Here is a 57671-nt window from a genome sequence, read left to right on the forward strand (position 1 = left end):
CCAGGCTGGCGCGAAAGTATGGCTTGATCGCCACTGCGGCAGCATCGGCCAACTGCTCGGCGAAAGCGCAAAATTCGCCGATCTGTTCAGCGCTCAGGGACATGGGACAGGCCTCGTGACAATGATGGGGCACGCATCATACCCGACACATGGCGCTAGCCGCACTCAGGCAGGCGCAGGTGGAAAACGCCTGATCGGTTTGACCGGGCGCACACGGGTCTAGACTGAACAGAACCAGGTAACCGGGGGGCTGCCACACGTGGAGGTGTGAGATGAGCCAGTTCAAGCGTTTGTTTGTCATGCTCGGCCCGCAGATGCGCCATACGCCAGCGCTGCAACGCGCGGCGGCGCTGGCTGAGTCCAGCGGTGCACTGCTGGATATCAATGTGTTCGTCGACGATGTCGACACCTTTGGCTTGATGGGCGATGGCCGCGAACGTGAGCGGCTGCTCAGTGACAACCGCCAGTGGCTGGCCGATGAGGCCGAACAGTTGGGCAATGCGGGCCTGGACGTGTCCACCGAATTACTATTGACCCGCGACCCACTGGGCAGCGTGCTGGAACGGGTCGAACAGCAAGGCTGTGACCTGCTGGTCAAGGACGTGCAGCACGAACCGGTGCTCAAACGCCTGCTGGTCACGCCACTTGATTGGCAGCTGCTCAAGGACAGCCCGATTGCCGTGCACCTGGTCAGCGACATCCGCCTGCCCCTGCCCCGGCAGATTGCCGCCGCCGTGGACCTCAACAGCCACGGTGCTGGCGAACACCTGGATGAGCAGGTAATCAACTGCGCCCGTGCCTTGGCCCTGCAGTGCAACGGCGAGCTGCACCTGCTGCATGTGTGCGACGCGGCCAAGACCCATATCGCCGACTTCGGCGCCGGCACCGTGACCATGCCCGGCTTCGATGGCAGCGTACGGACTGCGCAGCGTGCGGCGTTCAATCGCCTGGGTGACCATCACCAGGTCCCGCTGGAGCGCCGGCACTTCCTGGAAGGCGCAGCGATCAGGGCCATTGCCCAGTTTGTCGGCCACAGCCGGGCGGATGTGATCGTGATGGGCAGCCACCGGCATGACGCCATGCAGACCTACCTGGGCGGCACCACGGCGCATGTGCTGGAGCACCCACTGTGCAATGTGCTGGCGATCAAGGCCGTTGGCTGAGTGCCAGTATGCCTGCGCCGGCCTCTGCGGGGTTTGAGTCGCGAGGAGGCCGGCACGGCGTCCACCCGTTGGTATCTGGCACACCAGTGCCACTTAAAAATAATGCATCTGATAATGATTCGTAGTAGTTTCGCGGCGCTTGTCCACCTTTTCTTCAGTGCCCTACTTCAGGATCGTACCGTCGATGCGTCGCACATTCGTTTCGCTTTGTGTGCTCCATGCTGTCTCCCCACTGGCCTTGGCCGAGCCTGAACCGCTCAGCGAACCGGCCCAGATAGAACTCCAGGCACTGAGCATCACCAGTACTGCCGACAGTGAACGCGCCGATGGCCCGGTCGTCGGCTATAAAGCCAATCGCTCGGCCAGTGCCACCCGCACCGACACGGCGCTGCACGAAACGCCGCAATCGGTCAGCGTGGTGCCCAAGGATGTGCTGGAAGACACCGGCGCCACGCGCCTGCAGGACGGCCTGGACTACGCCGGCGGAGTCGGCCGTGCCAACAACTTTGGCGGCCAGGGCCTGACCACCTTCACTGTGCGGGGTTTCACTACCGGCGAGTTCTACCGCAATGGCTTCCCGATCAATCGCGGCTACCCTAACGCCCCCGACGCCAATACCGTCGAGCGCCTGGAAGTGATCCGTGGCCCGGCCACCAGCCTGTATGGCCGCGGCGACCCCGGCGGCACGTTCAACGTGGTCAGCAAACAGCCACTGCCGGAATCCAAGGTCACCCTGGGCAGTCAGTTCGATGACCAAGGCATGCACCGGGCAACGCTGGACGCGACCGGGCCGCTGAACCAGGACGGTTCGCTGGCCTACCGCCTGAACGTGCTGGGCGAAGGTGGTGAGAGCTTCCGCGATGACGTGGAAAGCGAGCGCTATGATGTCGCACCGGTCATCAGCTGGCAGGTCAATGACGCCACAAGGATCATCTTTGAAGGCGACTTCATGCGTAACAACCACCCGCTGGATCGCGGCCTGACACGCCTGCCCGGCCAGCTCGGCACAGCCTCACGCGACACCAACATCTGGGAAAAAGGCAGCGACAATCTGCTGCACAACGACAACAACATGGCCCAGTTACGCTTCGAGCACCTGCTCAACGACAACTGGTCCTTGGGCGGCGGCATGCAGTGGCTGGACGGCTCGCTCAAAGGCAATGCCGTGGAAGCCAATGGCTTGCAGCCCGACGGCCGCACCTTGGGGCGCAACTTCAACTACCGCAAGCTGGAGTGGACCGACCGTGATTACCAGCTCAACCTGACCGGCCACTTCGACACCGGCGGTTTCGCCCACACGCTGCTGACCGGTGTCGAGTACGAAGACTACGACTACAACTCGATTATCCAGCGCTCCGCAGCAGGCGCCACCGCCTACCCGATCGATATCTTCGACCCGGCGCTGGGCCAGGCGCGCCCTGCCCTGACCCGTACCACCACCCACGACAAGGAAAACCTCAAGACCTGGGCATTCTTCGTCCAGGACCAGGTGGCCCTGACCGAGCGTCTGAAGGCCCTGGCCGGCGTGCGTTTCGAGCGCTTCGAGCATGACTATGTCAACAAGCTCAGCGCAGCGGGTGACTTCAGCAAGGGCGAAAACGGCGTTACTCCACGTTTCGGCCTGCTGTACGACCTGACCGACACCGTGGCGGTGTATGCCAACACTGCACGTTCATTCAAGCCCAACAGCGGTGCGCCTGCAGGTGCGACGGGGGGTGGTTTTGACCCTGAGAAGGGCAAAAGCTACGAACTGGGCGTTAAATGGGAAGCGCTCGATCGCCAGCTGAGCGTGGACGCAGCGGTCTACCATATCGTCAAGGAAAACGTACTGACGCGCGACCCGGTGGACCCCAACTACAATGTCGCCGCTGGCCAGGTGCGCAGCCGCGGCCTGGACATCAACATTGCTGGCAACATCACGCCAGAGTGGCGGGTAATCGGCGGCTACGCTTATGTCGATGCCGAAGTTACCAAGGACAACCGCTTGCCCAGCGGCACCCGCCTGGCAAACATTCCACGTAACAGCTTCAGCCTGCTCAACACCTATGAATTCCAGGATGGCTTCGCCAAAGGCCTGGGCCTGGGTATTGGCGTGAAGTACGTGGATGACCGTAATGGCCAGACCGAGGCGGTCACCTACAACATGGACCAGTACACTGTGGTTGACCTGCTGAGCTTCTACCAGCTCAATGAGCACGTACGCCTGAACCTGGACGTGAAAAACCTGTTCAACAAGGAATATGACGAAGGTGCGTTCAACACCTACGCCTACCCGGGAGCACCTCGGACGGTGCAGGCCGGGGTTTCCTATACGTTCTGAAAGGCTGGGGCCACCATGCGGCCCCCTGCTTCAGAAACCCTTGCTGTAGAACAGCGAGTAGGACTCGATCCCGTCGTTAGGCTGCTTGATCCCCGCATTGGAATAATGCATCGCGCGAATCCCGACTTTCTGATCCCCTGGCAGCTTCAGGCCGAAACCGATGCGGTCTTCGAAGTTGACCGCCGACCCCATGCGCTGGTCACCCACGTCGGTCTTGGAAAACGCCGCCAGGCCAATACCGGCCTCGATGTACGGCGTGTAGGTGAAACCATTGAATTCATAGGTGAACACCGGGCTGAATGACAGCGAGTGCGCACCACTGGCGTCACCACCTTCCCAGTAGGTGTAGGCTGCATCCCAGTAACCAGTGACATAGCCGGTACTGCTTTCCAGCCATTTCTTGTCCCAGTCGAACGACAGGCCGATACGGTAGGTCATGTCACCTTGGCTAGTGGCGCCTACGGCGCCTGACACCTGCGCGGCCTGGGCCAGGTTGGCCCCTGCAAAGGCCAGCACTGCAGCGGCCAGCGAAGCTGCGAGACGGGTTTTCATCAACGACTCTCCTGATGGTCTACACGGCAAGCGGGGGCTTTTGCCCCTCGATCTTTATTGGGTGACCGGCGCATCCAGGCCGGTCACACGAAGTAATAGTTTCTGATTATTGTCCAGATAATCAGAAAGTTGAAAGTGAATTGCCACTATTGGCGAAGTCAGCTAGTCAAGATGTAGTGTCCCAGCTGCCTCTGGTAGTCCCAGTGAATCGGCTGCAGGTGATCGATGGCGCAGCGCAACAAGGCGATTCTCATGGGGGTCGAGCACACCGGGGAGCAACACGTAGCCCCGCTCGTTCAACATCTTCAGCTGAAGCTCCAGGCTCATGCGGATGCGCTCCGTCCAGGCGGGAGTACATCTGTACTCCCGCCCGTTTATCCATCAACGCCAGTTCAGGTTCACGTTCGTGGCGGCCTTGCCGTTCACGGTGACCCATTGCTGCACCGTCTCACCCTGGGCATTGCCAGTGACCTTGTACTTGCCGGGAGGCAACTGTACATACAGCAGCGGCCCGGCATCCGTGACGCTGAGTACGGGCTGGCCCTGGGCATTCTGGATGTCGACAGTGGCACCGCTCTGGAACTTGCCTTCCGGGCCAGTCGAAAGCTCTACGTGCAGGTCATAGCCGGTGGTCTTGCGCAGCGCATTGGCTTCGTCCTGGCCAATGCCGCCTTGCAAGTAGCGCACGCCGTTCTGTTCCTGCGGTTGCAACTGCACGGCCTGCATGTCGATGGGGGCATTGAGGTCGGCAGCGGCAGCCAGGGTCCATGGCATGGCCAGGGTGACCAGCAACGCCGCGCCGAGGGCATAGTGGTGGTTACGCATGGTACGACCCTCCTTTAGAGGATGGCTTACCTCTTATTTGATCCTCCCGGGGTATTGGTGTTCTGGCTGATGCATGGTCGTCATCGTGACATTCGGCACTAACCCATAAATCGAATGTAAATTTAGATACTGATCAAGAGGTTGTACGCCCTTCCTCAAGCAGTTTCACGAACATGCTCAGGCTGCGTGATACCGCGCCCCGCCGCCAGACCAGCCAGGTTTTCAGGTAGCGAAAATCTTCCGACATAGGCCAGGCACTGACCGTGCTGCACCCGGGCATATTGTCGAGCATGCTGCGCGGCATCATGGCCAGGCCTGCGCCAGCGCTGACGCAGGCCAACATGCCATGGTACGACTCCATCTCGTGAATCTTGCCCGGCACTGCCTGGTCCTTGACGAACCAGTTTTCGAAGTGATGGCGATACGAACAGTTGGCACGGAAGGCGTAGATGCTCTCACCGTTCACATCCTGGGCGCGGGTAACTGGCGCATGGTTGAGCGGCGCGATGACCATCATTTCCTCTTCGAACACCGGCATGCCTTCCAGTGTCGGGTGCAGCACCGGGCCGTCGACGAACGCGGCCACCAGCCGGCCAGACAACACGCCTTCAAGCATGGTCCCGGATGGCCCGGTGGACAGGTCCAGGTCTACCTTGGGGTAGCGCTGGTTGTACGCCGCCAGCAAAGCCGGGATGCGCACCGCTGCCGTGCTTTCCAGCGAACCGAGGGCAAAGGTGCCCTGCGGGTCTTCACCGGCCACGGTCAGGCGCGCCTCGTGCACCAGGTCGAGGATGCGCCGGGTGTATTCGAGAAAATTCCAACCTGCAGGCGACAGGCGCAGGCGGCTTTTCTCGCGAATGAACAACTCCACGCCCAGGTCTTCTTCCAGTTGCTTGATGCGCGTGGTCAGGTTGGACGGCACCCGATGGATGTGCTGCGCGGCGGCACTGATGCTGCCCTGCTCTGCCACAGCCTTGAAGATCTCCAGTTGCACCAGGTCCACAGCCTTTCTCCAAACGTGAATGTTTCGCTCATTATTATTCAGTTTTCATTAAAGCCCTAGCCCACTAGTCTGGCGTCACTGATTAACAACAACGAGAGTGTCCCGCCATGAGCGCGATCAGCAGCCTGACCCACGCCATCTCCCTCGACCCGTACAGCGGCGAGCAGATCGGCGCCTACCCGTTCGACACCGACGCCGCACTGGAAGCGGCGCTGCAACGTGCCAAGGTTGGCTACGGCCAGTGGCGCCAAGTGTCGCTGGGTCAGCGCAGCGAGTACCTGCTGGCCCTGGCCAGCACCCTCGAAGCCAAGGCCGAAGCCTTTGCCCAGATGATCAGCCGCGAAATCGGCAAGCCGATTGCCCAGGCCCGTGGCGAAGTCAGCAAGTGCGTCGGCCTGTGCCGCTGGTATGCCGAACACGGCCCGGCCATGCTTGCCGCTGAGCCGACCCAGGTTGAAAAAGCCCGTATCGAATACCGCCCGCTCGGCCCGATCCTGGCCGTGATGCCGTGGAACTTCCCGGTCTGGCAGGTACTGCGCGGCGCCGTGCCAGCGATCCTGGCAGGCAATACCTACGTGCTCAAGCACGCGCCGAACGTGATGGGCAGCGCCTACCTGCTGGGCGAGCTGTTCAAGGAAGCCGGCCTGCCGGATGGCGTGTTCGAAGTGCTGAACGTGACCCCGGATGGCGTCACCCGCGCCATCAACGACCCGCGTATCGCCGCCGTGACCCTGACCGGCAGCGTGCGTGCCGGCATGGCGATTGGTGCCCAGGCCGGTGCGGCACTGAAGAAGTGTGTACTGGAGCTCGGTGGCTCCGACCCGTTCATCGTGCTGGCCGACGCCGACTTGGATGCCGCCGTCAAGGCCGCAGTCATTGGCCGTTACCAGAACACCGGCCAGGTCTGCGCAGCGGCCAAGCGCCTGATCGTGGAAGACAGCATTGTCGAGGAGTTCACGCGCAAGTTCGTTGAAGCAACCCGCGAGCTGAAAGTCGGCAACCCACTGGAAGACGACACCTACATCGGCCCGATGGCCCGTTACGACCTGCGCGACGAGCTGGACGGCCAGGTTCAGGCGACCCTCGCCGAAGGCGCCACCCTGCTGCTGGGCGGCAACAAGGTCGAAGGCGTGGCCAACTTCTATGCGCCGACAGTGTTCGCCAACGTCACCCCGCAAATGACCGCATTCAAGCAGGAGTTGTTCGGGCCGGTGGCCGCGATCATCACTGCACGTGATGCCGAGCATGCGGTAGAACTGGCCAACGACAGCGAGTTCGGCCTGGCCGCGACCATCTACACCGCCGACTATGCACTGGCCGAGCGCATGACTGCGGCACTGGATACCGGTGGCGTGTTCATCAACGGCTACTGCGCTTCTGACCCCCGCGTGGCGTTTGGCGGCGTGAAGAAGAGCGGGTTCGGGCGTGAGTTGTCGCACTTTGGGGTGCGCGAGTTCACCAATGCCCAGACGGTGTGGCTGGACCGTAACTGATTCAAAACTTCTGGGGCTGCTCTGCGGCCCCAGATGCCTCAATCCCGAACCTGGTCCTTGACCCAGTCCAGCATCCCCCCCGGCACGATCAGTTCATGCCGCGCCCGCGAACAGGCGGTATACAGCCCCGCCAGCATCCGCGCCCGCTCATTGCGGTTGCCCGCCACCTGCGGCGCCACCATCAGCTCCGGCGACACCATCACCCGGGCGAACTCCATGTTTTTCACATCCCGCACCCGCCCCAGGAACAACTTGGGCGCCTTGTCCCAGCGGTAACGGCTCTTGGCTTTGGCAAAATGCTCCGGCGTATAGCCTTTGCGCAGCATGTTGGCCACGGCAACAAACGCCTTGTCATCGCCCTTGTCCTGCTCCAGCGCCTGCCAACTGGCGTAGCGGAACAACATCGGGTGACGCGGTCGAGTGCCAAAGCGGTATAGCTCGATGCAGTCCTCGACGAACAGTTCGAAGTCCTTGCGCGCGCTTTTCAGCAATACAAACGGCACACTTTGGTGCGTCAGGCGCTGGAACCAGCCAAACAGCCCCCATTCGTCATCGACGATCAGCGCCGTGGGCTGTTCCGGCACGGTCACCGTATCGAAGAAACTGACCCGCGTGTAGTGCTCGGCGCTACCACTGAAAGCCGCCTGGATCGCCGCCGGGTGGGCCTGGATCAGCGGGTTGAGCACATTGTCCATCGCCGGCCCGGCACGCAGGGAATGGTCGATGTAGCGTTGGCGGATGAAGCTGCCATGGTGCGGGCTGAGGCCGTTGAGGTTCTGCAACTCGTCGCCCAGCGCAATGATCGACTGCGGGCTACGGTCCAGCACGGCAAGCATCGGTGCCGACAGCTCGTGAGCCTCGTCGACGATCACGTGGGTGTAGCGGCTATCGATCACATAACCGGTCAACGACAGCAGCTTGACCCGGTGGTAGTCGCGCACCGGCAGCTGGACTTCCCGCGCGGACGGGCGAATCAGCTCTTGCCAATACAGGCGCGCCTTTTCCAGCAGTACCTCCTGATCCAGCGGCGAAGTACCCGGCCCGGCCCAGGGCAAATGGTGCAGCTGAAGCTGGGTATCGGCACTGTGGCAGAAGGTGCGCACGGCGCGGACGCACAAGGCAACCACATCGCGCGCGGCGAGCGGGCCGATGTCAGGGATGGCCAGCCAGCGTACAACCTGCTCATTCTGCGGGCGCCATGACAGTTTGGTGCGATACGGGTCTCGCAGACGCCAGCCGTTGTTGGTGAGGTCGCGGTTGAGCAGCTCGTCAGCCAACTGACCGAAGGTCAGCGCGGTGTAGGCGGCAGCGTCCTTTACCCGCGCCTGCAAGGCGCGCAACTGGCTTTCGGTCAAAGCCAGAAGCAACGTGCGCTGTGGCTCCAGCAGGCGGGCGAACTGGTGAATCAGGAAGGTCTTGCCAGTGCCAGCAAAGCCCTGCACCGCCACTGACTCGTCGATACCACTGAGAAACTCGCGCAGCAGGCGGTTTTGCTGGTCGCTGAGCATCAGGTCGCTGGCCAGCGACGGCAGGTACACCGGATGCAGCGGTGTGGCCCGCTGGCGGTAGGTGTCGGCGAACTGGAAATTCCACTGGCCTTCGGTATCCAACAGTTCGTCTAGCGTGTACTGCACCTCGGCCGACAGCAGAGCAATGCCGTTTTCGCCCAGCATGCCCAGGCCCATGGCAAAGGCTTCACGATCGAAGTGCTGCGCTACCTGGCTTTGAAAGCGCCTAGGCGCGGCGCTTTCAACTTCGTTGGCGATGCGCACGATTTCGGCGAAACGGCGCTCTTGCGCGTCGGCCGAGGCGGTGGCGGGCTGGCGCGGCAGGTTTTGCGCGAACAACACTGCGGCGGCTTCGAGGACGCTGGCAGTGGTGAAAAAGTCGGTTTTGGGTTCGCTGGCGAGGCGGTCGGCCTGGTCGCTGGGCAAAGGCAGGTAGAACATCGGCACCTCGGTGTGGATCAGGGCGGCACGATAGCAACTTTCGGCGTGAGATGCTGAGTTCAGTGCTGGCTGGGCCGGCCTCCTGGCGGGCGCGCCCGCTTCCACAGGATCGCCTCAGGTCCCTGTGGGAGCGGGCAAGCCCGCGAAGAGGCCAGCAGCTATTTTGCTACCTTAGCTCCTGCTTCGCTTCAAGGTCTCACTCGGAAACTCCTTGAACAATTGCCGGTAACTCTCTGAAAACCTTCCTAAATGCCAGAATGACCAGCGCATCGCGACCTCGGCCACGGTCGCCCTGCCATCGCGTAACAGATCGCGACGCGCACCATTCAGCCGGCGCAAGCGCAGCCACTGCGCAGGCGGCATGCCGGTAAATGCCTTGAACGCCTGCTGCAACTGGCGCAACGAGACCCCGGCAACATCTGCCAGCTCCACCAGGTTCAACGTCTCTTCTGGGCAGTCCGCCGCCCACTCGCTGACCCGGCGCATGATCGCCCGTTCTTCGTCCCGCCGCCCCAAGGCTATGCCCTGCAGGCGCTGGCTGGCGTTATCGAGAATGAACAGGCAATCCTCCAGCAGTTGTTCCGCCAGGGCCTGCCCCTGCAATGGGCAGTCGGCCTGCCCGAGGCGGGTCAATGTGGCACTCAGCCAACTGCCAAACAACGCGTTCTGCCCACTGCCCAGCGGCACCATGAACAGCCCTTCGAGGCGTTGCGGGTCCAGCCCATGGCGGGCCAGGAAGGCTTGGTCGAACACCACTGCCACTTCCTGGTAGTTCTCCGGGGTGATCCAGATGTTGCGGCTTTGCTCGTTCAGCAGGTACAGGCTGTTTTCGCTGCGGTCGAAGCAAAACGCCAGTGAACCGCTCGGCGCCCGGAAAAACTGCTCTACGCGAGTATTCAGTCGCTCCTCGTACACTTCCACGCCATCCATCCCCAGCCAGCGCAGCTCTCCGCTGAAATGCCCCGGCGACATCTGCCGGTATTGCTGCTGCCAGCCGGGGGTAGCGCGCACTTGCTCCGAGACGTCGGTGGTATGGAAGGCCTGGACTTGCAGCGCATTGGGCGTTGTCACGCGAGATCCTAATTGCACTCTTTTGGTGCATTGCTTGCCGAAGAAAATGGATAGATCGGCCCTGGGGGCTGCGACCAAGATAGTCTCCAGTGCGTCACCTGGGAAGTACAACGCCTTGTTCGCCTTGCTATGGCTTTCGCGAGAAGCATTGCTCCCACACTAAAACCCAACCAAGAGGTCTGTATGAACGCCCCCTTCGATCAGCTGTACACCTGGCTGAAAGAACACCGCATCACCGAAGTCGAATGCGTGATCAGCGACCTGACCGGCATCGCCCGCGGCAAGATCGCGCCCACCGCCAAGTTCCTCCACGAGCGTGGCATGCGCCTGCCCGAAAGCGTGCTGCTGCAGACGGTCACCGGCGACTACGTTGACGATGACATCTACTACAACCTGCTCGATGCCGCCGACATCGACATGGTCTGCCGGCCCGACCCCTCCGCCGTGTACCAGATCCCGTGGGCGATCGAGCCAACCGCGATCGTGATCCACGACACCTTCGACAAGCAAGGCAACCCCATCGAACTGTCGCCGCGCAACGTGCTGAAGAAAGTGCTCAAGCTCTACGCCGACAAGGGCTGGCAGCCGATCGTCGCGCCCGAGATGGAGTTCTACCTGACCAAGCGCTGTGAAGACCCAGACTTGCCATTGCAGGTGCCGCTGGGGCGTTCTGGCCGTGCCGAAAGCGGTCGCCAGTCGTTCTCGATCGATGCCGCCAACGAATTCGACCCGCTGTTCGAGGATGTCTACGACTGGTGCGAGATCCAGGGCCTGGACCTGGACACGCTGATCCACGAAGACGGCCCTGCGCAGATGGAGATCAACTTCCGCCACGGCGACGCGCTGGACCTGGCCGACCAGATCACCGTGTTCAAGCGCACCATGCGCGAAGCTGCACTCAAGCACAACGTGGCCGCCACCTTCATGGCCAAGCCGATCACCGACGAGCCGGGCAGTGCCATGCACCTGCACCAGAGCGTGGTCGACATCGCCACCGGCAAGCCGATCTTCGCCAATGAAGACGGCAGCATGAGCCAGCTGTTCCTGCACCACATCGGCGGTTTGCAGAAGTACATCCCCAAGCTGCTGCCGATGTTCGCGCCCAACGTCAACTCGTTCCGCCGCTTCCTGCCAGACACCTCGGCACCGGTGAACGTCGAGTGGGGTGAAGAAAACCGCACCGCCGGGCTGCGCGTGCCCACCTCCAGCCCAGAGGCAATGCGGGTGGAAAACCGCCTGCCGGGCGCCGACGCCAATCCCTACCTGGCCATCGCTGCCAGCCTGCTGTGCGGCTACCTGGGCATGGTCGAGCAGCTTGACCCCAGTGCACCCGTACAAGGCCGTGCCTACGAACGGCGCAACCTGCGCCTGCCGATCACCATCGAAGACGCCCTGCAGCACATGGAAGACTGCGAGACCGTGCAGCAGTACCTGGGCAAGCAGTTCGTCCAGGGCTATGTGGCCGTCAAGCGTGCCGAGCACGAGAACTACAAGCGGGTCATCAGCTCCTGGGAGCGTGAGTTCCTGATGATGAGTGTCTGACCCACCCCGGGGCGCCTTGCGCCCCCGTACACCGAACTCGAAGAACAAAACCAACGAGGTGTCCCCCATGCGTCATCTGCAAGCCCTGATCCCCGCTGCGTTCACCCTGCTGTTCGCCACCACCACCCAGGCCACGCCCTCGGTCAGTGTGTACAACTGGACCGACTACATCGGCGACACCACCCTGGCTGACTTCCAGGCCAGCAGCGGGATCAAGGTGGTCTATGACGTGTTTGACTCCAACGAAACCCTGGAAGGCAAGCTACTGGCCGGGCGCACCGGCTACGACGTGGTGGTGCCGTCCAACCACTTCCTCGCCCGCCAGGCCCAGGCTGGCGCCTTCCTGCCGCTGGACCGCAGCAAGCTGCCGAACTGGCAACACCTGGACCCCAAGCTGCTCAAGCAGCTTGAACAGAACGACCCCGGCAACCAGTACGCGGTGCCCTACCTGTGGGGCACCAACGGCATCGGCTACAACGTCGACAAGGTCAAGGCGGCACTGGGCGTCGACCATATCGACTCGTGGGCGGTGCTGTTCGAGCCCGAAAACCTGAAAAAGCTCAAGCAGTGCGGCGTGGCCTTCATGGACTCGCCCGACGAATTGTTCCCGGCAATACTCAACTACCTGGGCATGGACCCGCGCAGCGAAAAGCCGGCCGACTACGCCAAGGCTGAAGCACGCCTGCTCGAGTTGCGCCCCTACATCACGTACTTCCATTCATCCAAATACGTGTCCGACCTGGCCAATGGCGACGTTTGCGTGGCCTTCGGCTACTCCGGTGACGTGTTCCAGGCCGCCAACCGCGCTGTGGAAGCGAAGAACGGCGTAAAAGTCGCCTACAGCATTCCCAAGGAAGGCAGCAACCTGTGGTTCGACCTGCTGGCCATCCCCAAGGACGCCAGCAACCCCGACCAGGCCCTGGCCTTCATCAATTACCTGCTCGACCCCAAAGTGATCGCCAAAGTCAGTGCCACGGTCGGCTATGCCAACGCCAACCCGGACGCCAAGGCATACATGGATGCATCGCTAGTGCACAACCCCGAGATCTACCCACCCCAGGACGTGCTGGACAAGCTGTACATCTCCAGCACCCCGAGCCCGAAGATCATGCGCGTCATGACCCGCTCCTGGAGCAAGATCAAGTCCAACCGCTGAGCCGAGAACGCCCATGTCTTTCGATTCCCAACACACTGCTTCGTACTACGCTGCCACGGCACGCAACGCGGCGCCCTACCCCAGCCTGGACGACGAACTGACGGCCGATGTGTGCGTGGTCGGCGGCGGGCTGACCGGGGTCAACACCGCCCTGGAGCTGGCTGAACGTGGTTTGTCGGTGGTGCTGCTGGAAGGCCGGCGCATCGGCTGGGGCGCCAGCGGGCGCAATGGCGGCCAGCTGATCCGCGGCATCGGCCATGACGTCAGCGGCTTTACCCGGCATGTCGGTCAGGACGGCGTGCGCTACCTGAAACAGGCTGGTATCGATTCGGTGGCGCTGGTGGCCAGCCGCATCGCCCAGTACGGCATTGCCTGCGACCTGCGCTGGGGTTTCTGCGAACTGGCCAACACAGCTGACCAGTTCGCCGCCTTCAAGGACGAGCAGGATGACCTGGCAACGCTTGGCTATCGCCCCGAGACCCGTCTGGTAGGCCCCGGGCAGTTGCATGAAATCGTCGCCAGCGACCAGTACGCCGGCGGCCTGGTAGACATGGGCTCGGGCCACCTGCACCCACTCGACCTCGTCCAGGGCGAAGCCCGTGCCGCCTATAGCCTGGGCGTGCGCATCTTCGAACAAAGCCCCGTACTGCGAATCGAGCACGGCCCCCGCGTGACCCTGCACACTGCCCGTGGCAAGGTGCGAGCAGGCAGCCTGGTGCTGGGCTGCAACGCCCACCTCGATGAGCTGGAACCGCGGCTGAGTGGCAAGGTGCTACCGGCCGGCAGTTACGTAGTCGCCACCGAACCCTTGCCCGAAGCACTGGCTACTACCCTGATCCCGCAGAACATGGCGCTGTGCGACCAGAAGGTCGGCCTGGACTATTACCGCCTCACCGCAGACCGCCGCCTGCTGTTCGGCGGTGCCTGCCATTATTCCGGCCGCGACCCCAAGGACATCGCCGCCTACATGCGGCCCAAGGTGCTGAAGGTATTCCCGCAACTGGCCAACGTGCGCATCGACTACCAGTGGGGCGGCATGATCGGCATCACCGCCAACCGCTTCCCCCAGGTCGGGCGCCTGAGTCAGCACCCAAACGTCTACTACGCCCAGGGCTATTCCGGGCACGGGCTGAACGTGACGCACTGGACGGCGAAACTGCTGGCCGAAAGCATCGCCTTGGGCCACAGCCAAGGCCTGGACGTTTTCAGCGCCGTGCCCCACCTGACGTTTCCTGGCGGCAAGGCCCTGCGTTCGCCGCTACTGGCAATGGGCATGCTGTGGTACCGGTTGCGCGAAGCGCTGGGTTGAGTTCACCGCAAACCACGCGGCGCCCGGGAGATCGGGCGCCGCCACTTTTTGCCTTTTCCACAGGGGATTGAACTCGCCCACTGGCCAACTGCGGCGCAGCTGCTAGCGTTGTTCTGGCCGACCTCTCATGGATACGCCTTCATCATGAAATCACTGCCTCGCATTACCCTGTTGTGCGCCGCACTGCTTGCCGTGGGCGCCTGCTCCAGCAATCGCGTGGACCCCAAGGATTACTCCGGCTTCCTCAAGGATTACAGCCGGTTGCAAGAAGCCAAGAGCCCGACGGGTGCCCCGGTAATGCGCTGGATCGACCCCAAGGTCAACATCAACCAGTACAGCCAGGTGTTCATCGAGCCCAGCCAGTTCTACCCCAAACCGCAGCCCACCCCGGTCATCTCCGCGCAGACACTGGGGGAAATCACCCGCTACTTCAACGAAGCGCTGCGGCGTGAAATCGGCGGTGTCATGCCGCTGGCCAACGGGCCTGGCCCGGGCGTGATCGTGGTGCGGCCGGCGATCACGGCAGTGTCTACCAGCAACGAGGGCCTCAAACCCTATGAGGTGATCCCCATCGCGCTGATCGCCGCAGGCGTGAACACCGCCACGGGCGGCCGTGACCAGGACGTGGATGTCGGCGTGGAGGCGGCGTTCCTGGACGGTGCCAGCCAGAAAGTACTGGCCCAAGTGGTACGCAAAGGCGCGGGTCAGGAGCTGGAGAACGACACCCAGAAACTGACCTTGAATGACGTCAAGCCGGTGCTCGATGGCTGGGCCAAGGACATGCGGGCGAGCTTCATTGAAGCCAAGCAGAAAGCCCGCTAAGGGCCGCCCGAACACAATACTTGTGGGAACGGCCTTGCGTCGCGAAAGGGCTGCGAGGCAGCCCCAGGATTCAAGCCTTGATATACAAAGTGCTGGGGCCGCTTTGCGGCCCTTTCGCGACGCAAGGCTGCTCCCACAAAAGACCGCATCGGCCGGTGAGTTTTCCTAGCACTCCACAAAGGCGACTGCCAAGCCGCCGCGCGAGGTCTCTTTGTAGTTGGCATGCATGTCCGCCCCGGTATCACGCATGGTGCGGATCACCCGGTCGAGCGAAATGAAGTGCTCGCCGTCGCCACGCAACGCCATCTGCACCGCGTTGATCGCCTTCACCGCAGCAATCGCATTGCGCTCGATACACGGCACCTGCACCAGCCCGCCAACCGGGTCGCACGTCAGCCCCAGGTTGTGTTCCAGGGCAATTTCGGCCGCATTTTCCAGTTGTGGCGGCGTCGCCCCCAACACCTGGGCCAGGCCGGCGGCAGCCATCGAACAGGCCGAACCCACCTCGCCTTGGCAGCCTACCTCTGCCCCCGAGATCGACGCATTTTTCTTGCACAGGATACCGACGGCCGCTGCCGCCAGCAGGAAGTCGACCACATCGGCATCGCAAACGGTCGGGTTGAATTTCATGTAGTAATGCAGCACTGCAGGGATAATGCCTGCGGCACCATTGGTGGGCGCGGTGACCATGCGCCCGCCGGCGGCATTCTCTTCATTCACCGCCAGGGCGAACAGGTTCACCCACTCCATGGCGCTGAGCGTCGAACCAATCACGTTGGGCTTGCCCAGTTCCTGCAAGCTGCGGTGCAGCCGGGCAGCGCGGCGCTTGACGTGTAGCCCGCCAGGCAAGATGCCTTCGTTGCGCAGCCCGTTATCCACGCACTCACGCATGGCCGCCCAGATGCGCAGCAAGCCTTCACGTATTTCCGCTTCCGGGCGCCAGGCCTGTTCGTTGGCCATCATCAGTTGCGCCACACTCAAGCTGTGTGCTTTGCACAAGGCCAGTAACTGGGCAGCACTGTCGAACTCATAAGGCAGCACAACGTCATTGGCTTTGGCTGCTGGGGCATCAATTTCGGCTTGCTCGACGATAAAGCCGCCGCCAACCGAATAGTAGGTCTGCAGCAGCAGGCTGCTCTCCCCGTCCATTGCTTCCAGGCTCATGGCATTGGGGTGGTAAGGCAGGTTTTCGTCGAGCAGCAACATGTCCCGGCCATACTCGAAGGCCAGCGGGTGGCTGCCATCCAGCATCAGGCAATGCTCCTGCAACACTTGGCCAATGCGCGACTCGATGGTGGCCGGGTCGATGCGGTCCGGCCACTGGCCCATCAGGCCAAGCAGGCAGGCGCGATCGGTGGCGTGGCCAACCCCGGTGGCCGACAGCGAGCCATACAACCGCACTTCGACGCGCGTTACCCGCGCCAACAGCCCCTGCTCACGCAGGACCTGGGCAAACGTCGCCGCTGCCCGCATGGGGCCGACGGTGTGGGAACTGGACGGGCCGATGCCGATTTTGAAAAGGTCGAAAACACTGATAGCCATGCTAATGCCTGACCGTGCCCTGATATGAATCCACAGCACGGTTATCTGATGAAATTGAGCGGTAGTGCGATTTTGCGCGATACTGACGCGCTGGCTCATGGATGACCAACGAAACTTTCTAAGCAAGCCTTTAGCAGGACTAAACAATGCGACGGCAACTCAATGGGCAGATGTTCGTCTGGCTGCATGTATTCGCCTGTGCAGCCCGGCATCTGTCCTTTACCCGCTGTGCCGAAGAGCTGCACATCACCCCCGGCGCGGTCAGCCAGCAGATGCGCCAGCTGGAAGAACGCCTGGGTTACCGGCTGTTTCTGCGCCGGGCGCGCGGTGTGGAGTTGAGCGCCGAAGGGCAACGCCTGGCCCAGACAGTGGCCGAAGCCTACGGCAGTATCGAGGCTGAACTGTTGCGCCTTGACGCCGGTGAAATTCGCGGCACCTTGCGTGTGCGCTCCATTCCGTCGTTCCTGGCCAAATGGCTCACCCCACGCCTGCCGCGCTTTCAGCAGCGATACCCGGACATCGAGCTGCGACTGGTGGCCGAAGACAGCGCCCAGGCATTGACCCCGGGCGACTTCGACCTGGCTATCGACCTGAACGATGGCAGCTACCCTGGCATGCTTTCGACACCGCTGCTGGACGAACAGATCTTCCCGGTGTGCTCACCCACCTTGCTGCGCGGGCGCCCGCCACTGCATGGGCCGGCAGACCTGGCGCACTACCCGCTGCTGCATGACATCACAGCCTGGCGTGGCAGTTCGGAGTATGCAGAATGGGAGTTCTACCTGGAGGGGATTGGCGCCGCCGGCCTGAATGTGCGGCGTGGCCATACCTTCAACCGCAACCACCTGACCATCGAGGCGGCAATTGCCGGTATTGGTGTAGCGATCGCCCGGCGGACGCTGCTGAATGACGAACTGGAGCGCGGCGCGCTGATCGTGCCGTTTGGCGTGGCGATCGCCAACCACAAACGCTACGTGGTGCATTACCCGCCAGGCGGGTTGAATCAGCCGGGAGCGCGGGCGGTGCATGACTGGCTGGTGGAGGAAGCGCGGGGGTTCAGGGAGTTGCATCCACTGAACAAGGTGTAGGAGCGGCCTTGTGCCGCGATGGGGTGCGAAGCGGCCCCGGCAAGGCCGCTCCTACAGGGGGCTTGCGAGCGTTCGATGATTAGTAAGCCTGCTTGCCGGTAAACGCATTGAGGGTGCGCACCAGAATCACAAAGTCCAGCCACAGCGACCAGTTGTTGATGTACTCGATGTCCGAGTCCACCCGCTGGATCATCTGCTCAATGTCCTTGGTCTCCCCCCTGAAGCCGCGCACTTGCGCCAGGCCAGTCATGCCCGGCTTGATGTTGTGGCGGGCAAAGTAATCGACGATGTCCTGGGAATATAACGTGTCATGTTGCAACGCATGTGGCCGTGGCCCAACCAGCGACATCTCCCCGGTCAGCACATTGAATAACTGCGGCAGTTCATCGAGGCTGGTACGGCGGATGAAAGCACCAATTTTAGTCAATCGCGGGTCATTCTTCTGCGCCTGTTTGACCACGCCATTGTCCGGCTGATGAACATGCATGCTTCTGAACTTCCATATACGGAATGACTCGCCGGTCCAGCCCGTACGTTCCTGGCGGAAGAAAACGGGCCCGCGGCTGGTGAATTTGATAGCCAGTGCAACGCCAATCAACACAGGCGATGCACACAGTAGTATCAATGCCGCCAATACCCGGTCCTCGAGATTCTTCAGGAACAGGCTCATGCCCGTCAGCGGGGTTTCAGACAGGGTCAGCACAGGAATACCGGCAATTTCTCGCACGCTGTGATTGATCAGGCGCAACGAGAAGATATCCGGCACCCAGTTCACGGCAATGCACTTGTCCAGCAACTTGAAGTACACGTCGTTGATAACCTCGGAGCCCCCCAGCGGTGTCACCAGGTACACGGTGCGAATGCCATACTGGGCAACGATTTCATCCAGATCTGCAATGTGACCGAGCACGGGCAGGCGCTGCTTGCCCTCGGCACCTTCGTACGCCCGCTCACCAGCCTTGTCGGTCAGCACACACCCCAGAACCCGTTCGCCAAACCAGGGGTTGTTGCTGATTTTCTGATAAAGGAAATTGGCCAGGTCGCCGTTGCCGATAATCAGGGCATTGTCCAGCCGCGCATGCGCGGTAAACCGTTTTTGCAGTTCTCGAACCGCAAAGTGCAAGAACAACTGGGCAATGTAACCAATGATGAACAACTGCACGACCAACAACCGTGAGTACGTTTCACTCTGTTTAGTGAGAAAGGCCATGACCACAAGAAAACAGAATGTTGCCGACCACGCCTTGAACAGGCGGAAGGCCTTGATCGAAAGGCCGACGTTAGTGCGGTAGATTGCATAATGGTCGTAGATGACGGCCAGTGCGCCAATCAGCAACAGCAACATGATTACATAATCGGAGGTAATGTAACCAAACTGATCATAGATGAGATACCAGGCAATACCGGTTACTGCAATACCATCGAGCCCCGCCTGAATGGCGTTACTTACACTGCTTCTTCTTTGGAGTAAGGAACGACTGCTTCTGGGTTCGAAAACCATTTCAGACCTCATCTATTTGAGCGTAGCAAGTGCCGTCCATCAAACATCAAGTCATGAATACAGCTTATTCAACGCCAGTGAAGCAGGATCGTGCAGCCCCCAAGCCACTGCTTTCACTGTAGCAGCCACCCGCCATCAGCGCGGATTTTGGCCGATTCATACGGTGCCCCTGGCCGAATCGGCTGCCTTGCGGCACAGCAGGGTGCGCAGCAAGAACAACGGATTGCCTACCACATAACGCATGAACAAACGTTTCGGCTCGCGTAACAGACGGTAGGCCCACTCGCCACCCACATGCCGTAACCACTGCGGTGCCCGGCTGACCTTGCCGCCGAGGAAGTCCAGAATCGCCCCGCCGCACACGATCAGGCACGGCCCATCAACGGCTGCCAACCTGGCCGCCACCGCTTCCTGCTTGGGCATGCCCATCCCCAGCACGATCAGTTCCGGTTGCTGTTCCTTGGCCAACTGCAGGTAGGTGTCGATGCTGGCAAAGCCATCGTGGACCGATACCGGCACCACGCCAAACAAGGCTTCGCTGCGCTGCACCGCCTGATTCAGGTACGGTTGCTGCGTGCCCCAGAACGCAACCCGCCGCCCGCGGTATGCCTCCATGAGGCTGGGTATGAAGTCGGTGCCATTCATGTTGAGCCCAGGCTCCAGTCCCAACCGGCGATAAAGGATCGCCATGCCAGAGCCGTCGCGCAACAGCACATCGGCCGCCGACAACGCCTGACAATACTCACCGTCGTGCACCACCAGGTTCATTGCATGGGCATTGACGAACCCCAGCACGGTTGCAGACTTCGGGGCGGCAAGCCGGTCGAGCAGGCACTGCGCCGCGCTGCTGTCAGGCACCACCTCAAGCGTGTCGATAATGCGGTTCCAGCGTTTCTGCCATTGCCACTGAGCCATCAGTCATCATCCCGTTTGGAGCGCACCCATTCGACCTGGCGCTTGATCAGGAACCCCAGGTACAGTGGGATTTTCCTTGCGGCGTAAAAAGGCGCGTACAACAGCACGGAAAACGGGATCAGCTCACGGCAGAAGCGTGCCCACGCCAGCACAACGGCAAGGCCGAGCATGACCAGCGCAGCCAGTGCGATCCACGCAGGCGCCGCATGGCCTGACAGCAGGTAAGCCAGCCAGGTCACCAGGTTGAGCCCCAGCAGCGCCAGCACCAGTAGCGCCAGAGGTGGCACCAACAGGTCCAGGGTCATGGCCAGCAGGCTACCGTTGCGCTGGCGAATGGCGGCCAGCGCACGCTTGGGCGCATCGGCCAGCATCAAGCCCAGGTGGCCATGCTCCCAGCGGGTGCGCTGGCTGTTCATGCCCTGCTGGCTGGCAGGAAACTGGCTGGTGACCAGCGCCTCGGGGCAGAACACCGGCGGCTTGCCCTGCTGGCACAGATCCAGCCCCAGCTTTACATCCTCCACCAAGTGCCCATTGGCCAGGTTGATCAAAGCAAGGTCGTGCCAACCGAATGCCATGCCTGCCCCCATCAGTTGGCACGGTAGCCCCAGCCGCGCCCAGCCACGCGGGCGCACCAGGTTCTTGACCCGCCAGGCAAACTCGGCCACCTGCACCTTCAGCCCGCTACCGGCGGGCGCGCGCATCAGGTACAACGCCTGCACCGGGCGTTGGGCCTGGTGATAACGGCGTGCCAGGCAGTCAATCGCCCCCTCGGCTACCTGGCAGTCGGCATCAACCACAATCACCACCTCGGGCGGGTATTCGGCCAAGTGGCGTACGCCGAAGTCCAGGGCATAGCCTTTGCCACGCAGCACCGTATCAAACCGCTCCACTACCTCGGCGCCGGCCTCGCGGGCCAGCCGCGCCGTGTCGTCCGTGCAGTTGTCGGCCACCACCAGCAAGCGGTCGCCTGGCAGCAACTGCGGGGTTACGCTCGCCAGCGTTGCACGAATGATCGCAGCCTCATCATGGGCCGGTACCAACACTGCCACCCGCGGACGCACGCTGACGCCCAAGGGCCGCGAGCGCGGCGGCAGGCAAGCCAGCAGCATCTGCAGGAAGAAAACGGACACAGGCACAAGGGCGATGACCGCCAGCAGGCCCAGTAACCAACTCAATACAGTCATCATGCGGATGCCTTGAAGTAGCCGGCCAGCTTGGCCGCCTCGGTGTCGATATCATGCCGTTGCAGCACGCGCTGGTAAGCCGCCTCGCCCATGCGCTGCAGCACTTCGGCGGGTTGCGCAAGGCACTCGGCCATGGCCTGCGCCAGTTCGTCCACGGCGCCAGCGGGGAACAGCCAGCCGTTCTCGCCCGGGCGCACCAGCTCAGGGATGCCTGCCACGTAGGTGGTCAGTACTGGCCGGCGCAAGGCCATGGCCTCCATGATCACCACCGGCAAGCCTTCGGCGAAGCTGGGCAATACCAGCGCGCGCGCGGCAAGGATCTCCTCGCGTACCTGTGCGCTGCTGATCCAGCCGGTGATGCGTACGTGCTGCTGCAGGCCGTGCCGGGTAATCAGGGCGTCGATCTGCCCGCGCATCTCACCGTCACCTGCCAGGACCAGTTCGAAGGCGATCGACTGTGCCGCAAGCTGACGTGCCGCCTCAAGCAACAACAGCTGGCCTTTCTGTTCACAAAGCCGGCCGACGCACACCAGCCGTGGCACCGCCGGAACATTGACCGGCAGCACCTCATGGAACGCTCGCTCCAGGCCGCAATGCACCACTTTCACTTTGGCCCAATGCTCGTGCGCCACCCAGCGAAACAGCTGGCTGCGCCCGTAAGAACTCACCGCTGCAACAAAGGCGGCGCGCCGCACCTTCTCGCCCATGTGCAAGAACTGCGGCTTGTCGAACTCTTCCGGCCCGTGCACGGTAAAGCTATAGGCCGGGCCGCCCAGCAGGTTGGCCAGCATCACCACCTCGGTAGAGTTGGTGCCAAAATGGGCATGCACGTGTTTGGCCTCACCGGCCTGCAGCCAGTGCAACACCTGGCAGGCCTCGGCCAGGTACACCAGGTGGTAGGGCCACGCGCGGTCGGCGCGCAGGCCAAGGCGCATTGCCACCCGCAAGGCCTGGAAAAAGCGTCGCGGTTGCGCACGCAGCACCTGCAACGTTGGCGTCAGCAACCCCTTGACGCCGCCTTGCAACACATACCGGGTCCTGGCCCGTTCGCTCGTGTCCTCGGCGTCCTGCAACTCGGCATCCCACCCCCGCAGGGCAATGCGTTGTACCTCTACGCCCTGGCGCTCCAGCGCCAGTATCTCGCGGCGGATGAAACTGTGGCTGACCTTCGGGTACTGATTGATGAAGTAAGCGATGCGCATACGAATCCAGATCCAAACCCGCTTGATGACCCACCTCCCCTGCCAACCTTCACTTAAGGCTGTCGACTACGGGCGGTCGGTCCACTGCCGATGCACTCACAGCAAATGCATCCCCCTGTTTTCCTTGTAGTCCAAGGTTGTGACTGCTGCTTGGCAATGCGGCCTGCAAGCGCGCGAAAACATCGTCGAACATCGCTTGGCGGCGGCGGTACATCGCCCGTTTCTTCGCTGGAATGTCGGCTTCTGCCCGCTGCGCCTGGGCAAGCGGAAGGCTGAAGAAATCCGCAAAATTCGATGCACTGGCACCGTGTTCCTGCCAGATGACGTCATAGTTGGCGGCAAGGTCCTGGCCTTTGTCGCTGCCAAAATACGCATGCCGATGGTGCCGGCAGTCATCGCTGACCGCATACAGGTGCGTGACACCCAGCGCCCGGGCCAGGCACTTCATCGCTTCGAGCACCAGGCTGCGCGGGCGCAGGCCTTCGAAGTGCTTGGTCAGGTCGCGGTAGATAGCCAATGAGGTTTCGCTGTCGATGCCTTTGTGGATGCCCTGCACGGCCCCGATGAACAGGCACAGCTCACCCTGGCTGCGGCACAGGGTAAACGCCAGTGAAGCCACGCGCAGGTCGCCCTGGAACAGGTTCAGCACCAACTCGCCTTCGCGTTTGAACCAGATCGGCCGGTCCAGCACCAGGCGACAGCCCGGCGAATGGCTGGCCAGATCGCACAGCGTCAGGCTTTCGTCCCGCCCCAGCAGCAACAGCGCCGGAAACTCGCCGGCCAGCACTTCAAAGTGCGAAGCGACCACTGCCAGGCGCTGCGGGGCTTCCCAGCATTTGCTGAGGTAAGGCCACTGCACCACACCGATGCAGTCCACACCCAGCCGCCGCACGCCTTGCTCGCCGAGTGCCGCCGTGATGCGCTGCATGAAACCATTCAACTCAGGCCACTGCCTGGCAATCTGCAGCATCAACTTGTACTTGTTGTTCAACGCCCGCAACGAGTAGCCCGGTTGCAAGGTAAACACGCTTTTCACGAGGGTGCCGAGCATCATGGTCATCTCTCATTTGTACTCGATCAACGCTGATTTGCCGGCCGCGAAGCGGTGGCGCAAGAACTTCAGCTGGCCGAGCATTTCCGGGAATTTGCCCAACACCAGGAATACCGCCTGCAGCCAGTTTTCGCGCGCCGACTTGCCTCCGCGGCGAGCCAGGCGCACGGCCTGCAACGGGTAAATCAATAGCAACAGCAAGCCCCAGCCACCCAGCAGCAGGCAGGCCAGCACGATCACCAAGGGTATGCCCAGGCCCCATAGCCAGGCCCGACGTGACTCGCGCAACCAGTGCTGCTCGGGCGGCTGGCCATGCAGGTAGGCCCCTTCGGCATAGGCGTGACCGGCACGCAGGCTGCGCCGCCACCACTGGCTGAACCGGGTCATGCCAGCGTCGTGCAGGGTCATTTCGGCGGCCAGGCGCCAGACTTTCCAGCCCTTGGCCCGCAAGCGCACGCACAGTTCAGGCTCCTCACCGGCAATCAGCTCGGCGCGAAAGCCACCGACGGCGGCAAAAGCGTCTGCCCGCATCAGCGCATCGCCACCGCACGCCTTGGCTTCACCGATGGGGGTGTCCCATTCCAGGTCGCAAAGCAGGTTGTACACCGACCGCTCCGGGAAGCGCTCCCGTCGGCGACCACACACCACCGCCACCTCGGGGTGCTGGTCGAGAAACACCTGCGCGGTGGCCAGCCAGTGGGCATCCACCTCGCAATCGCCATCGACAAACTGCACCAGCTGCATCGAAGGCAGCAGCCGCTGCAAGGCGCTGAAGCCTTCGTTACGCGCGCGCGCGGCGGTAAACGGGATGGCCATGTCCAGCGCCAACACCTCCACCCCGAGGCTGCGGGCCAGTTGCAGCGAGCCGTCGGTGGAGCCCGAGTCGACATACATGACCTTGCCCGCACCGTTTGCCAGCGAACGCAGGCAGCGCTCCAGGCGCGGGCCCTCGTTGCGGCCAATGACCACCACACCGGTTACTGCCGCCATGGGCCTCACTCGGCGGCGGCCGTGGCGGCTGGCTGCCTGGCCTTGATGGTGGCTGGCACCCCTACTGCCAGGCAATTGTCCGGCACATCCACCAGCACCACGGCATTGGCGCCGATGATCACGTTGTTGCCAATGCGGATGCTGCCCAGCACCTTGGCCCCGGTGCCGATATCGACGTTGTTGCCGAACACCGGGGCAATCGGCTCATCGACGTTCTTCAAGCCCACCACCACACCGTTGCGGATGCGGCAGTCATCGCCAAACCGGGCATAGCCACTGACGACGATGCCACCAAAATGGTCGATGACGAAGTTGCGGCCGATCACCACTTCGCACGGCAGTTCGATACCGGTGATGATCTGCACGAACTTGAACAGCACCTTGTAGACCAGCGAGAAGAGTTTGCGCAGCAGTGCCGGGCGCACGGTGTAGCGCCAGCGGCCGAAGCGATACACCAGCAGTACCCAGAAGCCCTGCGCCCCCCAATCCCCGCCATGGGCGCGCAGGTCGGCACGAATATTCTCGAACATGGCTTTACCTACCTTGTCGGTTGGCTGGCGTACCGGGTCTTGAACAACAGTGACCAGGTCGCCCGGCAATGACGCCAGCAGGCCTGAATCGCGCCCCAGCCGCGTCGCTTCAACAGCGCCTTGAGTGCCAGCACCAGGTCACCCAGGGTGACCAGCACCATATGCAGGGCAAGGCCCGCCACCCCGTGATGCTTGCGGAAATACAACAGCTCGCTTTCGATCTGGTAGGACGAGATCTGCCGGCTGGCCGCCTCCAGCTCTGCCACCGACTTGGAGCTTTCGCCCCCGATGTGCACCACCGTGGTATGCGGGTAGAACACGACTTTCCAGCCGGCTTCCTTCACCCGCTTGCAGTGGTCCACCTCCTCGTAATAAAGAAAATAACGCGGGTCGAACAGGCCCACCTTGTCCAGCACTTCGCGGCGCACCAGATAGAAGCAACCCGGTAACCAGTCGCACTCGCGCACCGAGGCGTGGTCCCAGGTCATTTCATCGACCATCTTCAGCCCCGGGAAGAACCGCCCCAGCCCGGTACGCCCGACAAAGACGTTGAGCGGCGTTGGGAAGTAGCGACAACTGGGCTGCAGATCGCCGTCGCGGCCTTCCAGGCGCACCCCCAGCACGCCACACTCCGGGTGGGCGTCCATGTAGTCGAGGGTTTTTTGCAGGGAGTCGGCGGCCACGAAAGCATCGGTATTGAGCAGCAAGGCGTACTTGCCCTTCAGGTGCGCCAGCAACTGGTTATTGGCCCGGCCGAAGCCCACGTTCTGCTTGTTGCTCAGCAGCAGTGCCTCGGGGCACACCTGGGCCATGCGCTGCACCGAGTCGTCGCGCGATGCGTTGTCTACTACCAGGTAACTGGCCAACCGCTCGCTGTCGGCCCGGCGCAGCGCATCGAACATCGGCTGTAGCAGCCCGGCGGTATTGAAGTTGACCACCATGACATCCACAGGTTTGCTAGCCATTGTTGCCGTCCCCGAAGAAGTACTGGCGCCTTTGCGCCATCAACAGCGGTTCAACTTCCGGGTCGTAAGCGCCGTTGCGCTGTTTTACCAGTTCGATCCACGGGTAACTTTCGCAACGCGCCTCGACCCGTTTGATCAACTGTTCGGTGGTGCAGATGAACTGCGCCGGGTTGCCGCCAAACACGGTGCCTGGTGGCACGTCCTTGGTCACCACCGCGCCTGCGGCCACGATCGATTCCGGGCCGATGGTCACGCGGGGCATGATGATCGCGCCATGGCCGATGAAGCAGTTGTCCTTGATATCGATGAAACCGACCGAATCCAGGTGCTTGCCAAAGCGATGTTCGATCAGCAATACCACCCCGTCATGACCGATCAGCGTGCAGTCGGACAAGCCCACGCTGTTACCGATGCGAACCAGCGAAGGGTCGAGAAACTTGCAGCCTGTATTGACGAAGAAGTTGCTGCCGACAGAGTGAAAGTTCCCCCATCGGGCGAGGTAGGCACCCCATTCAAGACCAGAAGGGTTGCAGAACCTCCTGTAGAACTTGCCCCCTCGCCCGGTTGCATGGGCGTAGTGCGCCACTGCCTTGCGTATCCATCCCTTCATGCTGCCTGGCCTCGCGATCTGAACAATCTGGAGTGTCCTGAGGCGTTCCGGTCTCGTTCTTCTAGGTGCTGACCGCAGCGCTCAACCCATGTACAACCTGCATCATGCAGCGGCGCCGCTAGCCGCTCTCATCCTGGTATCGAGGTGGTCGGCCAGCCGCACGGCAAACTGCAACAACGGCATGGTCGGGTTGGAGGCGCCGCCCTTGGCGAAGATACTGCTGCCGGCGACATACAGGTTCTCGGTACCGAACACCTTGCAATTGGCATCGACAACGCCGAACTGTGGCGAGGCGGCCATGCGTGTGGTCCCCATGTGGTGGGCGTGCGGCGCCATCGTCAGCGGTATCGAAGTGTCGTAGACAAAGTCGTTCAGCTTGACGAAGCCCAGGTCCATTTCAGCGAACTGCTTGGCCAGTTCGCTGCCAATGCACTTGATGGTGTGCCGGTCGTCGGCGCTCAGCGCCCAGTTGACATTGACCTTGGCCACCCCCAGTGCGTCCTGTTCGTCCAGCAGCGAAATGCGGCTGTGCAGGTTGGGGAACTGCTCGATCATGGTGCTTATCACGCCGTCACCGGGGCAGCTGAACTTGGCGACGAAGGCGATCTTGCTGGCAACCCCCATGTCGCAGGCCAGGTTCTCGAGAAAATGCTTGACCTCGGCGGTGCGGCCATAGGTCTGCACATCGGCCAGCAAGACGGCGGTGACATTGCCTTTACCGGCCTTGTACTCGTCGACGAAGGCATCGGTGGTGTAATACTGGCGCGGCTCCGGGTCCTGCCCGGACTTGAGGATGAACGTGCCCAGGTCGATGTTCAGATGCTCCATGAAGCATCCGCCGACCAGCCCTTCCTTGCTCACTACGCCTGCTGCCACCAGGGTCTGGCTATTAAGCAACTGCCGGGCGTTCTCGATGGCCCCCGTAGCCAGAATGAAGTGCCTTGCCACCAGGCGCTGACGATTGCGTTCATAGTCGGATAGAACCACCGCAGCCAGGTGGCCGGAGCCTTTGTCGAACTCCAGGTCCACGCAGTTGCAGTTGATGAACACGTCCAGGCCTTTGGTCTGCTCCAGTGCCGTGGCGTACTTTTGCGCAAAACGTGTCGGGGTGCTGAGCAAAAAGCGGTCTGCCTCGAAGTCACCACCATCCAGGCCGGTATTCATAGCACGAAAATCCGAGCCGGCTGGCAGGTCGACGATGTCCATGGCCGCCGGCAGGTAGCCTTCGATCTCCGAATAGGGAATCGGCCAACCAGGCAAGTCACCTGGCGGGGCGACGGTAAAATCCGATGGGGTGAAAGGCCGGCAACGGCCGGCCCAGTGGTTGGACGTGCCCCCCAGGTAACGCAGGCGGGTCTCCTCGGCATACAGCTCCAGGCCCGTGGATGCGCAGGCGTACAAGCCTTGCGAGTGCGGCGCATACTCGCGTCCACCGCCTTCGGCGAGTAATACGTTCCAGCCGGCGGCGGCCAGGCGCAAGCCCAGGGTAATACCCGCCGGGCCGGCACCGATGATGCAGAAATCGTAGTTGTCGCGCAGCGTTTTGTGCTGCTGAAAGTCCTTGATCATGCTGGCTGGTTCCGCAAGTAACGGGACGGCAATACCCAACCGTTGATTATCACGAACCCGGGCGGTTCGACAGGTTTGCCAGCCACGGACGCCGAGACGCCGAACACCGCCCCACCCACACCGAGCAAGACACAACTCTGGAGAAAGCCTCTACGGCCCAACTGCGCAGTACAAAAAGTGAGCTTGCCCATGATCCCGTGACCTGTACCCATGAAAGTTACACCCAGCACGCCGCTTTACAACCAGTCGAAAAAGGCCGTCAGCAGCGCCCCGCACAGAGCCCCGACCAGCAGCATCGGCAGCACTACCAGCTCACGTTTCAGGCTGAACATGCCCAGTTTGCAGTTCACATACACAACCAGCACCAGGGTTGGCACGGCATGCAGGGCAACCCCCCAGATCGCCCACTCCACACCACCAATCGCCAGCAATAGCGGCAGCAGCCCCCATAGCGAGACCAGGCGGATGATGTTGTCCATGGCCTGATACTTGGTAAGGCCCAGAGCAATCCACACCTGATGAGCCAATGTATAGCGCATTATGATGAACGACAGCGAAAGAATTGCCAGCATAGGGCCAGCTTCACGGTAGCGATCATCGTACATCCAGCCAATCAGCAGAGGGCTGGCGGTCAGGAAACCACCGCAGATGAACAGCACCAGCAGGTCGACCAGCAGGCGGAAGCGGTGATACAGCGCTGTCAGGCGTTCCTTGTCGTCGGCCCTTGCAGCTTCACTGAAGGCAGGAAGCGCCACGGCACCGACAATTTTCATCAGCGCGGTCTGCACCGCGCCAAGAATCAGCACGGCAATCGAATACACCCCCAGTTGCGCCGCCGACATGCTGGCGCCAAACCAGATGCGGTCACCGTACATGGCCAGCACGCCAACCATCGACGACAACAGGATCCAGCGGCCAAACACGATCAACTCGGTCAGCGCCGTACGGTCCCAGCGCAGGTGGTTGTTCGGCCCTTCCAGGGCGGTATGCCCCAGCACGGTCCAGGCTACCGCCGAAACCAGGCCAGAGATCACCAGGGCCCAGATCGAATGGGTCAGCAAGCCCAACACCAGCATCACCACCAGGCCGGCCACCTGCGAGGCCAGGTCGACCAGCACCACGCGCTTTTGTTGGAAAGTTCTTACAGCCACATCTATCTTGGTGGACTGGAACCCCCAGATGGCTGCCGACAGGCCAGTTACCGCCAGCACCATCGGTAGCACCGGGGCAGCATAGGTAGAGTCCGCAGGCCATATTTCCGCCAGTTGGGCCAACCAGGCGCCCACCGCCAGCAGCAGGGTGAGGGCAAACAGCAGGAAGCCGCGAATGATCTGCACGGTCCAGGCGGTGTTGAGGAAATCCGGGTCGTCACCCCGGTGACTCTGGATGATGTTCTGGCGCAGGCCGACATCGGAAAGCAGATGCAGGAGTACCGAAACGGTGGTGGCGATGACCATCACCCCGAACATTTCCGGCAGCAGCAAGCGGGCCATGATCAGATTGCCGCCCAGGCGCATCACCTGAGAAGCCACCTGCGAGACCAGGTTCCACGACCCGGCCCTCAAGGCCCGGTTGCGCAGGCTCGCAGCGGCTGACACATCAATCGACGGCATGACTTCAATCTCTGACTGATTGGCTAAAAGTCACTATAGTTTCAATTAGCCACGATGCTAGCCGTTGCCCACCGAGGGAAAGGTGTACATAGCCGATGCCTGAACATTTTCGTGCGTTGATCGTCATCCTGTTTTTGGCGAGCGTGGTCTTCCTGATGGCGCGGCGACCCGCCACCGACCTTATTCCGCTCAGCGACTACAAGCGCCGGCGCAATCTCTGGTTCCTGCTGACGGTGCTGGCCTTTGCCTCGCACAGCTTTTGGCTGTACCTGGGTGCAGGCGCGGTCATCCTGTTGCTTGCAGGGCGCCGCGAGCACAACCCTATGGCGCTGTTCTACATGCTGCTGTTCCTGATTCCGCCGGCATCGGTGCAGGTGCCCGGGTTTGGCGTGGTCAACTACCTGGTCGACCTCAACCATATCCGCCTGCTCACCCTGTGCGTGCTGCTGCCGGCCGCGCTGCAGCTGCGCCGGCAAGCTGACACGTTGCGCTTCGGCCGTACCTGGGCCGACAGGCTGCTGGCGGCCGGGCTGCTGCTGATGAGCGTTTTGTATCTGCGCGAAACCACCCTCACCGACACCTTGCGTCAGGCGCTGTACCTGTATGTCGACGTATTCCTGCCGTACTACGTGGCCAGCCGTGGCCTGCGCCATATCAGCGACTTCAAGGATACCTTGCTGGCCTTCGTGCTCACCGCCTTCGTCATGGCGTTGATCGCCGTGGCCGAGTATGTGCGTCACTGGTTGCTGTACAGCGCCCTGATCGACGCAATGGGCGTGCCGTGGAGCATGTCCGGCTACCTCAGCCGCGGCGGCGCGCTGCGGGCCAGCGTCACCACCGGCCAGGCGATTGCCCTGGGTTATGTGATGAGTGTGGCCATCGGTCTGTTCCTGTTCGTCCAGGGGTATGTGCAACGCCCGCTGCACAGAGCCATGGGCGCCCTGCTGCTGGCCGCCGGGCTGTTCGCGCCGTTGTCACGTGGACCGTGGATTGGCGTCGTGGTCATCGTGGTGGTCTTCATTGCCATGGGCAAAGGCGCGATCAGGCGCCTGGCGCTGCTAGGCGCGGCTGGCATGCTGGCGCTGCCCTTGCTTACCGTCGTACCGGGCGGTGACAAGGTGCTGGACCTTTTGCCGTACATCGGCAACATCGAAAAAGAGAACATCACCTACCGCGAGCGGCTGATGGACAACTCCTGGATCGTCATCCAGCGCAACCCGCTGTTCGGCTCGTTCGACTTCCGCAACACCCCGGAAATGCAGTCGATGATCCAGGGCGAAGGCATCATCGACATCGTCAACACCTACATCAACCTGGCGCTGCGGGTGGGGCTGGTCGGGCTCGGCCTGTTCGTTGCGTTCTTTGCTGTGGTGTTGAGGGGTATCCGCAGGGCCATGCTCACTTTCCCCGACAAGGATGACGAACGACGACAGCTGGGGCGAGTGCTGCTGGCAACACTCATCGGCATTCTGGTGATCATTTTCACCGTCAGCAGCATCACCTTCATACCGGTGGTGTACTGGTCAATCGCGGGGCTTGGCGTGGCGTACATCCAGATGGTCCGCCGGCTGGACGACAGCCCGGCTACCGAGCTGGCCGAAACCGGCCTTCAACCCAGGTAATGTCCATGAACGTGCTTACCCTGCGTCACCTTGTGCAGGCTTCGGCCATGGCTGGCCTGGCTTTGCTGCCGTTGGCCGGCTGGGCTTCGCAGTGGCAGGTCAGTGTCGATGAGCAGAATGGCCTGCCTACTGTGACATACGGCGGCGGGCCGGTGATGAAAGCCAAGTTCGACTTCTGGGCGGCCAACTGGAGCTGGACCGGCTTTTACACCGATTTCAAGGTCAATGGCCCCTACCAGTACACGCTGCTGGGCAAGAACAAGGAACTGGACTTCGACCTGAAGGCGGATATCCGCAAGGAACAGGCACAAACCCTGAGCTGGGCCTTCGACCTTACCGCCCACAGCCGCCAGGCCGGGGTGATGGGCGGCGGCATGGTGTTCCAGTTCGACCCGGCGCAAATCGCCGGCGACATGGGCGCCCCGCAACTGCTGCCCGACAACCGTGGCTGGTCGTGGGGCAAGGCCGACCAGGGTCGGCGCGTCGAAATGCGCTTCGATCCGCCACTGGCCAAGGTCTATTTCGAGCGCGGCAATTCGTCCGAGCTGCGTGCGTTCCTCTACAAAGACCCGATCAACCCCGGCCGACAGCAGCTGAAGGCGGTGCTCAACGTTACCGGCGACATCGAGCTGGGCCCCACCCCCACTGAGCGTTTCGGCCTCGCCGACCCCGCCAGCTGGCCCGATGACCAGCTGGACTGGCGTACCTCGCCGGTGGACCTGTCGTTCCTCAACGCCGCGGAAAAGCCCGCCGGCAGGCGCGGTTTCGTCAAGGCGGTCGGCGAACAGCTGATGTTTGCAGACGACACCCCGGTGCGCTTCTGGGGCACCAACCTGTCTGCCTATTCGCTGTTCAAGAGCCCAGACGAGGAAATCCGCCAACAGGCCAAGCGCCTGTCGGCACTGGGCTTCAACCTGGTGCGCCTGCACCACCACGATTCGCCGTGGGTCAGCCCGAACGTGTTTGGCGACGGCACCCTGGTGCGCGATACCCAGCAGCTCAGCGCCGAATCGCTGCGCAAGCTCGACCTGTGGATCAAGGCACTCAAGGACGAAGGCATCTACATCTGGCTGGACATGCACGTGCAACGTGCGTTGACCGCCAACGACAACATTGAAGACTTCGATGAACTGCCCGAAAAGGAGGGCCGCGCAGACCTGAAGGGTTACGCCTACATGAACGACAGTATCCAGAAGGCGATGCAACGCTTCGCCGAGCAGTACCTGACCCATGTGAACCAATACACCGGCCTGGCCTACAAGGACGACCCGGCCATCGCCGCCGTGCTGATCACCAACGAAAACGACCTCACCCAGCACTACGGTAACGCCCTGATGCCGGACAAGGACGTACCGCGCCATAGCGAGCGCTACATGGCGGCAGCCAAAGCCTTCGCCAGGCAGCATGACCTGCCCGCCGACCTTACCTGGCGTGCCTGGGAGCATGGCCCGTCGAAGCTGTTCCTCAACGACCTGGAGCAACGCTTTGACGCCGACATGATCACCCACCTGCGTGGCCTGGGCGTCAAAGTGCCGATTGCCACGACCAGCACCTGGGGCGGCAACGGCCTGAGCGCACTGCCGGCGCTGACCGCAGGCGATGTAGTCGACGCCCACAGCTACGGCGCCATTGGCCAGCTTGAGAAAAACCCGTTGACCAGCGACGGCATGATCGACTGGATCGCCGCCGCCCAGGTGGTCGGCAAACCGCTCACCGTCACCGAGTGGAACGCCGAGCCGTTCCCGCTGCCCGACCGCCACTCGTTGCCGCTGTATGTAGCCGGCACCGCCAGCCACCAGGGCTGGGACGCCATGATGCAGTACGCCTACAGCCAGCAAGGGTTCAACCCGGGCTGGCGCACGGCGGACAACTGGCACGCGTACAACGACCCGGCGATGATCGCCACCCTGCCCGCGGCCGCCCTGCTCTATCGCCGGGCGGACGTCAAGCCGGCAACGACCCGCTACGTGTTCGCGCCGACGCCCGCCACCCTCTACAACCAGGAGATCACCCCGCGCAATTCGGTACTGCTGCGCACAGCCATGGAAAAGGGCCAGTTGCAGATCGCCCTGCCGCCGACACCGGAACTGCCCTGGCTGAAACCCGCTGCCATCCCGTCTGGCGCACAAGTGTTGCAGGACCCGGGGCAATCGCTGCTGGCCGCCGATGCCACGCAGGCGGTGACCGACACCGGCGAGCTCAAGCGCAACTGGCAACAAGGCATCTACACCATCGACACGCCGCTGACCCAGGCCGCCACCGGCTGGCTGGGTGGTCGCTCGATCAGCCTGGGTGCCGTACAGGTACAGACGAAAACGCCTTACGCCAGCGTCGCGGTACAGAGCCTGGACGGCAAACCCTTGGGCCAGTCGCGTGAGCTGCTGCTGTCGCTGGGCACACGTGCCATGCCCAAGGCCGATGACAAGACGCCGTTCAACGTGGAACCGCTTGAAGGCACTTTGACAATCAAGGCACCCGCCGGTCTGAAACTGTTCGCCCGCGATGCACAGGCACAATTGAAGGCATTGCCGGTGGCCTACAAGGATGGGCAGTACAGCATTACGTTCGACGGCAACTACATGTCCAACTGGCTATTCTTGAAATAGGGCATAGGGCCATCTACGCTCAGGTCACCTGTAGCTGATCATCCCACCTGCACGTTTCAGGGACGGTTCACTGCGTCTGTAAACAGCAGATTCCAGGAGGTGCGGATGAAATTTCTGGTAGTGGGTGGTGCAGGCTACATTGGCTCACACATGGTCAAGCACCTGCTCGGTGCCGGCCATGAGGTGGTGGTGGCGGACCTGGTTTCGCCTGGCTCCGGCATCCAGTGGGCCAAGCTCGACATTGCCGACGAAGCTGCCCTGGATGTGCTGTTCGGCGTCTGCCACTTCGATGCAGTGTTCCACTTTGCCTCGTTCATCCAGGTGGGCGAGTCGGTCAGCGCACCCGGCAAGTACTACCAGAACAACGTCGCCGCCACCCTCGCCTTATTGCAGGCCATGGTGAATGCCGGCATCAAGCATTTGGTGTTTTCTTCCAGTGCCGCCGTTTACGGTAACCCGCAGTACGTGCCAATCGATGAAGCGCATGCCAAAGGGCCGATCAACCCTTATGGGCTGAGCAAATGGATGGTCGAGCAGATTCTCGAGGACTTTGACCGGGCTTATGGCTTGAAGTCTGTATGCCTGCGTTACTTCAATGCCGCCGGTGCCGACCCCGATGGCCAGCTGGGTGAACGCCACGAACCGGAAACCCACCTGATCCCGCTGATCCTGCAGGCCGCTTCAGGCCGCCGCGAGGCGGTGACGGTGTTTGGCCGGGATTACGATACGCCGGATGGCACCTGTATCCGCGACTACGTGCATGTGGCCGACCTGGCGGCGGCGCATGCGTTGGCGGTGGATTATCTGTTGGCGGGGGGCGAGCGCACTGCGTTCAACCTGGGCAATGGCCTGGGCTTTTCGGTGCAGCAGGTGATCGATACAGCCAGGGCGGTGACGGGGCGGCAGATCAATGCCCTTGACGCGCCACGCCGCGCTGGCGACCCGCCACGGCTGGTGGCGGATGCGAGCAAGGCGCTGCAGGTGCTGGGCTGGCGGCCGGAGTTTGCTTCGCTGGAGCAGATTGTGCGGCATGCGTGGCAGTGGGAGTTGCAGTATCCCTGGAGCCTGCATCAGGGCTGAGATCTTTGGGGGCTGCAAAGCAGCCCCAAAATCTCGAACCTTAATAATAAGTTCGCGGCTGCTCGTCAGCCTTGTTCAGCACCGTCCCGACCAGGTTCACCGTGGCCAGGTGGTGCAGGCAGTCCTCGATTTCCTTCTTGTTGTTCATCCCGTTGGCTACCACCAGCAGCACACAATCAAACTTGGGTATCACGGTGATCGCATCGTCAGAGCTAAGCAGTGGGGGTAAATCGAAAATGCAGATGCGCGAGTCGTAACGGTTGCGTAAATCACTGATCAGGTTGTTCACCTTGGGCGACGACAGCATCTCGGTCGACATCGGCACCGGCACACGTGTCGGCAACACCACAAAGCGCGGCAACGTCGGGTTGACCAGGCATTCCTGCAACTCGGCCTTGTCCGTCAGGTACTCGTTCAGCGCCTGCTCCATGGGCAGGCCAAGGGTACTGCCGACTTTGGGCCGGCGCAGGTCAAAGTCCACCAGCAACGCAGTCTTGGTCGTGTGGTGAGCAATACTCATGGCCAGATTGATCGCCAGCACCGTCTTGCCCGCCTCAGGCGTTGGCGAGGTGATCGCCAGGGTACGCCAGCCGTTCTCCTCCATGGCCCTGAGCACCTGCGTGCGCAGCAGGTCGATGGGCCCGTTCATGTTGGAGTTCTTGTTGTACGCCACGATGCGGTGGCGCTCCAGATGGTCCGCCCGCAGCGGCACCACTTTGGTGTTCACATAATCGAACTGGCCAGGCACTTCCGCCAGCGCGGTGCCGGGGGCGGGTGACAATGCCTGGGGGGTTCCCGGGGTAACCTGGTGAAGATTATTGCCAACAGACGGCTTGGTCCTGTCCATCACTGCTTTCCCTATGCAAACCGAGATATGACTTTGAACAACAGCACATCCAGTGGCATGTAGAAGACGTGCACCAGCACTACCATGATAGCCGCCAACGCCAGTGCCGCCAGGATCAGCCAGTTACGCCACCGTTTGCGCCTGGCCACGTCGGCCCGGGTATCGATGTAGGGGATTGCCACCAGCACCCGTTTGCCCAGCAGGTTTTCCAGAGCGCCGACGCCGCGCACGCGCTGGTTGAGTATTTCCAGCAGCATCACCAGGGCGCCGCCGCCTGCCGGTGCCAGCACCAGGCCCAACGCAGCGATCTTCTTGCGATTAGGCTTGATCGGTTTTTCAGGCATCAGCGGTGGCTCCAGCAGTACAAAGCGCTCGGCCTTGTTCTCCTGCTCCAGGCTTTCGGTAATTTTCGCGCCCATTTCCTTGGCGCGGATTTCTTCATACTTCTTGCGCGCGTTATCGTGGTCACGCATCAAGGTCACCAGGCCACGCTCGACTTGCGGCGCCTCGAGGATCTCGGCCTCGTAGCCCTCCATCTTTCTGGTCAGCTCGCGCTTCTGATCGGCCAGCGAGCTGATACGTTCCTGGGCCGCGCTCATCTTGGCTCGAACGCGCGCCACGTCGAGGCTGACTGTGGACGTGGTGGCCGTGCGCCCGCCGCTGGCTTCGAGCGCCTGGATCTTGCGCTTGACCGCCACCACATCCGGGTGGGCATCCTTGTAGCGGGTCAGCAACCGGGCGTACTCGGCCTTCAGGCTTGGCAGGTCCTGAGGCTGGTCGGCACTGGCTGGCTTGCTGCCTTCGGTAGTCTTGGTGGCCAGGCCGGCATTGGCCGCAGACAACTCCAGCTCCAGGTAGCGCAGTTCTTCCTGGGCGGCCTTGTAGTCACGATCGACTTCGCGGAACTCCAGCTCCGAGCGCGAGAGCATGTTCATGCGCAGGGTCTGGTGCTCTGGCAAGGCATTGGCGTGGGCCTGTTTGAAGTCGGCCAGCTGGTTCTCCAGGCTGGCCAGTTCGGCACCCAGCTTGTTGGCCTCCTGGGTAAGAAACTCGGTGGTTTCGTTGGCCCGCTCGGTGCGCTGCTTGAGGTTTTCGTTGAGAAAAAGGGTAACCAGTTCGTCGGCCACTTCCTTGGCGACTTCCGCCTGCTTGTGTTCGAAGGACACATTGAACGCAACCGTCGCCTCGCCTCGCCCGCGCACGAACGTGGTGAGGGTTTCGACCACGATGGCATTGCGCATCTGGTCGATCTTGTCAGACTCGCTCAAGCGCTTGTCGGCGAACAGGTTGTACTTGTCGATAATGCGCAGCAGGTTCTCGCGGGTCATCACCCGCTGGCGAATCACCTCGATGCGCTCATCGGCAAAGCTGGTGGTGTTGGTCGACACCAGCTCGGGCGAAATCTGCTGTGACTCCACAAGGATGGTGCCGGTCGACTGGTAGAGCGGCGGCACCATCAACGCGACCGCCACGGTCGCGGCAAGAATGACTACGGCACTCACCCCTAACACCAGGGCCCTGTCCTTGATAATGGCGATGTAATCTCTGATGGAGAGTTCGTAGTCAGACTTCATGGGGCCACCTGCCTGAAGTTCAGATGTCGGGGTACCTGTACGTCAACGTCAAACCAACGATCGTAGCGGTTGCATCGGGCGCCTGGTCCTGTTGCCGCTCCTTGTACATCAGCGACAGACGCAGGTCCCAGTACGGTGAAAACTGGCGGCTGGCCCAGACGCTGTACGTCTGCAATGTATTAGGGCTCTGCCCTTTGCTGTCTTGCCAGGCAGCGTCAGCGCCCACCCGGTCCAGTTCGGTGACGGCGTAACTCCACACGCCACGCACCTGGTCCAGCTCGGCGAAGCCGCCTTCAGCACTGGCCACCGTGCTCCGCTCGGCGGTCAGGCTGGCAATGGCACGCGTGCCGGTGTAGAGCAACGCCACCCCACCCTCCCCGCGTCGACCGCCGTCGTCGCCAGACACCTGGTTGACGCCAATGTGGGCATCGGCGCTCAGGCCTTCGGCAAGCTGGTACTTGATGCCGACTGCCGGGGTGTAGCTGTTGGACGCGGTCGCGGTAAGGTCCTGCTCTGGCTCATAGCGTCGGGCACCGAAGCGGGTATACACATCGGCCCGCTCGCTCCAGGCATAGGTCCAGGTAAACACGTTTGCCAGTTCGTCGTACCCCGTCAGCGTACTGATGTCATAACGGGCACGGTTAAAGGTGGTTTCGTTGCTCAAGGTACTGCGCTCGGTAACCGCCTGGCTCCAGTTGCCGGTCAGGGTGTAGAGCTTTTGGGTACCGTCGGTGGTGATCACCCCGGTATCCAGCACCGTGCCCGACAGTGTCGAACTTTCGTTGTAGCGCGCCACCAGGCCGAAACGACCACGCTCGGTGGTGCGCTGCCAGCCCAGGCTGATATCAGGGTCTTCACGGTCATCGACCACATCCGTGTCGGACGAGCGCAACACATGCATGCCCAGCCCCAACCTCAATTCGTCCTGGCCGAAGGTACCGATCAGGGTGTAGTCCGGCGCGATGATCGTGCGCGTTACACCCTTTTCCCCCGATGTCAGCAACAAAGGGTTGCTGTCATATTCGACGGATGTCGGTACCACCACCGTAGACTGCCAATTTGCCGCCAGGACCGCGTCCGTGAACGGCAAGACCAAGATTGCCGTTGCAATGCTAGTTGTTCTAAGAAGAGGCATTAAATGTTCTTATTAAAGGCAAGATCAAGGAACGACCAGCGTATCGCCAGCCTGAAGTTGGATGTTGGTGGACATATCCCGCCCAGACACCAGGTCCTTATATCGCACGGGCAGGATCTTTTGGGAAGCACCGGTGCCGCGGACCACCTTGATATCGCTTTCGTCAGCAAACTTGTCCAGGCCGCCCGACATGCTCAGCGCCTGAAGCACTGCGGTAGGGCCCGCCATCTGCACGGGGCCCGGCTTGATCACTTTGCCTTGGACATAGACCAGGTTGCCGGCGATGCTCTTGACGACAACGCTGACGTTCGGGTCGGGGAGGAATTTTTCGAGTTTGGCAGCCACTTGCTTCTCAACTGCCGTTACATCCAGCCCGGCAACATTGATGCGCCCGGCCAAGGGGAAGGTAATACTGCCATCGGGTAGTACGGTGGCTTCTTGACGCAGGCTGTCTTCCTGCCACACCGAAACCATCACCACATCACCGGGGCTGAGCAGGTAAGCCGCACCGCTCTGATCGGCGTTGCCAGCACTGGACCACACGGTCAGCACGCAGAATGCGGCAATCAATGAACGCATCATGAGGGTCCCTCCGGCCAAATGGCCCGAAAAAGAGCACTGAATGAGAACAGCACACCAACTCTCGCTCTGCTTCGCGGCTTAGGCCCGCCGCGATGGCCTCGTCCTTCCTGGAGGCCCCAACCTTGACGCTTTACAGGTAGGCTGCCTTGCTCTGCAAACCAAGGCCCTTCAAGGGCTACTGGGAATATAGCAACGGTTGGGAAATTCACAAGCCATGCCCCGGGCTTGCAACAACCTCTGCCCACTCTGGAAAAAAGGCGGTCAGCCTCAGATTTTTCTTCTGTTTGCCACCAGCACAAAGCCAACAACTGCGAAGGCTAACAACCAGCCGGCGGTTGAAACAGGAATGATACTGTTTTGGTTTACATATGAATCTGCCGCACGCGCAGCGCCACTCAGCAACACCAGCAAGAACATCGATTTGATAATCAGAGTCGTGCGCATACGCCCCTCCAAAAAAACAGGAAAATCAATTAGTTATTTGCTCGGTGTGGCGGGAGTTGTTTCGCTGTTGACTTGAGCTTATGGGCACAATGACACTACGTCAATGATCCGACACCATAATAAAATTCAATGGGAGATGGGGTTATTCGTCAAAATACCGACATGCAAATTATGCAAAGAAATGCCGCTGCAAGGGAGGCTGCGTTTCACGGATGAGAATACGTGGGGGCGTTCCCCTGCCCCCTGTGGTTTTATTCGTCTGCGTGGTGAACCACGACCAGCAATTGCGCCGGCTGGGCACCTACCGAGCGTAGTCGGTGCGGTGTCTGGGCGTTGAAATGCAAGGCATCGCCCTGCTCCAGCAGCACCCGTTCGGTCATGAAATCCACCTCCACCTGGCCTGCGTGCACAAACAGGAACTCCTCGCCCAGGTGTTCCTTGAACGTGGGGTCGCTGAACTCGTTTGGCGGCTGGATCAGAAAGGGCAGCAGGCTGCGCTGCCCGACCTGGCTGGTGAGGGCTGCATAGCCCGGCCCTTGCCCATCGCCTACCAGCGCCTGACGTTCGCCATGGCGCACCAGGCTGTAGCGGCTCTGGCCGGCCTGCTCTTCAGCGAACAGCTCTTCGACATTGACGTTCAATGCCCGTGCGAGCTTTAGCGCGGCGGCAATCGAGGGTGTATTAAGGCCGCGCTCGACCTTGGACAGGTAGCTTTTGGTCATGCCGGTCTTCTCGGCCAGCATTTCCAGGGTCATTCCCAGTTTCTTACGCAGCAGTTTCAATCGGATAGACATGTGACGCGGGTTTCCCAGGCTGAGGCAGCCATGATACGCATCTGAAAGCTGACGCCAAGCCTGCAGATTGTCGCCCTGCCTCGGCAGGCACCACCTCACCCTGTGGGAGCGGGCAAGCCCGCGAAGAATACGACGCGGTGCTTGGCACCGGCTGTGCCGGTGTTCGCGGGCAAGCCCGCTCCCACAGAGTGCCTGCCCTATGGCATCACAGGCGGTACGTATTGCAGCGTCGTACCCAGCGCCCACAACAACACCAGCACCAACGGCACGTGCACCAGCAACTGCACGAACGAGAAGCCGATCAGGTCGCGCGCCTTGAGCCCCAGCACGCCCAGCAGGGGCAGCATGTAGAACGGGTTGATCAGGTTCGGCAAGGCTTCGGCAGCGTTGTAGATCTGCACCGCCCAGCCCAGGTGGTACTGCAGGTCGTTGGCCACCAGCATCACGTACGGCGCCTCGATGATCCACTTGCCACCGCCCGATGGGATGAAGAAGCCCAGCACCGCCGAATACACCCCCATCAGCACGGCATAGGTGTCATGGGTGGCAATCTGGGTGAAGAACAGCGAAATATGGTGGGCCAGGGTCTGTTCATCGACACCCTTCACCTGGGTGAGAATGGCCGCGATGGAACCGTACAGCGGGAACTGGATCAGTACTCCCGTGGTGGTCGGTACGGCGCGCGCCACTGCGTCAAGAAAGCTGCGCGGGCGCCAGTGCAGCAAGGCACCGAGCATGATGAACAGCAGGTTGTAGGTATTCAGCCCGGAGATCGCGGTAATCGCAGGCTTGGTGGCGAACTCCTGATAAAGCCAGCCAGCGGCCAGGGCCACCAGCAACAGGATCAGGATCGGGCTGTGCTCCAGCCACTCACCCGGGCGAGTGCGCTGCGGTGCAGGTGGCGCGGTGAAGCTGGGGTCGACGCCGCAGTCTTCGGCGCTACGTGCACTGTTCGGGCCTGGGGCGGTGGCATAGGCGATGAACAGCGAGACCACCACCAGCGCCGCCAACATGACGCCGGACTGCCAGAGGAAGATGGTTTCAGTGAACGGGATCACGCCAGTAATCGACAGGATCGAAGGTGGCAGGCTGGCCGGGTTGGCCTGCAGTTGCGCCGCCGACGATGACAAGCCCAGTGCCCACACTGCGCCCAGGCCCAGGTAGGCGGCCGCGCCGGCGGCGCGGTAGTCCATCTTGAGATCGGTGCGCCGCGCCAGCGCGCGTACCAGCAGGCCACCGAATACCAGCGACAGCCCCCAGTTGAGCAAGGAAGCCAGCATCGAGATCAGCGCTACCCAGCACACTGCCGAGCGACCATTGCCGGGGATGCGCGCCAGGCGATCGATCAGCCGCGCGGCGGGCGGCGAGCTGGCCACCACATAACCGCCAATGACCACGAAGGCCATCTGCATGGTGAACGGGATCAGGCTCCAGAACCCGTCACCAAAGGCCTTTGCGGTGTCGGTCGGCTTGGCTCCCATGGCCAGGGCACCGATGCACACCAGCAGCACCGCCAGTGCGGCGAACACCCAGGAGTCGGGGAACCAGCGTTCGGCCCAGTTGGAACAGCGCAAGGCAAAGCGCGCGGAACGGCTGTCTTGGATTTCAGCGGCCACAGTTGAATTCCTTTTATTGGTTTTATCGGATAAGTCAGCAAAAACACAAAACCCCTGTAGGAGCAGCCTTGTGCTGCGAAGAGGCCAGTACAGACAAACATTATGTGAATGCCTGCACTGGCCCCTTCGCAGCACAAGGCTGCTCCTACAGGGGAATGTATGAAGCCCGTTGAATCAGAAGGTCATTTCCTTCACATCATCCGGCACGATCAGCTTGCCGGCGGTTTTCGCGATGATCTCTTCAACGCTTACCCCCGGCGCGGTTTCGCGCAGGATGAACGCGCCGTCTTCGATTTCCAGGTAGGCCAGGTCGGTCAGCACCTTGCGGATGCAGCCGGCGCCGGTCAGCGGCAGGCTGCATTGCGCAAGCAACTTGGACTCCCCGTCCTTGGAAGCGTGGGTCATGGTGACGATGATGTTCTCGGCGCCAGCCACAAGGTCCATGGCACCACCCATGCCTTTGACCAGCTTGCCGGGGATCATCCACGAGGCGATGTTGCCTTGTACGTCCACTTCAAAGGCACCCAGCACGGTCAGGTCGACGTGGCCACCACGGATCATGGCGAACGATTGTGCCGAATCGAAAATCGAGGCGCCGCGGCGGGCGGTGACGGTTTGCTTGCCGGCGTTGATCATGTCGGCATCGAGGGTACTTTCGGTCGGAAACTCGCCCATGCCGAGCAGGCCGTTTTCCGATTGCAGCATCACATCCATATCTGCGGGTACGTAGTTGGCCACCAGGGTCGGAATGCCGATGCCCAGGTTGACGTAGTAGCCGTCTTTCAGTTCACGTGCGACGCGTTGCGCCATCTGTTCGCGGGTCAGTGCCATGGTCAGGGTCTCTTTGTTGTTCTGGTGGATGGCGCTCAGGCCTTGACGGTGCGCTTTTCGATACGCTTCTCGAAGGTGCCGACGATGACACGGTCCACGTAGATGCCCGGGGTGTGGATTTCGCTCGGCAACAGCACGCCGGGTTCGACGATCTCTTCCACTTCGACCACGGTGATCTTGCCGGCGGTGGCAGCCAGCGGGTTGAAGTTTTGCGCGGTGTTGCGGTAGACCACGTTGCCGTAGTGGTCGGCCTTCCAGCCCTTGACGATGGCGAAGTCACCGGTAATGGATTCTTCAAGGATGTACTTGCGGCCCTTGAACTCGCGCACTTCCTTGCCCTCGGCAACCGGGGTGCCGTAACCGGTGGCGGTGAAGAACGCCGGGATTCCGGCACCGCCGGCGCGCATCTTCTCGGCCAGGGTGCCCTGCGGGGTCAGCTCCACGTCCAGCTCACCGCTGAGCAGTTGGCGTTCGAATTCGGCGTTTTCTCCCACATAGGACGCGATCATCTTGCGAATCTGCCGGTCTTCCAGCAACACGCCGAGGCCGAAGCCGTCGACGCCGCAGTTGTTCGAGACTACGGTCAAGCCCTTGACGCCACGTCGCTTGATTTCGCTGATGAGGTTTTCCGGGATGCCGCACAGGCCGAAACCACCGGCCAGCACTGTCATGTTGTCGGTCAGGCCTTCGAGGGCCTGTTCGTAGGTTGCAACGCGCTTGTCCAGTCCGGCCATGCTGATCCGCCTTTTGTAGTTGTAGAACCGACGAGGCTGTCGGTGAGCGTGTGCAGACATCTTCACCGCACGCGACTGATTTGTTAATTTTGTTTTCGTCATCGATTGATAACTTTTACAAAACAAACAATAGGCCTGTCATGAACGTCAAGCAACTGCGTGCCTTTGTCGCCGTGGCCAAGTACCAGAGCTTCGCCCAGGCCGGTGAGCACCTGCATATATCGCAGCCCGCCCTGAGCCTGACCATCAAGGCCCTGGAAGAAAACCTCGGCGGCGCCCTGCTCAGCCGCACCACGCGCAGCGTCAGCCTGACCGCCGAGGGCGAAGTGTTGCTGCCGCTGGCACGGCGCCTACTGGCAGACTGGGACGACACTGAAGAGATGCTGCGCCAACGTTTCACCCTGCAACTGGGCCGGGTATCGGTGGCGGCCATGCCAGCCTTTGCCGGCAACCTCCTGCCCCACTCGCTCAAGGTATTTCGCCAGCGCTACCCCAAGGTCAACGTCACGGTGCATGACGTGATCAACGAACAGGTGCTGGAACTGGTACGCCATCGCCGCGTCGAACTGGGCATCGGCTTCGAGCCGGACAACATCGACGGGCTGGATTTTCACCCGTTGTACCTGGACCGCTTCGTCGCAGTGGTACCGGCCGACTCGCCCCTGGCGTTGCTGCCCCAGGTCAGCTGGGCAAAGCTGATGGCCGAAGACTTCGTGGCCCTGCAACGCCCTTCGGCGGTGCGCCTGCTGATGGAGCAGAATGTGGCCGCCCACCACGGCAAACTGGCCGTGGCATTCGAGAGCCACCAGTTGGCAACCATTGGCCGCATGGTCGCCAGCGGCCTGGGGGTCAGTGCCGTACCGGCGCTGTGCATCAACCAGATGCAGGAGCTCGGCGCCCGCTGCATTACCTTGGTGGAGCCCACCGTCGAGCGGCGCATCGGCGTGATTGCCCTCAGTGAACACAAGCTTTCCACCGCAGCGCAAGCGCTGCTTGAGGTTCTGCTTTCCAATACACGGATCCCGGAGGTGACATGCGTTACGTGAAACTGGCAGGTTCGAGCGTTCCGGCCATTGGCCAGGGCACTTGGTACATGGGTGAGGACCCCGGCCGCAAGGCTGCCGAAGTGGCGGCCCTGCAACAGGGTATCGAGTTGGGCCTGACCCTGATCGACACCGCCGAGATGTATGCCGAAGGCGGCGCGGAAGAAGTGGTTGGCCAGGCCATTGCCGGGCGCCGCGGCCAGGTGTTCCTGGTCAGCAAGGTGTACCCGCACAATGCCAGCCGACGCGGCATGGCGGCCGCCTGCGAGCGCAGCCTCGCCCGCCTGGGTACCGACTGCATCGACCTGTACCTGCTGCATTGGCGTGGCCAGCACCCGTTGGAAGAAACCGTCGAAGCCTTCGAGCGTTTGCGCGAGCAAGGCAAGATCAGGCGCTGGGGCGTGTCCAACTTCGACGTCGACGACCTGCGCGAACTGCACAACCCTGAATGCGCCACCAACCAGGTGCTGTACAACCCGGCGCAGCGTGGCATCGAATTCGACTTGCTGCCTTGGTGCGGAAAGCGCGCGCTGCCGACCATGGCCTACTGCCCGCTGGCCCAGGCCGGGCGCTTGCTGCAGCATCCTGTGCTGGCAGAAATTGCCGAGCGCCATGGCGCCACGCCGGCCCAGGTCAGCCTGGCCTGGGTGACCCGCAGTGATGGGGTGATCGCCATCCCCAAGGCCGTGGCGCCCGAGCATGTTCGGCTGAATGCAGCCGCAGGTGCGCTGACCTTGAACAGCGAGGACCTTCGGGCAATCGACCGGGCGTTCCCGGCACCGACGCGCAAGCAGCGGTTGGCGATCGTCTAACTACTCACGCGGTACTTGTAGGAGCGGCCTTGCGCCGCGAAAGGGCCGCAAGGCGGCCCCAGCAATGGATGCGGCGAAGCTGAAACCCTGGGGCCGCTGTGCGGCCCTTTCGCGGCGCAAGGCCGCTCCTACAGGGGGCCGTGTTGATGCGCAACTCAGTGGAAATCCCGGCTGCGCACATCCAGCCCTTGCAGCAACGGGCTCACATCTTCCAGCCGCCGTGCAATCAGGTGCCGCACGCCGTTCTCCTGCTCCAGCCGCCCACTGACCTTGAGCAGCTGCGACCCCACCAACGCCCGCCGCTGCCGTTCGGCAATGTCCCGCCACACCACCACATTGACCATCCCGTGCTCGTCTTCCAGGGTGACGAAGGTCACTCCGCTGGCGGTCTGGGGCCGTTGCCGCCCCACCACCAACCCGGCCACGGCAATGTTGTCGCCATGCTCCACACCCTGCAATTCGCTGGAGCTGCGACACCCCAGCGCCCTCAGGCGTGAGCGCAACAGTGCCAGCGGATGCGGCCCCAGCGTGGTACCCAGGGCCTGGTAATCGACCATCAGGTCTTCACCTACGGTAGGCACAGGCAATTCCACTGGCGTTTCAGGCACCGGTTGCACCTCGGCAAACAGGGGCAGCTGCGGCTGAACCGCCGCCACCTGCCAGCGTGCCTGGTGCCGGTCACTGGCCAGGGCACGCAGCGCCCCGCCATCGGCCAGGCGGGCTCGGGCCCTTGAATCGAGCCCTGCACGCAGGCACAGGTCTTCGACATCGCGCCATGGCCGTTGCGCCCTCGCCTGCTCCAGGTGCCTGGCATCGGCCTCGGCCAAACCGCGCACCAGGCGCAAGCCCATGCGAATAGCCAATGTGCCTTCAGCATCAGGCTCAAGGGTGCAGTCCCACTCGCTGTGGCAGACATCAACCGGGCGCACCTCGATACCCTGGCGCCGGGCCTCTTGCAACAACTGGTCAGGGCTGTAGAAGCCCATGGGCCAGCTGTTGACCAGCGCGCAAGTGAAAATCGCCGGCTCATGGCACTTCAGCCAGCTGCTGGCATAACACAGCAAGGCGAAGCTGGCCGCGTGCGATTCCGGGAAGCCATAGCTGCCAAAACCCTTGATCTGCTCGAAGATGCGCTCAGCAAACGCCAGGTCGTAACCATTGCGCAGCATGCCTTGCACCAGCCGCTCACGGTGCGGTTCCAGGCCACCGTGGCGCTTCCAGGCCGCCATGTTACGACGTAGCTGGTCGGCCTCGCCCGGCGTGTAATCGGCGGCAACCATGGCCAGCTCCATCACCTGCTCCTGGAACAGCGGCACGCCCAAGGTACGCTCGAAGACCTCCTTGAGCTGCGGCGATGGGTAGGTTACCGGTTCCTGCTTCAGGCGCCGGCGCAGGTACGGGTGCACCATGTCACCCTGGATCGGCCCGGGGCGGACAATCGCCACCTCGATGACCAGGTCATAGAACGTGTTGGGCCGCAGCCGGGGCAGCATGGCCATCTGCGCCCGCGACTCGATCTGGAATACCCCCATGGTCTCGGCGCGGCTGATCATGGCGTAGGTGGCCGGGTCTTCGCCAGGAATGGTAGCCAGGGTCAGTTGTTGGCCGCGATGGCGTTGCAGCAGGTCGAAGCAGCGGCGCAAGGCACTGAGCATGCCCAGCGCCAGCACGTCGACCTTTAGCAGGCCGACCATGTCCAGGTCGTCCTTGTCCCACTGGATCACCGTGCGCTCCGCCATCGCGGCATTTTCCACCGGCACCAGCTGGTCGAGTGGCTGCTGGGAGATGACAAAGCCGCCTGGGTGCTGCGACAGGTGCCGGGGGAAGCCGATCAGCTCGCCAGCCAGCACCAGCACCCGCCGCAGTGAAGGGCTGCCGGCCTCAAAGCCGGCCTCGGCCAGGCGCTGGTCATCGGGAATGCGGTCGCTCCAGCGACCACAGCACTTGGCCAGGGCATCCACCTGGTCTGCCGGCAAACCCAATACCCGCGCTACATCGCGCACCGCACCCGCGGCATGGTAGGTGTTGACCACCGCCGTCAGCGCAGCACGGTGTCGGCCATAACGGCGAAACACATACTGGATCACTTCTTCGCGCCGGTCGTGCTCGAAGTCCACGTCGATATCAGGCGGCTCGTTGCGTTCGCGCGACAGGAAGCGCTCGAACAGCAGGCGATGCTGCATGGGGTCGAGCTCGGTAATGCCCAGCACGAAACACACCACCGAGTTGGCGGCCGAACCGCGGCCCTGACACAAGATGCCTTGGCTGCGGGCGAAGGCGACGATGTCGTGCACGGTCAGGAAGTAACTTTCGTAACCAAGTTCCTCGATCAGCGCCAACTCCGTGGCCAGCACATCACGCACCTTGTCACTCGGCCCGCCTGGCCAGCGTAGCGGCAAGCCTTGCTCGCACAGTTCACGCAACCAGCTTGCCGGGGTATGGCCCTGGGGCACCAGTTCGCGCGGGTACTGGTATTTCAACTCGCTCAGGTCAAATTGGCAGCGCTCGGCAATGGCCATGGTCTCGGCCAGCAGGTCGGCAGGATAGAGTTCGCCCAACTGTGCCTGGCTGCGCAGGTGCCGCTCGCCATTGGCAAACAGGAAGCGCCCAGCCTCATCCACCCGGCAATGCTGGCGGATGGCGGTCATGCAGTCCTGCAAGGCACGGCGGCCGCGCACATGCATGTGCACATCGCCACAGGCCACGGCGCGGATACCCACTTCAGCCGCCAGGCCTCGCAAGCCTTGCAGGCGCAGGGCATCGTCACTGCCTCGATGCAGGTGCACGGCCAGCCACAGCCGTTCGCCGAACACGCTGCGTAACCACTCACCCGTGGCAGTGTCGGCGCAGTCATCGGCCACCCACAGCGCCAGCAGGCCTTGATGGTGTTGTTGCAGGTCGTCGCGAAACAGCTGGTAATCGCCCTTTTGCGCCCGCCGGCGAGCCCGCGTGATCAGCGCGCACAAACTCTGGTAACCGGCCAGGTTCTCTACCAGCAGCACCAGCTTGGGGCCGCCCTGCAGAAGCACCTCGCTGCCCACGATCAGCCGCAGCTGATGCGCCTTGGCAGCCTGCCAGGCCCGAACGATGCCAGCTAAGGTGCACTCGTCAGTGATCGCCAGGGCCTGGTAGCCCTGTTCACCCGCGCGCCGGAACAGCTCGTCAGCGCTCGACGCCCCGCGCTGGAAGCTGAAGTTGGACAGGCAATGCAGCTCGGCATAACCCTGCTTGCTCATGCGAACCACCCCTGCAGCCACAGCGGGCCGGCCTGACCCAGGTCGCGGTAGGCCCAGCCGCGCAGGCCATCACGGGTTTCGATGCGGTAGTAGTCGCGGCGCACGTCGCCGCCATCCCACCAGCCCGACTCGATGCGTTCGGCCTGGCCCTGTACCTGGTAGCTGGCGGCGTCCAGCGCCATCGGGGCTGGCAGTAGCCAGCCCGGGCGAGTGCCTGGGGCAACCGGCATGCTGCCTTGGGCGCCTTGCTCGGTCAGCTGCCAGGCGCATTCGGGGCGGTGATCGGCAGCCGCGCTCAGCCCCTTCACGGCCTCATCCCCCAGGCGGGCGCGCAGCCGCTCGCGCAATTGTTCCCAGGGTTGCGCCTGCTGCGCACGAGGGTCAAACAACGCCTGGTGCTGGGGCACGAAGGTAGGCAGGTCCTCGGCAACCAGCCGCACGTTGCGCACGGGTGCGGGAATGCGCAACGGCTCCAGGCGCCCACGGGTCAGTTCGAACAGCATGGCGGCATCGCGTTCGGCAGCCAGCAGGCCTACCGTAAGCAGGGTGTCCGGCCCTTCGGCATGTTCCAGGTGCAGGCAAAAGCGCTGCACGCCACAGTCGCGCCCGGCGAGGAATGCGGCAAGGTCGTTGAGCATGCGCCGCAGCGGGAACAACAGCGCCTGGTGCGACTCGACATCGAAGTTCAGCTCCAGCCGGGTTTCGAAACGGTCCGGTGGCTGGTAGAAGTCCAGCCCCATATTGCGCAGGCCAAGCAGCTGGTCGAGGTGCAATTGCACCTGGGGCGCAAAGCGCCTGGCCAATGTATCGCGCGGCAAGGACAGTACCTGGCCCAGCTGGCGCAGGCCCATGCGGGCAAAGGCTTCGGCGGCGTCTGTCGGCAAGCCGATGCGGGTGATGGGCATGCCTAGCAGAGCCGCACGGGTGGCGTCGGCATCGCCCACGGCCAAGCCATCATGAGCATTGGCAAGCATGCGCGCCGCTACCGGGTTGCTGGCCAGGACGATGCGTTGGCGCAGGCCCAAATCTGCCAGCTCCTGGCGCAGACGTGCCTCGAACAAGGGCCAGGGGCCGAACAGTTGCAGGCTGGAGCCTACTTCCAGGAGCAACGCCCGCGGGTAATGCAGGCTGACCTGGGCACTGAAGCGATAGGCCCAGGCCGCCAGCAATTGCTGCACATGCTCGATACGCCTGGGGTCGGCTTCGACGCAGGTGAAACCCTCCGCCAGGGCACGTGCCGCCGTCAGGGTCTGCCCTGCCCTCAACCCGAGTGCGGCCGCTGCCGGGCTGACCGCTTGCAATACCCGGCGCTGGGTAGGCCCGCCAAGCAGCACCAAGGGAGTGTCGGGGTCGTCACGCTCACGCAGGACCGTGTCCAGCGCCAGCTGCGGGAGCAGGATGCAGGCCCAGAGCATGGTGCATCAGCCCCGCCCTGGGCAGGCGATGGGCAGCGCCGGTGGCATGCCGCCCCGGCTTTTAAGCACACGCCACTGCGCCGGACGCGTGTCGAGGGCAACCCGCAGCGCTGCTGGCGACGGGTTGTGTGCTGCCTGGTACGGCCGGCAGGCGAATGCCAGCGCCTGTCCGGTTTCTGCGGCCACCTGCAAACGCCGCAGGGCCCGGTCATCGGCACGTTCAGGCCAGCACAGCACCGCCGCGCAACTGCCCGAGCGCAGGCACTGCTCGGCCGCCCACAAGGCATCGGCAGGGGCGGCATCTACCTGCACCAGCCAGCGCAGGTCTACCCCGGCTGCCTGCCAGGCCGGTGCGTAAGGGATGAACGGCGGTGCCACCAGTACTACCCGGCTGCCTTCAGTACTCAGCCGCGCCAGTGTGGGCCACAGCAGTTGCAGTTCGCCGCAACCGGGGCTGGCCAGTAGCAACTCGCTGAGTGCCGCCGCCGGCCAGCCGCCTTCAGGCAGGCGCTCGTCAAGGGCCGCATGGCCGGTGGGCTGCAAGCCGAGTGGCCGCGCCTGGGCCTGCCGCCCGCGCCAGACACGGCGCTGATCGAGCAGCCTGTCGAGGTCGACCACTGCGCCCATCAGTCACGCCTCAGCAGGCCGCAGAACACGCCTTCGATGAAAAATTCCTGTTCAGGCTGCACATCGATGGGTGCATAGGCCGGGTTGCGTGGCAACAACCGGTAACCGCTGCCCTGGCGTTGCAGGCGTTTGATGGTCACTTCGCCGTCCAGGCGCGCAACCACGATCTGGCCATCGCGGGCGTCGGCCTGTTGCAGGATGCCGACCAGATCACCATCGAAGATGCCGTCGTCGACCATCGAATTGCCACGCACTTTAAGCAGGTAGTCAGGGGTGCGGCGGAACAGGCTGGGGTCGATCAGCAGCTGTTCGTGGATATCGAGGTCCGGGCCGATGGGTGCACCCGCCGCCACCTGGCCCAGCACCGGCACTTCGAGGATTTCTGGCCGACGCAGCGGTTCGGCCAGGCGAATGCCCCGCGCCTGGTTCGGCGTGACATCGATATAACCGGCCTGGCACAAGGCGGTGATGTGCTTGCGCGCAACGCTGCGCGAAGCAAAACCGAAGCGCGTGGCGATATCGGCCAGGCTCGGTGGCTGCCCTTGATCGGCAATGCGCTCGCGGATGAATTCGAAAATGGCGCGGCGTTTGGGGGTAAGATTGTCCATGGAGCACATTTGTACTCTTTTCGGAGCACGCTGAACAGCCCCCTTCGTCGTCAGCTTTGGTTATGATCCCCTGGCTTGTGTTTTCTTGATCTGGATATCCCATGCTGACCGCCCTGCTGTTCGACCTCGACGGAACCCTCACCGACACCGACACCCTGCACCTGCAGGCCTTTCGCCAACTGCTGCGCGAACATGACGGCCGCGAACTGAGCCAGGCGCAGTTCGATGCCCAGGTCAGCGGCCGCGCCAACGGCGAGCTGTTCGCCGAGCTGTTCAGCGGTGCGAGCGTCGAACAGTGCCGGGCGCTGGCCGACCGCAAGGAGGCGCTGTTTCGCGACCTGTCACCGTCTCTTGACCCGATGCCAGGCCTGTTGCGCCTGCTGGAGCATGCCAAGGCCCATGACATCGGCATGTGCGTGGTGACCAACGCACCGCGGCTGAACGCCGAACACATGCTGAACGCCATGGGCCTTGGCCAGCAGTTCGAGCATGTGCTGGTGGCCGAAGAACTCGCGCGGCCCAAGCCAGACCCGCTGCCCTACCTCACCGGCCTGCAGCGGCTGGGCGCCGAGGCCACCCAGGCGCTGGCCTTCGAGGATTCATTGCCGGGGGTGGCGGCCGCCAGTGGGGCGGGGATATTTACCGTGGGCGTGGCCACGACACAGACGCCGGAGCGGTTGCTGGAGGCGGGCGCCAAGCTGGTAGTGAATGATTTCAATGACCCGGCGTTGTGGGCATTGATCGAGGGTATGGCTTGAGGTGTGGGGTGTGATTGAGACCGAGCGCCGCCCGCGCGGCGCTTCGCAGCACAAGGCTGCTCCTACATCTGGTTAGGGCCAGTGACGCCTGCGCCAACGTGCGCGACCGCCTTGTTTATTCGACACTGTATCGAGGTGAACACCAAAGGGCCGCGCGCCTTGACCACAGGAATCATTGGCCCGAAACAGATGTAGGAGCAGCCTTGTGCTGCGAAGCGCCGCGCGGGCGGCGCTCGATCTCAAACACCCCATAACCCTATAGCCATACCCACCCAGGCCCCCATGCTGATCGACGAAGAACTGACCCTCAAAAAGCTGGAAACCTTTCTTGCCTTCATGCGCACCGGCAACCTCGGCCGCGCGGCGGTCGAGTTGTCTACCAGTGCCGTCAGCGTGCACCGCGCCATCCACTCGCTGGAAAGCGCCCTGCGCTGCCCGTTGTTCAAGCACGAAGGCCGCCAGCTGATCCCTCTGGAAAGCGCCTACGTGCTGGAAAAGAAAGCCCGGCAGCTGATCCAGGACGCCGAACAGATGGTGCGCCAAACCCGCGAAGCCGCAGGGTTCTACGCCGAGCGCTTCCGCCTGGGCGCGCTCTACTCGCTGACGGTAAAAACCGTGCCCAAACTGGTCATGGGCCTGAAACTGCGCCGCAGCGAGCTGAACATCGACCTAACCCTGGGCTCCAACGTCGACTTGCTGCAGCGCCTGAAAAACCACGAGCTGGAAGCTGTCCTGGTGTCTCTCGACGAAAGCGTCAGCGACCCGGCCTGCGAGCAGCTGCCGCTGTTCTCCGACGACATCTTCCTAGCTGTCCCCACCGACTCGCCCTTCGCCGGACAGGCCGAGGTAGACCTGGCCGACCTCGCCGACTCCACCTTCATCACCCTGACCCAGGGCTTCGCCACCCACCGCGATGGCGCGCGGGTGTTCCAGCAGGCCGGCTTTGAGCCCAAGGTAGCCATGCAGGTGAATGACATCTTCACCCTGCTGAGCATGGTCAGCTCGGGTGTGGGCTTTGCCCTGCTGCCCGGGCGCATTGCGGCGGTGTACGAAAACCGCGTCAGGCTGATTGCCTTGAAGCCGCAATACCGCTTGCAGCAGCACATTGGCGTGGTGTTTCTGAAGGCTAGGGAGCGGGAGCCGAACCTGCTGGCGTTGCTGGCGGAGTGCCGGATGTACAGCCTTGAGCGCTAACCCGTAACGCAGCATTTCGCCCCTGCAACCATACCGCCAATGCCGCCAGCCCGGCAGGCAACAGCAGCGAAGCGAACACTTGTTCAAAACTCCAGCCCAGCGCCAGCATCTGGGCCCCGGCAAAGGCGCTGAGCACGGCGCCAATGCGCCCGATGCCGCTCATCCAGCTGGCCCCGGTCGCCCGCGCTTGCGTCGGGTAAAAGGCCGCCGCCAGTGCATTCATGCCAACGCTCGCGCCATTCAGCCCAAAGCCCACGGCGCAGGCAATGGCGCACAGCCAGGCGAAATCCCCCGCCACCTGGCCAATTGTGAAGATAACCGCGCCGCTGAACAGAAACGTCAGCATCAGTACGCGCTGCGGGTTACAGCGATCCATGGCCCAGCCCACTGAAATCGCCCCTACCGGGCCGCCAATCTGGAAACAGGCCGTGACAATGGCGGCTTCAGACACCGAAAAACCACCGCCCTCCTTCACCAGTGTCGGCAGCCAGCCGCTGAACAGATAAACCAGGAACAGCGCCAGCACGTAGCCAGCCCAGAGCATGCAGGTACCAAAGCGGTAGCGCGGCGAGAGGATAGTGCCAATCGCGCCGCCAGTGCCCTGGGGTTTGGCGGGCGTGACGAAGGTACTGTCGGCATTGACATGTTCAGGGGCCAGGCGGCGGACAATGGCCAGAATGCGCTGGCGGTCTGCACCTTTGCTGACCAAAAAGGTGACCGATTCCGGCAGCCGCCAATACAGCAGCGGCAGGACAAGCAGCGGCAACACCCCGCCCAGCACCAGCACACTGCGCCAGCCCAGGTTGGGTATCATCCAGGCGCTGACGAAACCACCCATCGCCGCACCTAGGGAGAACCCGCAGAACGCCAGGGTGATCAGCAGCGAGCGGCTGCGCGCCGGGGCGTATTCGCTGACAAGGGTGCTGGCATTGGGCATAGCAGCACCCAGGCCCAGGCCGGTAAGAAAACGTAGCGCGACCAGGGTTTCCAGGTTTGGCGAGAAGGCCGAGGCCAGGGTCCAGATGCCGAACAGCAGCACGCTGCACAGCAATACCGCCTTGCGCCCGTAGCGGTCAGCCAGGGGGCCGGCAATCAGGGCGCCAAGGGCCAGGCCGATCAGCGCAGCGCTCAATACCGGGCCCAGGCTTTGCGCGCTCAGGCCCCAGTCGCTTTTCAGCTGCGGGGCAATGAAGCCGATGATGGCCACGTCCAGGCCGTCCAAGGCGATGATCAGGAAGCCGAGGAACACTACCCATTTCTGGTAGCGGCCGATGGGTTGCTGGTCGATCAGTTGGCGCACGTCGAGTGTGTTGTTCATGGGTATCACCTGTTGTTGTTTTTATGACGGTGTTTCGGGGCCGCGTTGCGGCCCAATCGCCGGCACAGGCAACATCACTGCCTGTCGAGGCTGCGCAGATACACAGGCCTTATGATCCGTGTTTCCTGCGTCACCACCAGGTCACGGGTGGCATGCAGATAAGCAGCAAAATCCGGGTCGGCATCCCGCGCCGCGCTGCGCTTTTCAAAGTCATCCAGGCTGTCATAACCCCACAGGTGCACCACCTGGTTCAGCGGCCCGATGCTGCTGGTGTAGAACGCCAGTGGTGCGCCGAGGTGGCGCAGCAGGATTGGCATCGCCAATTGGTCGAAGGCTTCGAGAAAGGCCGCCATGCAGCGCGGGCGAATGGTATAGATACGGTGATCGACCACTGCCTTGTCCATCACGCCACCTCCCGCGCATTGCCGGCCGCCGCCAGCCCCTGCTCCACACCAGCCAGGTGGCGCCCGGTGATGTAGCCAAAGGTCATGATCGGCCCGAGGGTAATGCCGGCACCGGGGTAGTTGCCGCCCATGATGCTGGCACGGTCGTTACCCACCGCATACAGCCCTTCGATGGCCTGCCCGTCGGCGGCCTGCACTTCACCGACCACGCTGGTGCGCAGCCCGTCGAAGGTGCCCAGATCGCCCATGATGACCTTCACGGCAAAGTACGGCCCCTCGCCCACTGGCGCCACGCAGGGGTTGGGCTGTTGCTGTGGGTCGGCCAGGTAGCGGTTGAAGCTGGTGCTGCCGCGGCCGTACTGGCGGTCTTCACCCTGCACTGCCCCAAGGTTGTAATCGCGCACGGTCCGTTCCAGCCCTTGCGCATCGATACCGGCCTTGCCTGCCAGCTCAGCCAGGGTCTTGCCCTTGAGCAGGTAGCCGTTACGCAACAGGGGCCCCGTCGGCATCGGGGCAGGCTTGGCGAAACCCAGGCCGTACTTGGCCAGGGTGCGGCGGTCGCACACCAGCCACATGGCGGTTTCTGCCTGGCCGGCACAGGCTTCGATCAGTGCTGCACCCACGTCGTGGTAGGAGTTGGACTCGTTGGTGAAACGCTGGCCCGAACGCAACACCCCGATCACACCCGGCTTGTAGCGGTCCAGCAGATGCGGAAAGGCGATGTATCGCCCGGCACCTACCGGCACCTTCGACACGGGCATCCAGGCCGCCGGCGCTTGCAGGCGGATATCGACCTTTGCCCCCAACGCCTCGGCCATGCGAGCGCCATCGCCGGTATTACCCGCTGGCACCGGTGAAAAATGCTCACCACCACGGCGCACATGCGGGTAGGCCTGGCGCAACCGTTGCAGGTCATGGGAGAACCCGCCACAGGCCAGCACCACCCCGCGCCGTGCCTGAATGCGCAGTTCGCTGTTGCCTTGCCCGGCCAGTGCCCCCACCACCCGCCCACCGTCGCGCAGCAGCTGCCGCGCCGGGGTGCCGGTGAGGATCGGGATGCCCAGGTCCAATGCCGAGCGTACCAGCCGCGCTGCCAAGGCATTGCCGCTGGTAACCTGGGTACCGCGGCGATACAGGGCAAGCTCCTTCAGGTGGGTGAGCAGGCGCCTGGCCACATACACGAACGAAGTCAACGATCGGGTAACGTTGAAGAAGTGCTTGAGGTCGGCATTCGATGAATTGAACATCATGCCGATGAAGGTGATGGTTTTCAGCGGCGGGCGCAGGCGTGCCATGTCCGGCCCCAAGCCGCGGATGTCGTAAGGTGCGGCCAGTATCGAGCGGCCCACATCGACGCCCCCTTCGACTTGTGGGTGATAGTCGGGGTACAGCGTGGGCACGAACTTCACGGCGGTTTCCCGCTCGAAAAAGTCCACCATCTGCGGCCCGTAGCGCAAGAACGCCTCGACCCCGGCCGCGTCAAAGCAGGCACCGGTTTCGTTGCGCAGGTAAGTCATGGCCGCCTCGGGGCTGTCGTTGGCGCTGTGCCTGTTACCGGGCACCCACAACACACCGCCGGAAAACGCCGTGGTACCGCCAAAACAGTCGTCTTTTTCGATGACGATCACGTCAAGGCCATGCTTCTTTGCAGTAATGGCGGTCGCCAGGCCACCAGCACCCGCGCCGACAACCAGCACATCGCAGTTACGCGTGGTCATGCGCGTGCCCCCTCAAAGCCTGGGCGCGGGATCAGCGCCATGGGCATGCTTTCGAGGCCGCCATCCACGGTCAGCTCTGCACCGTTGATGTAGTCGGCGCGCTGGCTGGCCAGGAACAGCACGGCTTCGGCGATATCCTGCGGTTCACCAATGCGCTGGTTGGCCGTCATGGCGCAGCGCTGGCGTTCGATCTGCGGGTCGGCATAAAACGCTGCGGACAAGGGTGTGCGGATCAACCCCGGGCAAACGGCATTGCTGCGCACACCGCGCGGCCCCCATTCCACGGCAATCTGGCGCGACAGCATGCTGACCCCGGCCTTGGCCGCACTGTAGGCACCGCTGTTGGGTTGCGGGTAATGGGCGGCGATCGAGGCCACGTGCACGATACGGCCCTGGCCGCGGGCCAGCATCGAACGGCCGAAGGCCTGGGCACACAACAGGTAGCCCGTGAGGTTGACTGCCAGCACCTGGTTCCATTGCTCCAGGCCTAGCCCATCCAGCGCACCGGGGCGCAGCACGCTGGCATTGTTGACCAGTACATCGCAGCGCCCATGCAGCGCCTGAACCTGGGCGGCGGCCTGCTCTACGCTGGCCGGGTCGGCGATGTCGCAGCCCAGGGCGCTGACCTCACCGACACTGTGTTCGCCCAAGGTGGCAGCGAGTTCACGGCATTTGTCCAGGTCACGGTCCAGCAGGACCACATGGGCG

The 57671-nt window shown here is 62.6% G+C and carries 50 protein-coding genes and 1 pseudogene (2 of these 51 only partly in view); 15 read left to right on the forward strand and 36 right to left on the reverse strand.

Annotated features, from left to right (window positions below; translation table 11 throughout):
• On the reverse strand, window positions 1-103 hold the 5' portion of the coding sequence (gene hisN, locus SB765_RS01895) for a histidinol-phosphatase (RefSeq protein WP_410930826.1). 689 nt of this gene lie to the left of the window's left edge; the window shows 103 of its 792 coding nt (coding positions 1-103); the start codon lies at window positions 101-103; its stop codon lies off the left edge, out of view.
• Between the two features lie 169 nt (window positions 104-272).
• On the opposite strand from hisN, the gene SB765_RS01900 reads away from it, so the two are divergent.
• Both SB765_RS01900 and SB765_RS01905 read left to right on the forward strand, forming a co-directional pair.
• Window positions 273-1163, forward strand: a complete 891-nt coding sequence (locus tag SB765_RS01900; protein WP_229608912.1) for a universal stress protein — start codon at window positions 273-275, stop codon at window positions 1161-1163.
• A gap of 184 nt (window positions 1164-1347) precedes the next feature.
• Window positions 1348-3483, forward strand: a complete 2136-nt coding sequence (locus tag SB765_RS01905; protein WP_410930827.1) for a TonB-dependent siderophore receptor — start codon at window positions 1348-1350, stop codon at window positions 3481-3483.
• 30 nt (window positions 3484-3513) lie between these two features.
• Here SB765_RS01905 and SB765_RS01910 read toward each other — a convergent pair whose 3' ends face one another.
• From SB765_RS01910 to ptrR, 4 genes and pseudogenes are all read right to left on the reverse strand, one after another.
• Complete coding sequence (locus SB765_RS01910; protein ID WP_410930828.1) at window positions 3514-4035, reverse strand: acyloxyacyl hydrolase; 522 nt, start codon at window positions 4033-4035, stop codon at window positions 3514-3516.
• 173 nt (window positions 4036-4208) lie between these two features.
• Window positions 4209-4362: pseudogene (locus SB765_RS01915) on the reverse strand (dioxygenase); the annotation flags it as partial.
• Window positions 4363-4416: 54 nt separating this feature from the next.
• On the reverse strand, window positions 4417-4860 hold the full coding sequence (locus SB765_RS01920; RefSeq protein ID WP_341798838.1) for a carboxypeptidase regulatory-like domain-containing protein: 444 nt from the start codon (window positions 4858-4860) through the stop codon (window positions 4417-4419).
• A 133-nt stretch (window positions 4861-4993) separates the two neighbouring features.
• Window positions 4994-5863 (reverse strand): putrescine utilization regulator PtrR, encoded by an 870-nt coding sequence (ptrR, locus tag SB765_RS01925; RefSeq protein ID WP_016499597.1) that lies wholly within the window; start codon window positions 5861-5863, stop codon window positions 4994-4996.
• Between the two features lie 107 nt (window positions 5864-5970).
• Between ptrR and SB765_RS01930 the strand changes: the two genes are divergently transcribed.
• On the forward strand, window positions 5971-7356 hold the full coding sequence (locus SB765_RS01930; RefSeq protein WP_341798837.1) for an aldehyde dehydrogenase family protein: 1386 nt from the start codon (window positions 5971-5973) through the stop codon (window positions 7354-7356).
• Window positions 7357-7394: 38 nt separating this feature from the next.
• Here SB765_RS01930 and SB765_RS01935 read toward each other — a convergent pair whose 3' ends face one another.
• Together SB765_RS01935 and SB765_RS01940 are read right to left on the reverse strand one after the other, a co-directional pair.
• Window positions 7395-9305 carry an AAA family ATPase gene (locus SB765_RS01935; RefSeq protein WP_410930829.1) on the reverse strand — a complete coding sequence of 637 codons (1911 nt, stop codon included), beginning with the start codon at window positions 9303-9305 and terminating at the stop codon, window positions 7395-7397.
• A gap of 171 nt (window positions 9306-9476) precedes the next feature.
• Window positions 9477-10376, reverse strand: a complete 900-nt coding sequence (locus tag SB765_RS01940; protein WP_410930830.1) for a helix-turn-helix domain-containing protein — start codon at window positions 10374-10376, stop codon at window positions 9477-9479.
• A 183-nt stretch (window positions 10377-10559) separates the two neighbouring features.
• On the opposite strand from SB765_RS01940, the gene SB765_RS01945 reads away from it, so the two are divergent.
• From SB765_RS01945 to SB765_RS01960, 4 genes are all read left to right on the forward strand, one after another.
• Window positions 10560-11918, forward strand: a complete 1359-nt coding sequence (locus SB765_RS01945; protein WP_016499593.1) for a glutamine synthetase family protein — start codon at window positions 10560-10562, stop codon at window positions 11916-11918.
• A 67-nt stretch (window positions 11919-11985) separates the two neighbouring features.
• The gene (locus SB765_RS01950; RefSeq protein ID WP_016499592.1) at window positions 11986-13074 is read left to right on the forward strand and encodes a polyamine ABC transporter substrate-binding protein; all 1089 of its coding nucleotides are present in this window, start codon (window positions 11986-11988) and stop codon (window positions 13072-13074) included.
• A gap of 13 nt (window positions 13075-13087) precedes the next feature.
• A complete protein-coding gene (locus tag SB765_RS01955) occupies window positions 13088-14383 on the forward strand; it encodes an NAD(P)/FAD-dependent oxidoreductase (RefSeq protein WP_341798833.1) in 1296 nt (431 codons plus the stop codon).
• Window positions 14384-14527: 144 nt separating this feature from the next.
• On the forward strand, window positions 14528-15205 hold the full coding sequence (locus SB765_RS01960) for a DUF3313 domain-containing protein (protein ID WP_341798832.1): 678 nt from the start codon (window positions 14528-14530) through the stop codon (window positions 15203-15205).
• Window positions 15206-15370: 165 nt separating this feature from the next.
• On the opposite strand, the gene SB765_RS01965 is transcribed toward SB765_RS01960, so the two are convergent.
• Window positions 15371-16747 carry an L-serine ammonia-lyase gene (locus SB765_RS01965; protein WP_341798831.1) on the reverse strand — a complete coding sequence of 459 codons (1377 nt, stop codon included), beginning with the start codon at window positions 16745-16747 and terminating at the stop codon, window positions 15371-15373.
• Window positions 16748-16893: 146 nt separating this feature from the next.
• Between SB765_RS01965 and SB765_RS01970 the strand changes: the two genes are divergently transcribed.
• Window positions 16894-17835 carry a LysR substrate-binding domain-containing protein gene (locus SB765_RS01970; RefSeq protein WP_341798830.1) on the forward strand — a complete coding sequence of 314 codons (942 nt, stop codon included), beginning with the start codon at window positions 16894-16896 and terminating at the stop codon, window positions 17833-17835.
• A gap of 79 nt (window positions 17836-17914) precedes the next feature.
• Here the strand turns inward: SB765_RS01970 and SB765_RS01975 are convergent, their stop codons facing one another.
• The 11 genes from SB765_RS01975 to SB765_RS02025 all read right to left on the reverse strand — a co-directional run bounded on the left by SB765_RS01975 (window position 17915) and on the right by SB765_RS02025 (window position 29965).
• The gene (locus SB765_RS01975; protein WP_410930831.1) at window positions 17915-19336 is read right to left on the reverse strand and encodes an undecaprenyl-phosphate glucose phosphotransferase; all 1422 of its coding nucleotides are present in this window, start codon (window positions 19334-19336) and stop codon (window positions 17915-17917) included.
• A 156-nt stretch (window positions 19337-19492) separates the two neighbouring features.
• Window positions 19493-20251, reverse strand: coding sequence for a WecB/TagA/CpsF family glycosyltransferase (locus tag SB765_RS01980; protein WP_341798828.1), 759 nt, complete (start codon window positions 20249-20251; stop codon window positions 19493-19495).
• A complete protein-coding gene (locus SB765_RS01985) occupies window positions 20251-21438 on the reverse strand; it encodes a glycosyltransferase family 2 protein (RefSeq protein WP_341798827.1) in 1188 nt (395 codons plus the stop codon). Before SB765_RS01985 ends, SB765_RS01980 begins: the two co-directional genes overlap by 1 nt.
• Window positions 21435-22637 (reverse strand): glycosyltransferase, encoded by a 1203-nt coding sequence (locus SB765_RS01990; RefSeq protein WP_410911712.1) that lies wholly within the window; start codon window positions 22635-22637, stop codon window positions 21435-21437. The genes SB765_RS01985 and SB765_RS01990 overlap by 4 nt, the downstream gene beginning before the upstream one ends.
• Before the next feature lie 49 nt (window positions 22638-22686).
• Window positions 22687-23691, reverse strand: coding sequence for a VirK/YbjX family protein (locus SB765_RS01995; RefSeq protein WP_410930832.1), 1005 nt, complete (start codon window positions 23689-23691; stop codon window positions 22687-22689).
• Between the two features lie 9 nt (window positions 23692-23700).
• Window positions 23701-24678 (reverse strand): glycosyltransferase family 2 protein, encoded by a 978-nt coding sequence (locus SB765_RS02000; protein ID WP_410930833.1) that lies wholly within the window; start codon window positions 24676-24678, stop codon window positions 23701-23703.
• Between the two features lie 5 nt (window positions 24679-24683).
• Window positions 24684-25208, reverse strand: a complete 525-nt coding sequence (locus SB765_RS02005; RefSeq protein WP_016499581.1) for a serine O-acetyltransferase — start codon at window positions 25206-25208, stop codon at window positions 24684-24686.
• Window positions 25209-25216: 8 nt separating this feature from the next.
• Window positions 25217-26173, reverse strand: a complete 957-nt coding sequence (locus tag SB765_RS02010; RefSeq protein ID WP_016499580.1) for a glycosyltransferase family 2 protein — start codon at window positions 26171-26173, stop codon at window positions 25217-25219.
• Window positions 26166-26783 carry an acyltransferase gene (locus SB765_RS02015; RefSeq protein WP_016487256.1) on the reverse strand — a complete coding sequence of 206 codons (618 nt, stop codon included), beginning with the start codon at window positions 26781-26783 and terminating at the stop codon, window positions 26166-26168. The genes SB765_RS02010 and SB765_RS02015 overlap by 8 nt, the downstream gene beginning before the upstream one ends.
• A gap of 102 nt (window positions 26784-26885) precedes the next feature.
• Window positions 26886-28352: an FAD-dependent oxidoreductase gene (locus SB765_RS02020; protein ID WP_063424169.1), complete on the reverse strand. Its 1467-nt coding sequence runs from the start codon at window positions 28350-28352 to the stop codon at window positions 26886-26888.
• Window positions 28353-28588: 236 nt separating this feature from the next.
• Window positions 28589-29965 carry an oligosaccharide flippase family protein gene (locus SB765_RS02025; protein WP_341798820.1) on the reverse strand — a complete coding sequence of 459 codons (1377 nt, stop codon included), beginning with the start codon at window positions 29963-29965 and terminating at the stop codon, window positions 28589-28591.
• 95 nt (window positions 29966-30060) lie between these two features.
• On the opposite strand from SB765_RS02025, the gene SB765_RS02030 reads away from it, so the two are divergent.
• The 3 genes from SB765_RS02030 (at window position 30061) to galE (ending at window position 35273) form a co-directional block, all read left to right on the forward strand.
• A complete protein-coding gene (locus SB765_RS02030; RefSeq protein ID WP_049277527.1) occupies window positions 30061-31587 on the forward strand; it encodes an O-antigen ligase family protein in 1527 nt (508 codons plus the stop codon).
• 5 nt (window positions 31588-31592) lie between these two features.
• Window positions 31593-34193, forward strand: coding sequence for a cellulase family glycosylhydrolase (locus SB765_RS02035; RefSeq protein WP_410911721.1), 2601 nt, complete (start codon window positions 31593-31595; stop codon window positions 34191-34193).
• Window positions 34194-34298: 105 nt separating this feature from the next.
• On the forward strand, window positions 34299-35273 hold the full coding sequence (gene galE, locus SB765_RS02040) for a UDP-glucose 4-epimerase GalE (protein ID WP_410911723.1): 975 nt from the start codon (window positions 34299-34301) through the stop codon (window positions 35271-35273).
• 40 nt (window positions 35274-35313) lie between these two features.
• Here galE and SB765_RS02045 read toward each other — a convergent pair whose 3' ends face one another.
• From SB765_RS02045 to SB765_RS02085, 9 genes are all read right to left on the reverse strand, one after another.
• Window positions 35314-36120 carry a CpsD/CapB family tyrosine-protein kinase gene (locus SB765_RS02045; RefSeq protein ID WP_016499574.1) on the reverse strand — a complete coding sequence of 269 codons (807 nt, stop codon included), beginning with the start codon at window positions 36118-36120 and terminating at the stop codon, window positions 35314-35316.
• An 11-nt stretch (window positions 36121-36131) separates the two neighbouring features.
• Window positions 36132-37694, reverse strand: a complete 1563-nt coding sequence (locus SB765_RS02050; RefSeq protein ID WP_410911725.1) for a GumC family protein — start codon at window positions 37692-37694, stop codon at window positions 36132-36134.
• A 19-nt stretch (window positions 37695-37713) separates the two neighbouring features.
• The gene (locus SB765_RS02055) at window positions 37714-38829 is read right to left on the reverse strand and encodes a hypothetical protein (protein ID WP_341798816.1); all 1116 of its coding nucleotides are present in this window, start codon (window positions 38827-38829) and stop codon (window positions 37714-37716) included.
• 24 nt (window positions 38830-38853) lie between these two features.
• Window positions 38854-39411 carry a polysaccharide biosynthesis/export family protein gene (locus tag SB765_RS02060; RefSeq protein ID WP_016499571.1) on the reverse strand — a complete coding sequence of 186 codons (558 nt, stop codon included), beginning with the start codon at window positions 39409-39411 and terminating at the stop codon, window positions 38854-38856.
• Between the two features lie 267 nt (window positions 39412-39678).
• Window positions 39679-39855 (reverse strand): EPS-associated small membrane protein EppA, encoded by a 177-nt coding sequence (gene eppA / locus SB765_RS02065; RefSeq protein WP_016487266.1) that lies wholly within the window; start codon window positions 39853-39855, stop codon window positions 39679-39681.
• Window positions 39856-40106: 251 nt separating this feature from the next.
• The gene (locus SB765_RS02070) at window positions 40107-40649 is read right to left on the reverse strand and encodes a helix-turn-helix domain-containing protein (RefSeq protein ID WP_410911729.1); all 543 of its coding nucleotides are present in this window, start codon (window positions 40647-40649) and stop codon (window positions 40107-40109) included.
• Window positions 40650-40846: 197 nt separating this feature from the next.
• Window positions 40847-42265 (reverse strand): short-chain fatty acid transporter, encoded by a 1419-nt coding sequence (locus SB765_RS02075; protein ID WP_016499569.1) that lies wholly within the window; start codon window positions 42263-42265, stop codon window positions 40847-40849.
• Window positions 42266-42439: 174 nt separating this feature from the next.
• Entirely contained in the window at window positions 42440-43096 is a 657-nt protein-coding gene (locus SB765_RS02080; RefSeq protein ID WP_016499568.1) for a CoA transferase subunit B, read from the reverse strand.
• Window positions 43097-43131: 35 nt separating this feature from the next.
• Window positions 43132-43830, reverse strand: coding sequence for a CoA transferase subunit A (locus SB765_RS02085; protein WP_016499567.1), 699 nt, complete (start codon window positions 43828-43830; stop codon window positions 43132-43134).
• A 140-nt stretch (window positions 43831-43970) separates the two neighbouring features.
• Here SB765_RS02085 and SB765_RS02090 point away from each other — a divergent pair, with 140 nt between their 5' ends.
• Window positions 43971-44876: a LysR family transcriptional regulator gene (locus SB765_RS02090; RefSeq protein WP_410911731.1), complete on the forward strand. Its 906-nt coding sequence runs from the start codon at window positions 43971-43973 to the stop codon at window positions 44874-44876.
• Window positions 44864-45685, forward strand: a complete 822-nt coding sequence (locus SB765_RS02095; protein ID WP_410911733.1) for an aldo/keto reductase — start codon at window positions 44864-44866, stop codon at window positions 45683-45685. The genes SB765_RS02090 and SB765_RS02095 overlap by 13 nt, the downstream gene beginning before the upstream one ends.
• 155 nt (window positions 45686-45840) lie before the next feature.
• Here SB765_RS02095 and SB765_RS02100 read toward each other — a convergent pair whose 3' ends face one another.
• From SB765_RS02100 to lexA, 4 genes are read right to left on the reverse strand one after another with little or no spacing between them, the layout of a single operon-like run.
• A complete protein-coding gene (locus SB765_RS02100) occupies window positions 45841-48921 on the reverse strand; it encodes an error-prone DNA polymerase (RefSeq protein ID WP_410911735.1) in 3081 nt (1026 codons plus the stop codon).
• Window positions 48918-50336 carry a Y-family DNA polymerase gene (locus tag SB765_RS02105; protein WP_410911737.1) on the reverse strand — a complete coding sequence of 473 codons (1419 nt, stop codon included), beginning with the start codon at window positions 50334-50336 and terminating at the stop codon, window positions 48918-48920. Before SB765_RS02105 ends, SB765_RS02100 begins: the two co-directional genes overlap by 4 nt.
• Before the next feature lie 6 nt (window positions 50337-50342).
• Entirely contained in the window at window positions 50343-50963 is a 621-nt protein-coding gene (gene imuA / locus SB765_RS02110; RefSeq protein WP_341798811.1) for a translesion DNA synthesis-associated protein ImuA, read from the reverse strand.
• Window positions 50963-51580, reverse strand: a complete 618-nt coding sequence (gene lexA, locus SB765_RS02115; protein WP_341798810.1) for a transcriptional repressor LexA — start codon at window positions 51578-51580, stop codon at window positions 50963-50965. Before lexA ends, imuA begins: the two co-directional genes overlap by 1 nt.
• A gap of 92 nt (window positions 51581-51672) precedes the next feature.
• Between lexA and SB765_RS02120 the strand changes: the two genes are divergently transcribed.
• Together SB765_RS02120 and SB765_RS02125 are read left to right on the forward strand one after the other, a co-directional pair.
• Window positions 51673-52329 (forward strand): HAD family hydrolase, encoded by a 657-nt coding sequence (locus SB765_RS02120; RefSeq protein ID WP_410911739.1) that lies wholly within the window; start codon window positions 51673-51675, stop codon window positions 52327-52329.
• A 282-nt stretch (window positions 52330-52611) separates the two neighbouring features.
• Window positions 52612-53523, forward strand: coding sequence for a LysR substrate-binding domain-containing protein (locus tag SB765_RS02125; protein WP_063424157.1), 912 nt, complete (start codon window positions 52612-52614; stop codon window positions 53521-53523).
• Here SB765_RS02125 and SB765_RS02130 read toward each other — a convergent pair.
• The 4 genes from SB765_RS02130 to SB765_RS02145 form a co-directional block, all read right to left on the reverse strand.
• On the reverse strand, window positions 53456-54841 hold the full coding sequence (locus SB765_RS02130) for an MFS transporter (RefSeq protein WP_410911741.1): 1386 nt from the start codon (window positions 54839-54841) through the stop codon (window positions 53456-53458). The genes SB765_RS02125 and SB765_RS02130 overlap by 68 nt on opposite strands.
• A gap of 74 nt (window positions 54842-54915) precedes the next feature.
• Window positions 54916-55245 carry an NIPSNAP family protein gene (locus SB765_RS02135; protein ID WP_016499557.1) on the reverse strand — a complete coding sequence of 110 codons (330 nt, stop codon included), beginning with the start codon at window positions 55243-55245 and terminating at the stop codon, window positions 54916-54918.
• On the reverse strand, window positions 55245-56963 hold the full coding sequence (locus SB765_RS02140; protein ID WP_410911743.1) for an FAD-dependent oxidoreductase: 1719 nt from the start codon (window positions 56961-56963) through the stop codon (window positions 55245-55247). The genes SB765_RS02135 and SB765_RS02140 overlap by 1 nt, the downstream gene beginning before the upstream one ends.
• A protein-coding gene (locus tag SB765_RS02145) for an SDR family NAD(P)-dependent oxidoreductase (protein ID WP_197862847.1) crosses the window boundary here: on the reverse strand, window positions 56960-57671 show its 3' portion. The gene runs 116 nt beyond the window's last position; 712 of the gene's 828 nt are visible here — the last part of the coding sequence; its start codon lies beyond the right edge, outside the window — the gene reads right to left on this strand; the stop codon is at window positions 56960-56962. Before SB765_RS02145 ends, SB765_RS02140 begins: the two co-directional genes overlap by 4 nt.

The organism is Pseudomonas sp. SIMBA_067 (assembly GCF_046534675.1).
GTDB classification, from domain to species: domain Bacteria; phylum Pseudomonadota; class Gammaproteobacteria; order Pseudomonadales; family Pseudomonadaceae; genus Aquipseudomonas; species Aquipseudomonas putida.

Excerpts from the sequence above, each read along its gene's own strand:
- SB765_RS02085 (WP_016499567.1), bottom strand. The coding sequence starts at position 43,830 with ATGGCCGGACTGGACAAGCGCGTTGCAACCTACGAACAGGCCCTCGAA.
- SB765_RS01900 (WP_229608912.1), top strand. The coding sequence starts at position 273 with ATGAGCCAGTTCAAGCGTTTGTTTGTCATGCTCGGCCCGCAGATGCGC.
- SB765_RS02125 (WP_063424157.1), top strand. The coding sequence starts at position 52,612 with ATGCTGATCGACGAAGAACTGACCCTCAAAAAGCTGGAAACCTTTCTT.
- SB765_RS01980 (WP_341798828.1), bottom strand. The coding sequence starts at position 20,251 with ATGGCTCAGTGGCAATGGCAGAAACGCTGGAACCGCATTATCGACACG.
- SB765_RS02000 (WP_410930833.1), bottom strand. The coding sequence starts at position 24,678 with ATGGCGGCAGTAACCGGTGTGGTGGTCATTGGCCGCAACGAGGGCCCG.
- SB765_RS01965 (WP_341798831.1), bottom strand. The coding sequence starts at position 16,747 with ATGGCTATCAGTGTTTTCGACCTTTTCAAAATCGGCATCGGCCCGTCC.
- SB765_RS02135 (WP_016499557.1), bottom strand. The coding sequence starts at position 55,245 with ATGGACAAGGCAGTGGTCGATCACCGTATCTATACCATTCGCCCGCGC.
- SB765_RS02130 (WP_410911741.1), bottom strand. The coding sequence starts at position 54,841 with ATGAACAACACACTCGACGTGCGCCAACTGATCGACCAGCAACCCATC.
- SB765_RS01975 (WP_410930831.1), bottom strand. The coding sequence starts at position 19,336 with ATGGTTTTCGAACCCAGAAGCAGTCGTTCCTTACTCCAAAGAAGAAGC.
- SB765_RS01930 (WP_341798837.1), top strand. The coding sequence starts at position 5,971 with ATGAGCGCGATCAGCAGCCTGACCCACGCCATCTCCCTCGACCCGTAC.
- SB765_RS02070 (WP_410911729.1), bottom strand. The coding sequence starts at position 40,649 with ATGTCTATCCGATTGAAACTGCTGCGTAAGAAACTGGGAATGACCCTG.
- SB765_RS02030 (WP_049277527.1), top strand. The coding sequence starts at position 30,061 with ATGCCTGAACATTTTCGTGCGTTGATCGTCATCCTGTTTTTGGCGAGC.
- SB765_RS01910 (WP_410930828.1), bottom strand. The coding sequence starts at position 4,035 with ATGAAAACCCGTCTCGCAGCTTCGCTGGCCGCTGCAGTGCTGGCCTTT.
- SB765_RS02095 (WP_410911733.1), top strand. The coding sequence starts at position 44,864 with ATGCGTTACGTGAAACTGGCAGGTTCGAGCGTTCCGGCCATTGGCCAG.
- SB765_RS01905 (WP_410930827.1), top strand. The coding sequence starts at position 1,348 with ATGCGTCGCACATTCGTTTCGCTTTGTGTGCTCCATGCTGTCTCCCCA.
- SB765_RS02045 (WP_016499574.1), bottom strand. The coding sequence starts at position 36,120 with ATGGACAGGACCAAGCCGTCTGTTGGCAATAATCTTCACCAGGTTACC.
- SB765_RS02035 (WP_410911721.1), top strand. The coding sequence starts at position 31,593 with ATGAACGTGCTTACCCTGCGTCACCTTGTGCAGGCTTCGGCCATGGCT.
- SB765_RS02100 (WP_410911735.1), bottom strand. The coding sequence starts at position 48,921 with ATGAGCAAGCAGGGTTATGCCGAGCTGCATTGCCTGTCCAACTTCAGC.
- SB765_RS01970 (WP_341798830.1), top strand. The coding sequence starts at position 16,894 with ATGCGACGGCAACTCAATGGGCAGATGTTCGTCTGGCTGCATGTATTC.
- SB765_RS02010 (WP_016499580.1), bottom strand. The coding sequence starts at position 26,173 with ATGGCTAGCAAACCTGTGGATGTCATGGTGGTCAACTTCAATACCGCC.
- SB765_RS02120 (WP_410911739.1), top strand. The coding sequence starts at position 51,673 with ATGCTGACCGCCCTGCTGTTCGACCTCGACGGAACCCTCACCGACACC.
- SB765_RS01955 (WP_341798833.1), top strand. The coding sequence starts at position 13,088 with ATGTCTTTCGATTCCCAACACACTGCTTCGTACTACGCTGCCACGGCA.
- lexA (WP_341798810.1), bottom strand. The coding sequence starts at position 51,580 with ATGTGCTCCATGGACAATCTTACCCCCAAACGCCGCGCCATTTTCGAA.
- SB765_RS02090 (WP_410911731.1), top strand. The coding sequence starts at position 43,971 with ATGAACGTCAAGCAACTGCGTGCCTTTGTCGCCGTGGCCAAGTACCAG.
- SB765_RS02015 (WP_016487256.1), bottom strand. The coding sequence starts at position 26,783 with ATGAAGGGATGGATACGCAAGGCAGTGGCGCACTACGCCCATGCAACC.
- SB765_RS01945 (WP_016499593.1), top strand. The coding sequence starts at position 10,560 with ATGAACGCCCCCTTCGATCAGCTGTACACCTGGCTGAAAGAACACCGC.
- imuA (WP_341798811.1), bottom strand. The coding sequence starts at position 50,963 with ATGGGCGCAGTGGTCGACCTCGACAGGCTGCTCGATCAGCGCCGTGTC.
- SB765_RS01935 (WP_410930829.1), bottom strand. The coding sequence starts at position 9,305 with ATGTTCTACCTGCCTTTGCCCAGCGACCAGGCCGACCGCCTCGCCAGC.
- SB765_RS02025 (WP_341798820.1), bottom strand. The coding sequence starts at position 29,965 with ATGCCGTCGATTGATGTGTCAGCCGCTGCGAGCCTGCGCAACCGGGCC.
- SB765_RS02050 (WP_410911725.1), bottom strand. The coding sequence starts at position 37,694 with ATGAAGTCTGACTACGAACTCTCCATCAGAGATTACATCGCCATTATC.
- SB765_RS01985 (WP_341798827.1), bottom strand. The coding sequence starts at position 21,438 with ATGATGACTGTATTGAGTTGGTTACTGGGCCTGCTGGCGGTCATCGCC.
- SB765_RS01960 (WP_341798832.1), top strand. The coding sequence starts at position 14,528 with ATGAAATCACTGCCTCGCATTACCCTGTTGTGCGCCGCACTGCTTGCC.
- SB765_RS02140 (WP_410911743.1), bottom strand. The coding sequence starts at position 56,963 with ATGACCACGCGTAACTGCGATGTGCTGGTTGTCGGCGCGGGTGCTGGT.
- SB765_RS01950 (WP_016499592.1), top strand. The coding sequence starts at position 11,986 with ATGCGTCATCTGCAAGCCCTGATCCCCGCTGCGTTCACCCTGCTGTTC.
- galE (WP_410911723.1), top strand. The coding sequence starts at position 34,299 with ATGAAATTTCTGGTAGTGGGTGGTGCAGGCTACATTGGCTCACACATG.
- SB765_RS02055 (WP_341798816.1), bottom strand. The coding sequence starts at position 38,829 with ATGCCTCTTCTTAGAACAACTAGCATTGCAACGGCAATCTTGGTCTTG.
- SB765_RS02105 (WP_410911737.1), bottom strand. The coding sequence starts at position 50,336 with ATGCTCTGGGCCTGCATCCTGCTCCCGCAGCTGGCGCTGGACACGGTC.
- SB765_RS01920 (WP_341798838.1), bottom strand. The coding sequence starts at position 4,860 with ATGCGTAACCACCACTATGCCCTCGGCGCGGCGTTGCTGGTCACCCTG.
- SB765_RS02080 (WP_016499568.1), bottom strand. The coding sequence starts at position 43,096 with ATGGCACTGACCCGCGAACAGATGGCGCAACGCGTCGCACGTGAACTG.
- SB765_RS02020 (WP_063424169.1), bottom strand. The coding sequence starts at position 28,352 with ATGATCAAGGACTTTCAGCAGCACAAAACGCTGCGCGACAACTACGAT.
- SB765_RS01995 (WP_410930832.1), bottom strand. The coding sequence starts at position 23,691 with ATGATGCTCGGCACCCTCGTGAAAAGCGTGTTTACCTTGCAACCGGGC.
- SB765_RS01990 (WP_410911712.1), bottom strand. The coding sequence starts at position 22,637 with ATGCGCATCGCTTACTTCATCAATCAGTACCCGAAGGTCAGCCACAGT.
- SB765_RS02060 (WP_016499571.1), bottom strand. The coding sequence starts at position 39,411 with ATGATGCGTTCATTGATTGCCGCATTCTGCGTGCTGACCGTGTGGTCC.
- eppA (WP_016487266.1), bottom strand. The coding sequence starts at position 39,855 with ATGCGCACGACTCTGATTATCAAATCGATGTTCTTGCTGGTGTTGCTG.
- SB765_RS02005 (WP_016499581.1), bottom strand. The coding sequence starts at position 25,208 with ATGTTCGAGAATATTCGTGCCGACCTGCGCGCCCATGGCGGGGATTGG.